22 protein-coding genes (2 of these 22 cut by a window edge) are annotated in these 57671 nt (G+C 68.6%); 19 read left to right on the top strand and 3 right to left on the bottom strand.

Annotated features, from left to right (window positions below):
- Nucleotides 1-600, top strand: partial view of an alpha/beta hydrolase family protein gene (locus tag OO71_RS47055; protein WP_156096195.1) — the 3' portion only. 279 nt of this gene lie to the left of the window's left edge; only the last 600 of its 879 coding nucleotides appear in the window; its start codon lies beyond the left edge, outside the window; it ends in the stop codon at nucleotides 598-600.
- Between the two features lie 116 nt (nucleotides 601-716).
- On the opposite strand, the gene OO71_RS06195 is transcribed toward OO71_RS47055, so the two are convergent.
- Nucleotides 717-4703, bottom strand: a complete 3987-nt coding sequence (locus tag OO71_RS06195) for a type VII secretion protein EccC (RefSeq protein WP_033288622.1) — start codon at nucleotides 4701-4703, stop codon at nucleotides 717-719.
- A gap of 170 nt (nucleotides 4704-4873) precedes the next feature.
- Here OO71_RS06195 and eccD point away from each other — a divergent pair, with 170 nt between their 5' ends.
- From eccD to OO71_RS06120, 15 genes are all read left to right on the top strand, one after another.
- Nucleotides 4874-6235, top strand: coding sequence for a type VII secretion integral membrane protein EccD (gene eccD / locus OO71_RS06190; RefSeq protein WP_245633579.1), 1362 nt, complete (start codon nucleotides 4874-4876; stop codon nucleotides 6233-6235).
- Nucleotide 6236: 1 nt separating this feature from the next.
- Nucleotides 6237-7634, top strand: a complete 1398-nt coding sequence (eccB, locus tag OO71_RS06185; protein ID WP_033288620.1) for a type VII secretion protein EccB — start codon at nucleotides 6237-6239, stop codon at nucleotides 7632-7634.
- Between the two features lie 155 nt (nucleotides 7635-7789).
- Complete coding sequence (locus tag OO71_RS06180; protein WP_156096194.1) at nucleotides 7790-8113, top strand: hypothetical protein; 324 nt, start codon at nucleotides 7790-7792, stop codon at nucleotides 8111-8113.
- A 43-nt stretch (nucleotides 8114-8156) separates the two neighbouring features.
- Nucleotides 8157-8450, top strand: coding sequence for a hypothetical protein (locus OO71_RS06175; protein ID WP_033288618.1), 294 nt, complete (start codon nucleotides 8157-8159; stop codon nucleotides 8448-8450).
- A gap of 30 nt (nucleotides 8451-8480) precedes the next feature.
- Nucleotides 8481-8792 (top strand): DUF2563 family protein, encoded by a 312-nt coding sequence (locus tag OO71_RS06170; protein ID WP_033288617.1) that lies wholly within the window; start codon nucleotides 8481-8483, stop codon nucleotides 8790-8792.
- 92 nt (nucleotides 8793-8884) lie between these two features.
- Complete coding sequence (locus OO71_RS06165; RefSeq protein ID WP_051791088.1) at nucleotides 8885-9367, top strand: hypothetical protein; 483 nt, start codon at nucleotides 8885-8887, stop codon at nucleotides 9365-9367.
- Between the two features lie 94 nt (nucleotides 9368-9461).
- The gene (locus OO71_RS06160) at nucleotides 9462-12509 is read left to right on the top strand and encodes a hypothetical protein (protein WP_033288616.1); all 3048 of its coding nucleotides are present in this window, start codon (nucleotides 9462-9464) and stop codon (nucleotides 12507-12509) included.
- Between the two features lie 3 nt (nucleotides 12510-12512).
- The gene (locus tag OO71_RS06155) at nucleotides 12513-14474 is read left to right on the top strand and encodes a coiled-coil domain-containing protein (RefSeq protein ID WP_033288615.1); all 1962 of its coding nucleotides are present in this window, start codon (nucleotides 12513-12515) and stop codon (nucleotides 14472-14474) included.
- 2 nt (nucleotides 14475-14476) lie between these two features.
- Nucleotides 14477-14953, top strand: coding sequence for a YbaB/EbfC family nucleoid-associated protein (locus OO71_RS06150; RefSeq protein ID WP_033288614.1), 477 nt, complete (start codon nucleotides 14477-14479; stop codon nucleotides 14951-14953).
- Complete coding sequence (locus OO71_RS06145; RefSeq protein WP_033288613.1) at nucleotides 14946-15272, top strand: hypothetical protein; 327 nt, start codon at nucleotides 14946-14948, stop codon at nucleotides 15270-15272. The genes OO71_RS06150 and OO71_RS06145 overlap by 8 nt, the downstream gene beginning before the upstream one ends.
- A gap of 59 nt (nucleotides 15273-15331) precedes the next feature.
- Nucleotides 15332-17785: a WXG100-like domain-containing protein gene (locus OO71_RS47050; protein ID WP_051791086.1), complete on the top strand. Its 2454-nt coding sequence runs from the start codon at nucleotides 15332-15334 to the stop codon at nucleotides 17783-17785.
- A gap of 2654 nt (nucleotides 17786-20439) precedes the next feature.
- Nucleotides 20440-46908: a preprotein translocase subunit SecA gene (locus OO71_RS06135; protein ID WP_425388656.1), complete on the top strand. Its 26469-nt coding sequence runs from the start codon at nucleotides 20440-20442 to the stop codon at nucleotides 46906-46908.
- 549 nt (nucleotides 46909-47457) lie between these two features.
- Nucleotides 47458-47913, top strand: coding sequence for a hypothetical protein (locus tag OO71_RS06130; protein ID WP_033288611.1), 456 nt, complete (start codon nucleotides 47458-47460; stop codon nucleotides 47911-47913).
- 8 nt (nucleotides 47914-47921) lie between these two features.
- Entirely contained in the window at nucleotides 47922-48488 is a 567-nt protein-coding gene (locus tag OO71_RS06125) for a type VII secretion system-associated protein (RefSeq protein WP_033288753.1), read from the top strand.
- 199 nt (nucleotides 48489-48687) lie between these two features.
- Complete coding sequence (locus OO71_RS06120) at nucleotides 48688-49677, top strand: hypothetical protein (protein WP_156096193.1); 990 nt, start codon at nucleotides 48688-48690, stop codon at nucleotides 49675-49677.
- A 921-nt stretch (nucleotides 49678-50598) separates the two neighbouring features.
- Here the strand turns inward: OO71_RS06120 and OO71_RS06115 are convergent.
- Both OO71_RS06115 and OO71_RS06110 read right to left on the bottom strand, forming a co-directional pair.
- Nucleotides 50599-52068 (bottom strand): amino acid permease, encoded by a 1470-nt coding sequence (locus OO71_RS06115; protein ID WP_033288610.1) that lies wholly within the window; start codon nucleotides 52066-52068, stop codon nucleotides 50599-50601.
- 196 nt (nucleotides 52069-52264) lie between these two features.
- Nucleotides 52265-53602, bottom strand: coding sequence for an NAD-binding protein (locus OO71_RS06110; RefSeq protein ID WP_063740009.1), 1338 nt, complete (start codon nucleotides 53600-53602; stop codon nucleotides 52265-52267).
- 140 nt (nucleotides 53603-53742) lie between these two features.
- Here OO71_RS06110 and OO71_RS06105 point away from each other — a divergent pair, with 140 nt between their 5' ends.
- The 3 genes from OO71_RS06105 to OO71_RS06095 all read left to right on the top strand — a co-directional run.
- A complete protein-coding gene (locus OO71_RS06105; protein WP_033288609.1) occupies nucleotides 53743-55371 on the top strand; it encodes a PucR family transcriptional regulator in 1629 nt (542 codons plus the stop codon).
- A 129-nt stretch (nucleotides 55372-55500) separates the two neighbouring features.
- Nucleotides 55501-57360 (top strand): hypothetical protein, encoded by a 1860-nt coding sequence (locus OO71_RS06100; RefSeq protein ID WP_033288608.1) that lies wholly within the window; start codon nucleotides 55501-55503, stop codon nucleotides 57358-57360.
- Nucleotides 57350-57671 carry the start of a type VII secretion system-associated protein gene (locus tag OO71_RS06095; protein ID WP_245633578.1) on the top strand. 383 nt of this gene lie beyond the right edge of the window, so only the first 322 of its 705 coding nucleotides appear in the window; it begins with the start codon at nucleotides 57350-57352; the stop codon falls past the right edge of the window. The genes OO71_RS06100 and OO71_RS06095 overlap by 11 nt, the downstream gene beginning before the upstream one ends.

Raw genomic sequence — 57671 nt, 5'->3', positions numbered from 1 at the left:
CACGCCGCACTGGCGGCGACCGTACGGGCGAACAGCCATCCGAGCGGCCGTGGACTGCTCGGCACCGTTGCACTCGCCCCTCAGTTGTGGCTCAGCCAGTTCATGTCCGAGGCGACCCGCAATCCGATGCAGGAGCTGCAACAAGCCGTTCCCCGCTATCTGACGGCGCTTCTCTTCAGCTTTCCGCTGGCCGGCCTGGACAGCGAGGTGCCGGCGACCGCCCGGCGGTATCTGACCCTCGCCGACAAGCTACCGCGCCGGCAATACGCCGCGGCAATCAAGGGCATCTCCAATGAGCAAGCCGGAATGACCGGAGTCGGAGACTGCCGCTCGATCCAGCACGTGACTGCCAGTCTCGACTTTCCTCCGGTTCAGGTGCCCCGGCCGCTTTTCGTCGCGGGGTCCGACCCCGACGAGATCGCCCCCGCGCCCCTGGTCCGGGCTTTTGCCGAAGCGCAGGCAGCCGCCGGAGTCCGGACCACGTACTGCCACTACGACAACACGGAACACATCGACGTTCCCGTCGTCGCGATGGAGGCTGCCGTGCGGTTCGGCAACGGCCTGCGAGCGGCTGCAGACCGGCTGGTCGTAACGGAGTAGCCGGAGTCTCCGGCCGCCACCGCATCCGGCGGACAAGTCCGTGAAGGGAACCATGAGGGAATCAGATTCCCTGATGGTTCCCTTCACGGACAGTGGCCCAGCGAGGGGAACCCGGGTCAGTCCCGGTCCGGTTTCTCTACGCCTTCCACCAGCGGGGTCTGCACGAGGCGTACCGATCGGCGGCGGTTCACGAACTGTGCCCGGCCCGGTGGCAGCGTCCGTGGTTTCAGGTTGCCAAGGAACGTACCCTCGCTCTTCGGGCACGACAGCAGCATCGCCGGGGTACCCAGTTCCCACATCCGGCGCAGTGCCTGGCTCATCATCGACCGGCTGGCGCCCGACGTGCTGCGGGCGACGATCACGTGGAACCCGATGTCCGCGGCTTGCGGGAGCAGGGCCGTCAGCGACTCCAGCGGGCCGCCGCCCGAACCTTCGGACAGTTCGTAGTCGTCGATGATGATGTACAGGCGCCCGCCTTCCCACCAGTCTCGTTTGGGCAGGCGGCTCGGGCTGATGTCCGGGCCCGGTACGCGTTTCTCGAGCAACGAGGCGACCCCCTCGATGGACGTCTTCAGCGCGTCCGAGCCCACCGCGTACTCCAGCTGGTACTCGGGCGGGACCGAATCGTGCAGTTCGCGGCGGAAGTCGCCGAACATGATGCGGGCCTCGTCCGACGTGTGGTGTGCGGCAACGGCCTTGGCGATGTGCCGCAGCAGGTTCGTCTTGCCGGTCTCCGCGTCGCCGTAGATGATCAGGTGCGGGCTGGTGTCGAAATCGTGCCACAGCGGGGCCAGCTGGACGTCGTCGATGCCGAGCGGGACCCGCATTTCCGCGGCCGGGTTCGGAGCCGTCGGGCCGGGCAGCTCCGGCACCGTCAGCTGGTGCGGCAGCAGCCGGACCTTCGGCGCGGCGGGTGCGCCCGGCACGGCCAGCGCCTCGGCCAGCTCCACCGTCGCGTCGGCGAGATCCTCGGTCTCCGGATCGCCGTCGATCCGCGGCAGCGCAGCGAGGAAGTGCAGCTGGTCCGAGGTGATTCCGCGGCCGGGGATCTGCGGCACGGTCGCCGCGAACCGGCTGTTCACCTCGGAGTCCACCGGGTCACCCAGCCGCAGCTCGAGCCGCGTGCCGAGGACGTCGCGCAGCCACGGCCGCATCTCCGACCACCGGTTCGATGCGACCACCAGGTGGATCCCGAAGCTCAGCCCACGCGCGGCGAGCTCGGTGAACCGGTCCTCGACGTCCTCGAAGTCCTGCCGGATCGTGTACCAGCCGTCCACCACGAGGAACACGTCGCCGTACGGGTCGACGTCGAGGTAGCGGCCCTCGCGACGGGCACGCCGGTAGCTGGCCATCGAGTCGATGTTGTGTTCGGCGAACAGCGCTTCCCGCCGTGCCATCAGGTTGATGACCTCGAGCACGGTGCGCGTGACGCGGTCGCGGTCCAGCCGGTTGGCGATGCTGCCGACGTGCGGCAGCTTGGCGAGCGACGTGAGCGTCCCGCCGAAATCCAGGCAGTAGAACTGCACCTCGGCCGCGGTGTGGGTGAGCGCAAGCGCGGAGATCAACGTGCGCAGCAGGGTGCTCTTCCCGCTTTGCGGACCGCCGACCACCGCCGCGTTTCCCTTGCTGCCGGACAGATCCGCGATCAGCAGCTCGCGTTTCTGCTGCGCCGGAAGGTCGATCAGCCCGACCGGGACGGTCAGCGAGCCGGTCTGCAGGTCGCCGACCGGACGCGGGCCGTACTCGGGGTGGTCCACCAGCGGCGGCAGCAGCTGGTCGAGCGTCGCGGGCTGCTTGAGCGGCGGCAGCCAGACCTGGTGCGCCCGCGGGCCGACGTCGCGCAGCCGCGCGATCAGGACGTCCAGCACGGTGTCCGTGCCGCCTTCTTCCTCCACCTGCTCCGGCTCGGCCGTCTCCTCGGCGGCCAGCGGTTCGATGTACTGCATGCCGAACGGGACGATCCGCTGCTGGGTCGAGTCGCCGCCGGAACTGCGCCGCTTCGGCCGATAAGGTGATGACGAATAAGCCCCCTTGAATCGCACCAGCGTCTGGGTGTCCGGGCGCACATATCCGTTACCCGGGCTGTTCGGCAATTCGTATGCGTCCGGCACCCCGATCACGCTGCGGCTTTCCATTGCGGAAAAGGTGCGCAGGCCGATCCGGTACGACAGATGCGTTTCCACCTTGTGAATCCGGCCTTCGTCGAGCCGCTGCGAAGCGAGCAGCAGGTGCACGCCGAGGGATCGGCCGAGCCGCCCGATCATCGCGAAGACGTCGATGAATTCCGGTTTGCTGGACAGCATTTCACTGAACTCGTCCACCACGATGAACAGCGCGGGCATCGGCTCCAGCGGGACGCCCTTCGCGCGGGCGGCCTCGTAGTCGCGCCGGGAAGCGTAGTTTCCCGCCGCCCGCAGGTATTCCTGCCGCCGGTTGAGCTCGCCGGTGAGCGCGTCCTGCATCCGGTCGACCAGTTCGAGTTCCTCGGCGAGGTTCGTGATGACCGCCGAAGTGTGCGGCAATTGGTCGAATCCGAGGAAAGCCGCACCACCCTTGAAGTCGACCAGCACGAAATTGAGATCCTCGGACGAATGGGTGGTGGCCAATGCCAGCACGAGCGTCCGCAACAGCTCGCTTTTCCCCGAGCCGGTGGCGCCGACGCACAACCCGTGCGGACCCATTCCGTCCTCGGCCGCCTCTTTGATGTCCAGTTCCATCGGCGTACCACTGCTCGTGATCCCGATCGGAACGCGCAGCCGCCGTTTGGCGGTCATCCGTTCCCGGCGGTATTTGGCCGGCTCGAAATGCGCGACGTCACCGAGGCCGAGCAACCCGGCGAGATCGTAGTCGACGGCCAGTGGTTCCTCGTCGGTGTTCGCCTCGCCGACGCGGTAGCGGGCCATCGTGCGGGCCAGCGCGGCGGCGGCGGTCTCGCTGAGCGAATCGGGACGGCACAACGGTTTCGTGTGCTGCTTGCCGAGCCGGTCGAAGCTGACCGTGCGCACCTCGTCGGCGGCGACCTCCAGGAACAACGCGCCCGGACGCGGGTACCACGGCAGCGTGCCGGACACGTCGAGGACGACCGTGTTGCGGTACCCTCCCTCGGTCGCGCGGTGGTCGCCCGGCACGTGCACGCCGTCGACGATGAGCACCACGTACGGCTCGGACGCGGTGATCGGCGTGTCGGCTTCGAACTTCGGCCGTCCGGCGAAATCCCCGTCCCCCAGCAGGGCTTCGACCTCGCCGAGGTCCATTCCGGACAGCCGGCGCGCTCCGGCCGCGTCCCGGCTGTCGAGATCCTGGTTGTGCGGCAGCCACTTCAGCCAGTCCCAGCGCTCGAGCCGGTCCTCGGCCGCGCACAGCGCAATCCGGACGTCCCCCGGCCCGTGCGCGGTCGTGAGCTGCCCGAGGATCGCCCGCACCATCCCGAGTATCGCCTGGTCGTCACCGCTGAACTGGATCTGCCCGAACCCGCGCAGGTACACCGCGATCGGCGCGTTCGGCAGTGTCGAGTACGCCCGCAGGAACCGGCGCAGGGCATGCGCAGCCAGCGGTTCGAGGTCCTCGATCGGCTTCGTGTCCGGCGGGATCAGCTTGAGCGTGGACCGCTGCGTGCCGACCCCGATCCGGACCTCGCCGAAGTCGTCCTGCGCGGGCCGCCGCTCCCACAGCCGGTAACCGAGCGCGATCGACCACAGCGCGCGCGGGTCAGGGTGGATCCAGCGGGCGGCGCGCTGCTGCGCGGTCAGCGACCGGCGGACCCGGCTGCGCAGCTGGGTGAGGTACCGGATGTAGTCGCGCCGGTGTCCGTGGAGTTTCTGCTTGTGGGTCACCGAGTTGCGCAGCAGCTGCACGAAGAGCATGCCGACCACGGACACCAGCATCATGCCGCCGCCGATGTAGGCCATCGCGCCGCCGCCGGGGCGGACGAACATCATCACCATGGCCAGCGAGCTCAGCGCCATCGGCGCGTACATCAGCACCGAGCTGATGCCGCCGCCGGTGTCCTCGGGGACGGCAGGCGGCTCCTGGATCTCGATCTCGTCGCTCGGAGCGGCCGGCTTAGGCCGCCGCGCCCGGCGCGCGAAGAGCACCGTGCTCATGCTTCTCCCTCGGTGAGTGAACTTCCCCTATTTCGTCCGCGCATGCCTCGAGCTGGGGATTTGCGGCCGGGCGATTGCTAGGGTCCGGTCGGTTGACGGTCCCGTGATCCCTGGCAGGAAGGACCTGGCACCGGATGGAGGAGCAAACACAGCATCGCACAACGACCTCGGTGAGGCTACGGTTCGTGCTCGGGAAAATGGCCACCGACGTGGCCCTCCCGGCCGAGGCCACGCTGGCCGAGTTGCTGCCCGCGGTGCTGCCGCAGTTCGGCGCCGAATGGATCGAGCAGGGTGCCGACCACGAGGGCTGGGTCGTCCAGCGCGTCGGCGAGGACCCGCTCGACGAGGACCGGACGCTCGCCGAGCTCAACCTGCTCGACGGCGAGACTGTCTACTTGAGACCGCGTGCCGACCAGCTCGCCGCGATCGACTACGACGACCTCGTCGACGGCGTCGGTGAGCAGGTCCGCGAGCATGCCGGTACCTGGAAACCCCGGCACACCCGCTGGATGTTCCGGATCGGCGCGGCCGGGGTGCTGCTCTTCGGGCTGGTGCTGATTCCCGGGATCGGCTCTGGCGTCATCCAGGCGTGCGTGGCGTTCTTCGCCGCCGCAATGCTGCTGGGCGGAAGTGCGCTGGTCGTCCGAAGTGTCGGAGATGTGCCTGCGGCGACGATCCTGGCCGGGATGGCAGTGCTGTACGGCGCCGAAGGCGGCGTGCTCGTGGTGCGCGCGGTCGACCCGGCTGCCGCACAGCCGGCGCTGGTCACGACGGCGCTCGCCATTGCGTTGCTGGTACTGAGTCTCGGTGCGTTCGCCGTGGCCGATTCGGCGTTGCTCTTCGCGGGCGCGATTATGGCCGTGCTGATCGTGATCATCACCAGCTTGATCGGGACGTTGTTCGACGTGACCGGTTCCGAAGCGGCCGGGATCGGGCTGGCGATTGCGCTCCTGATCGGCGTTTTCCTTCCGGCGACGGCATTCCGGCTGTCCGGCCTGACGCTGCCGATGCTGCCGACCGGCGCCGACGAGCTCAGCGACGACATCGAACCGGTACCCGCGAAAATGGTCATCGAACGCGGCCGGATGACCGCGGGGTATTCGACGGCGTTGCACGTCGGCCTCGGCTCGGGGCTGTCGGTACTGCTGCCGATGCTGATTGCCGAGGGTGGCGCGTGGCAGGTCGTGCTGTCGCTGGACATCGCCGCGTTGCTGCTGCTGCGGTCGCGGCATCCGAGCGGGGTCGTGCAGCGCTGGTCGGTGATCGTGCCCGCGGTGGTGTCGGTGATCGGGACCCTCTGGCTCGCCGCGACTTCCTCGGACGAGCTGGTCCGGCTGCTCGCGGTGTTCGTGCCGATGTTCGGCGGTGGCGCGGTGCTGATGCTGTTCAGCCGCGTTCTGCCGGGCAGGCGGCTGCGGCCGTACTGGGGCCGGGCGGTGGAGATCTTCGAATCCCTGACGGCCATTGCCGTCCTGCCGATCCTGTTGCAGGTACTCGGCGTCTACGCCTGGATGCGCGGATTGGCGGGGTGAGATGCAGTCTCGGCGGGATCAGGTACAGGCCTACTTCTTCGAGGTAGGCCGATTGGTGTCCGCCGTGGTGCACGGGCGGCCGGATGCCTTGCAGCAGCCCAACAAACGGCTCAACACCGGCATGTTCCTCGGCATGATCGCGGCCGGGGTGGTGATGGGCATCTTCGGCATCTACGGGCTTTTCGTGCCCGGCGGCGACACGTCGTGGCGGCATGCCGGGGCGATCGTGATGAACAAGACGACCGGCGCCCGTTACGTCTATCTCGACGACCACCTGCGTCCGGTGCTCAACTTCGCGTCGGCGAAACTGGTCGCGGGCAAGGCGGGCGGTCAGGTGTTCTCGGTTTCGGAGAACTCGCTGGCCGGCACCCCGGTGGGACAGCCGATCGGGATCTCCGGTGCACCGGACGCTCTGCCATCCACTTTGGACACCGGAGTGTGGACGGTCTGTACCCGGTCTCCCGGCACCGAGGTGGACCTGCTGCTGAACCGCCCGGTCGACGTGGCGCTGTCCGACGCACAGGCCATGCTCGTGGTCGGCCCGGACCAGGTGAAATACCTGGTGTGGCGCGGAAAGCGGCACCGGATCCCGAACCAGTCGGCGGTCGAGGCCCTCGGCTACGGTGGCATCGCCCCGATCGCGGTGAACGCGGCATGGCTGAACACCTTGCACCAGGCCAAGGACATGGCCGTGCCGGACACGCCGGGCGCCGGGGGGACGGGCGTGACGATCGACGGCAGGCAGAGTACGGTCGGGCAGATCTACCAGGTCCGCAATCCGGCCATCAACAGCGATCAGCTGTATCTCGTGCGGAGCGACGGAGTAGTGGCGTTGAGCCGGACGGCCGCCGCCCTGCTGCTCGCCGCACCGGGAACCAAGGCTGCCTACAGCGGGTCCCGCGTTGAACTCATCCAGGTGGGACCGGCGGCGCTCGCCGGGGTACCGAACTCCACGAGTGGTCCGAACCTCATGGCCGACCTGCCGCAGGCTCCACCGGAGATCGTGAACCCGTCGTCGAGCGCGGCTGCCTGCGTGGGTATTCCGCCGCAGGGCAAGGGCGATGCCGAGGTGACGGTGGGTCTGCTGCCGGTGAACGTGGTCACCGGAATGCCGCTCGCCCTGCACCCGGCCGGCGCGGCGGCCGACCGGATCTCCATTCCGGCAGGCCACGGGGTACTGGCCAAGGAGGTCGCTGCCCCCGGCGCGAACCCGGGAGCGACGTACCTCATCACGGAAACCGGCACGAAATACCCGCTGGCGAGCCCGGAAGTGGCCACTGCGCTGGGCTATTCGGACGGCTCGGCGGTGTCCGTACCGGCCGAACTGCTCGCCTTGCTGCCCCGGGGCCCGGTGCTGAGCACCGAGGGTGCACTCAAAGTTCAGGCCCCGGCAACATGACAGGGGTCACTCATGAGGGGAGTCCCGCCGGTTTGCGCAGCTGGGGCCCGGAGAGATCCATTCGAGTGAGGCGAAACCTACAGTAAAAGTCGTAAGCCCGGCTGTGGTGGCTCAGGTGGCCGCACAGAGACGGCAAACCGAACTGAGGAGGCCTCGTGTCAACCAGTGTCAGCCCTACGGTCGTCGATGCTCAGGTGAAGCGGCACGAAGAATTCAGCACCGACATCAAGACGAACGCGTTGAACCGTGCTCGGGAGGACGTCGCAGCTGTTCTTCACGTGAGCAAGAGCGGGCTCACCGGCGCGGTGGACCAGCTCATCAATGAATGGGCAAGCCGGACCGAGAACATCGTGCTTCGCCACATGCATGACATGGCCGAGTGGGTCTCGAAGGCGAAGACCGACCAGGTCAACCTTGATGACGACCACCACAATCAGGTCAAGAACATCCCGATCACCACCGGTGACTTCCTGCGCTGACCCACCACTTTCTGTCCGGCCACACCTTGAAAAGGAGTTCCCTGTGCCTGCTGATGACGCCAGGACTTACAACTACAACGAGATCGAGGCCTGTGTTCAGGCGCTGAAGAACCGATCGGGCATCATTGCCAGCAACGCGGATCAGTTCGCCTCTTCGGTCAAGAATGCACTGGTCGACTGGCAGGGTGAAACCGCCCAGCGGTACGACGGTGAAAGCACGAAGCTGAAGAACGAGCTGGGTGACAACTCCGTCTGGCTCGACCAGCGGGGGCGCCAGTTCCAGGATCTTTCCAATCAGTTCCACGACCAGGACAAGCGCAGCTCCAAGGCCTTCTGACCGTTTTTCGGAGCAGGAAAGGGGCCCGCTATGAACACCATGTTCAACGGTCCGGTACTGCGTGAGGCGGCAGCAAATCTGGAACAGGTCATGGCTGACATGTCCGTGTTCACGGAGCTGCGGTCCACTTCGGCCGGGCTCGGCAATTTCGACGCCGCACGGCAGCTCGAAGGAGCGGTCAACCAGCGGCGCGACGGGGTCGCCGGAAATGCGGACCAGCTGAAGACCTCGCTCACCACCATGGGGCAGACGCTGGCGAAGATCGTCGATGGTTTCGAGAATCTGGACGACAGCAACGCCGCCAAGGTCAGGTCCGCCGGGACCAGGACGTGGCAGGTGTGAGAAATGGCAGCGCGGCCGGCGCCGGGTCTGACTTTCGGGTCGGACCCGGCGCTGGACGCCGCTTTGCCGTCGATGGGTGAGGAGTGCGGGGAATGGCCGAGACGTCCTACAGCAGCGAGCGGGTCAAGAACGCCGCGATCAACCTGAAGAACATCCTTCAGGACCTGAAAGAGTTCGACGCGCTCAAGGAGAAGCGGCCGGACGCAGGCAAGTTCATGATCGCCCAATGGCTTGAGATGATCGTGGACGACCGGCGCAACGCGATCGTTGCGCACGCGGAGCACCTGAACCTCATCTTCAAGGAACTGGAAGCGAAGCTCACCAAGCTCGCCCAGGACTTCAACAACCTCGACGGCGACAATGCGAAGAAGTTCGGCAAGGAACTCACCGACCTGCAGAACCTGATCACGGAAGACCTCGGTAACTTCGACCAGAACACCGAGAAGGACCAGACGAACTACTCGAACAACTACAAGAAGGATCCGTCCGACGGCAACGGTTACAACGCCAACCTCGGCGCGGGTCTCGGCAAGAACGCCCCGGAGGACGAGAAGAAGGGCGATAAGAAGGACTGACCCACGCTGGTCGGTGCGCTGCTGACGGTTTCCCGGTCGCGGACGGTCCGTCGCTGATACCTGCTCGATCCGGATCTCTGGCAAAGGCTCTCGTATGTCGTCGTCGAACGTTGTCCCCGATGCGGGCAAGTACAATTCTTCGGCTCCGTCCCTGGATGTCGGGACCTATACCAGCTACGACGCGCTCGCCAAGGTGGCACAAGGCCTGATCGGCAGCCGGGATGCGCGAAACAGCCTGTCCGGCAACAAGACGGCCGAGGACTGGTACGACTTCGAGGGCCGGGTCAATGCCGCCGCGAAGCGGATCGGCGACATCAACCAGAAGTTCCAGCGAGAGATCAAGTCCCTGCAGGACAACCTGCACGGCGAAGCGGGCGACGCGTTCAACAAGTACGCCACCGACCTGCTGAAGAAGAGCGAAGATCTTTACCAGACCCTGGAGTCCCGCAAGTACGGCACCACCATCGGCAACATCGGGCACTCGATCCAGTCGTTCGGGGCCAAGTGGTGGGAAGCGGTCGACGCCGCCGAGAAATGGCGGCGGGAAAAGGTCGCCGAGATCATCGAGATCGGCCGCCAGGAAATGGCCAACGCGAAGTCGATCGGCGAGGTCAACCAGATCGCGAAGAACACGATCGCCTTGGGGGACTCGGCGGTCAAGAAGTCCGAGGACGACCTCGTCAAGAACCTGCAGGGCCTGTTGTCCGGTCTGGGCAGCCAGTACAGCACCCTCGGCCAGGAGCTGTCGCCGCTGCGCATCGCCGGTGGGCACGACAAGCCCGCGGGCGGCGGCGGCAGTGGCGGTGGCGACAAGAAAGACGATAAAAAAGACGATAAGAAAGACGACAAGAAGGACGACGGAAAGGGAGACGGAAAGGACGACAAGAAAGACGACAAGGGGCAGGGCAAAACAGAGCAGGACGACATCCTCGGCGGTGGCCCGGGAACCTCGGGTGGCGGCTCGGGCGGGGGCGACGGCTCGGGCGGCTCAGGCAAGGACGGTTCCGGCAAGGACGACAAGGGCAACAAGAAGAACCCCGCGGTCGACAAGGCGCTCGGCGACGCCAAGGACGCGGCAGGCAAGGCGATCGACGACCTCAAGGGCAAGACGAACGACCCGGAGGTCAAGAAGGCACTCGACGCGGCCAAGAAGGCGGCCGGCGACGCGATCGACGGCCTCAAAGGCGGCGGTACCGACGGCAAGGGCGGGCCGGGCACCGGCGGCGGCCTGGGTGGCGATACCCCGGGCGGCGCAGGCGGCGACACGCCGGGCGGTTCGGGTGGCGGCATCCCGGGCGGCTCGAGCGGCGGCACCGGCGGCGAGAACCCCGCGGGCAAGGGCCAGGACCCGGCGGTCAAGAAGGCGCTCGACGACGCCAAGAAGGCCGCGGGCAACGCCATCGACGGCCTCAAGGGCAAGAGCGACAACCCGGCCGTCGACAAGGCTCTCGACGACGCCAAGAACGCGGCAGGCAAGGCGATCGACGGCCTCAGCGGCGGTCTCGGCGGACCGGGCAGTGGGTCGGGCGGCCCCGGCTCTGGTATGGAGAAGAAACCGAAGACCGAGTCCGACCTGCCTGGGCCGGGTACCGGTGGCAGCGGCGGCGGCGACCCGCTGGGCGGCAAGGGCGGCGGCAGCACCCCGGGTGGCGGCAGCCCCGGCGGCGGTAGCCCCGGTGGCAGCAACCCCGGTGGCAGCAATCCGGCGGTCGACAAGGCTCTCGACGACGCCAAGAACGCGGCAAACAAGGCGATCGACGGCCTCAAGGGCAAGGGCGGCCCCGACGTCGACAAGGCACTCGACCAGGCGAAGGACGCGGCCAACAAGGCCCTCGACGACCTGAAGGGCAAGGGTGGCGAGGGCGATCACGGGAAACCGGTCGACCAGGCCAAGAATGCCGCCGACAAGGCGATCGACGACCTCAAGAACAAGAGCGACAACCCGGCCGTCGACAAGGCGCTCGACCAGGCGAAGGACGCGGCCAACAAGGCGCTCGACAGCCTGAAGGGCAACGATCACCCGACGCCGGAGCAGGTCGACCAGGCCAAGAAGGACGCCGACAAGGCGATCGACGCCCTGAAGGGCAACGACCCGGCGGTCAACAAGGCGCTCGACGACGCCAAGAACGCGGCCAACAAAGCGCTCGACGGACTGCTCGGCAAGGGCGACGGCAGCCACGGCGGCTCCGGCAACCCGGCGGTCGACAAGGCGCTCGACGATGCCAAGAACGCCACCGGCAAGGCGCTCGACGACATGGCCAAGAACACCAACGACCCGGCTGTCAAGCATGCGCTCGAGGAAGCGAAGAAGGCCGCGGGCGACGCGATCGACGGACTGAAGAACCACGACTTCGGCGGGGCTCCGCACGGTGGCCCCGGCGGCGGCGGCGATCCCGCGTCGCAGGCCATGCACAACGCGCAGGACGCGGCTCGCAAGGCCATCGACGACGCGCTGGGCAAGACCACGAACCCCGACGTCCGCAAGGCACTCGAGGACGCGAAGAACCAGGTCGACCGCGCTCTCGGGGGCGGAACGGCGGATCCGAAGACCCATCAGGCGCTGACGAACGCGAAGAACTCCGTGGACAAGACGTTCGACGACATGATCGGCAAGGCGACCGACCCTGCGGTGAAGAACGCGCTGCAGTCGGCAAAGGACGCGGTCGACAAGGCCATCACCGGTCTCGACAAGCCGGCCGACTCGCCGTTTGGCGGGGGGCACAACAAGAACGTCGACTTCGGTGGTGGAGGCGGCGGCGGGAACCACCCCGGCGGAAGCAACGGCCCGGGCATCCCGATGAGTTCCAATGGTCCGGACCACTCGCGCGCCCAGTTCGACACCGACATCGCCCAGCAGCGCGGGCTGTCCCAGCCGGCCACCGCGTCGGCGGGCTCGCAGTTCGGCGCGATCCGGCAGCCGATGTCCGGCGGGGCGGGAATCGGCGGCCCGCTCGGCGGAACGGGTGGCGGCGGGATGCCCATGGGCGGCGGAATGCCGATGGGCGGGATGCCCATGGGTGGTATGGGCGGCGGCGGTGGCCAGAACAACGAGCGGGAACCGCAGATCTGGCTGCAGGCCGACCGCGGTGCGTGGACCGAGGACGAGGACGACACCGGCGACGAGGTTCTGGGAAGGCGCTGAGTCATGGCGAACGGCACCGACGGTCTCACGTTCGAGCAGATCGTGCAGCTGATCAACGAGGTCCGCCCGGACACGTTCTATCAGCGGGCCGAAGTGTTCGACCGCGCTGCCCGGCGCGTGCAGGACGTGCTCGATCAGGTGCGCGCGCAGCAGAACCGGATACAGGAAGCGATGACCGGGCGGACGTCGCAAGAGCTCGACGACGTCGCGCGCGAGGTGGCGGCCAAGATCTCGCTGCTGCTGAGCGTGCTGCAGAACCCCGGCTACGGCGCGATGCTGCGCAAGGCGGGCGACGCATTGGCCGCGCACCAGCGCCGGATCGCCGACCTGCAGGCGCAGAAAGCCCAGCAGGACAGCGCACCGCCGGTCGAGGGCGGGCCGAGCCGGGACCAGATCGCCCAGTCGCAGAACCAGGCGGCGCAGCAGGTGCTGCGTGACTTGAGCACGGCGTACCAGGACATCACCGGAACGCTGACCCCGTTGCCGTACAACGATCCCCGGGTCATCGGGGGCGGCGGGGGCGGCGTGGTGAACGGCGGCGGCGGACAGGGTGCCCCGCCGCCCGGTTCGGGTACCGGCGGCGGGCACGGGGACGGGTCCGTACTGACTGATCTCCCCGGCGGCGTGCTGAAAGCGGCGTTCGGCAACGGTGGACCCGAGTCTCCGGGGAGTGCCTTTCTCCTGCCTGGTGGCAACGGTGGGGTCAACCCCTTCACCCAGGTGCTGGGCAAGTCCGACGGCGGCGAATCGCTGTTTCCCGGAATGGCCGGACCGCTCGGCATTGTCGGGGGCGGCGCGGGTACCGCCGGTGGCAGCGGTGGCGGGATGCCGGGGTATGGCATGCCGATCGTCGGGGGCGGGGTCGTCACCGGCGGGTCGGACGTGCTGAACCGGCGCGAGCGGAGTACGTCCGGGTCGCCCATTGCCGCGATTCCCGGGGTGACCGGCGGGGTACTGGGGAAGAAGGACGAGCGCAAACCTCAGCGGAAGGTCGCGGCGCCGGACAACGCGCCGGTTCCGCCGCCGCTCAGCCAGGTCGAGACGGTGTCGGCGGGGCTGGTCACGGCCGCGCAGGCGCTCGATGCGATCAAGACCACCTCGGGGACGCCGAACCTTCCTCCGCCGGTGCCGCAGACGTCGGGGCAGACCGTGTCGGCCACCGGGCAGGTGGTGAACCCGAACTCGATGCCGCCGGGGAATCCGCCTCCTGGAAGCCCGCCGCCCGGGAGTCCGCCGCCCGGCAGTCCGCCCTCGGGGAATCCGCCGCAGCTGCCTGGTTCGGTACCTCCGCCTGGGCCTGGGTCGGCCAACCCGCCCGGTTCGGTGCCGCCCGGGTCCGTCCCGCCCGGTTCCGTGCCGCCGGGTTCGGTCACTCCGCCGGGCACTACCCCGCCGGGTTCGGTCACCCCGCCCGCGACTCCGCCGGGTTCGGTTCCGCCGCCCGGACCGGGTAACACCGGGAATCCTCCGGTGTCGCACGGGGCCTTCGGCAACCACCCGACGCCGTACCGCGCGCCGGGTGGCGACGCGAGCACCGGGGGCCTGACCCCGCCGCCCGGCCCGATCGACCCGGAACGGCGCGGGATGGCCTTGCCGGGCAGTGGAACGCTGGCCGGGATCGGGCGCGGTCCCGGTGAGATCCCGAATCCGGCGACGGTCCGCGGGATGGTCGAGCCGATGCCGGCGGGAATGCAGTCCGGCGGATCGTCGATGGGCGGGTTCCCGATGTCGCCGATGATGATGGGCGGCATGGGAATGGGCGCGCAGGGCGGGCAGCAGAACTCGCGGATGGCGGCCGTCCCGAGCGAGCACCGGCCCGAGTTCGAGGACCCGCCGGTCGACGACATGGGCACGCTCGGCAGGAGGGCGTCCGTGCCGGCGCCGGAGGAACCCGAACCCGACTTCGCCGCACACCTCGAAGAGCAGCTTGCGGAACTTGACCGGTTGATGGAGAGAGGGAAGTGACGATGGTCGACTGGAGCATGGCGAACACCGATCCCGAGCGCGCGCTCGACGAAGCGTGGAAGACCATGGAAGCCGAGAAGCAGAAGCTCGAACGGCTCGGCAAGCACTGGGACGAGGCGACCATCAAGGTGCGCACCAAGGACCAGTCGTTCGAGATGACGTTCGACGGCCGGGGCGAGCTGACCGACCTCGCCTTCAACGGGGACCGGTATCGGAAGCTGCCGCCCGCGCAGCTCGCGCGGATGATCGTCGACACGGTGACCAAGGGCCGCGCCGAGGCACAGCAGAAGATGAACGAGGTCATGGGGGTGAACCCGGTGCCCGGGCTCGACCTGGAGGGCGTGGCGAGCGGGAAGGTCCGGCCGGACGAGCTGCTCGAGTCGCTGCTCGCGCCGATGATGGAAGGCATCACCAGCTTGGAGCTGAGCAACGCGGACGAGCCGTCGTCCGCGCAGAAGCGGGAGCGCCGCCATGGCTGACGATTTCTATCTCGACCCGGCTGCGTACCGGAATGTGACCCGGCAGCTTTCGGAAATCGGCGAGGATCTCGGCAGCTCCTACCGGCGTCTCGCCCGGGTGCTCGACGACAACGAAGGTTCGTGGGGCTACGACGAGATCGGCAAGAACTTTCAGGAAGGCTACTACAAGAAAGCCACCGAGTACCGCGACGGCTACAGCAAGGGCGAAGTCAACATCACGAAGTCCGCCACCGTCTCGCAGAAGAACGCGGACAACCTCGCGAAACTCGACGACGACAGCGCGCGGAAACTCGACAGCGAGTACGACCCGAACCCGTAATGGCCGGGTGATCCGGGCACCATTCGTTCTGCCCGACTCACGAAAGGAGGTGCACAAGAATGTCGGGCGGAAAGGACGAGGGCGGCGCGGGCGGTTCGGGCGGGCACGGTTCGGGCGGCGACGGCGGCGGGGCGGTACACGGCGCCGGTTCCTCGCACACCGTCCACCTGCCGGCGGGACTGCAGAAGTTTTTCAAGGTAGTACTGGGGATGTCGTGGCCGGAAGGCGACGAGTACAGCCTCTGGCAGATGTCGTACGCCTGGACGCAGTTCGGTGTCGATCTCGCCGATCTGGCAGCGCGAGTCGAAGCGCTCAGCCCGAAAGCCGCCGAGGCGATGAAAGGAAAGACGGCCGACGCGTTCAACGATTACCTCAACACCCTCAGCAAAGGATTCCGCGAAGGCAAAACCACGGCCGACGGATTTGCCAAGACGACGAAGAACGCCGCGGCGGACATCCAGAAAACCAAGATCATGTTCATCGCGATGGCCGCGATGGCGCTGGCCACCGTTATCGCGTTGATCGCCTCGCTGTTCGGGGCATTTGCCGTACCGGCTTACGAAGCAGGCGTACGGGCGGCCTTGACCGCGATCTGGAATGCACTCGTCGCGGCGATCAAGCGGACGACGCTGAAGAGCCTGGCGCAGGTCATCACGCGGATCGTGTGGACCGCGACGAAGTACGCGGCCGTCGGTGCCGGGCTGATGGGCGGCCTGGACGGCGGCATCCAGGTCTGGCAGAACATGACCGGGGACCGCGACGGCTTCGACCTGAAATCCATCAAGAACTCCTTCATCGGCGGCGCGATCGGCGGCGCCGTGTTCGGCGCGGGCGCGGGCGGGGCGCGGTCGTTCATCGGCAAGGTGTTCGGACCCGGCGGCAAGAACGGGCACCTGCCAGGGGGAAAGCCGCCCGGCGAGATGGGCCCCGGCGGCAAGCCGCCTGGCGAGGTCGGTCCCGGTGGTAAGCCGCCCGGCGAGGCAGGCGGCGGGAAGCCCGGTGGGGAGAATCCCGGTGGCGGGCACGAAAAGCCCGGTGGCGGCGAGGGTACCGGCAAGAACGGCGGCAAGGAGGGCTCGGGCGGCGAGAAGCCCGGGTTCGACGGCGAGGGTGCCGGCAAGGGTGGTGGCGAGAAGCACGGCACGGACAAGAACGAGGGCCCCGCCAAGGGCGACGGGAACGAAAAGCCGGTACACGGCGGGGAAAACGGCGGTTCGAACGGCGGATTCGGCAACAACAAGTCCCACCAGCCGAACTCCGGTTCGGAAGGCCGTCCCGGTGGTTCGGAGGGGTCCGGCGGCGGCAAGAAGGTGCCGCCGAACGCGCTGCGGTTCCCGGACGGCACGCACGTCCCGGGCTACATCCTCGGCCCGGTCGAGATGATGTACGCCGGAATGCAGGTGGGTCTCGTCGGGGTCAGCAACTACTTGGTGAACAAGGCGACCGGGCAGAACCACGCGCTGTGGGAAGGCATGCTCAGCGGGCTGTCGGCGTTCGGCCGGAACAGCAGCATCTCCCCGAAGGTCGACACGGCAATCGAAAACATCGGTGGGATGTTCGGCAAGGGTCTCGGCGATGTCCTCAAAGGACTGGGCAACCTGCCCGGCGCAATGCACGAAAAGCTCACCGGCGGCGGCCACGACGGCGGCCCGTTCTCGGACACGACGCCCCTGCTGGGCGGCGAAGACGGCCACCGCACCCGAGGCGACAGCGACGGGTCCTCGATCCTTTCCCACCCGGGTTCGATGTTCGACGAAACCGCCCCGCCGACGACCCCACTATCCATTATGGACGGTGTCTCCCACGGCGGCAAAGCAACCCTCGACCAGTTCCTCGCCCACCCGGAAACCACCTCGGGCGGCCCGCACGGCACCGAGAACACGAGCGGCCCGACCACGATCTCGGACGGCCCGGGGCAGAGCAGCGGCCTGCCGTCATCGTCCGACCGCCCAGGGTCGGAAGCCACCACGGGCGGGTCGCTTTTGGACACTCCGGTGCCGGAGTTGAAGACTCCCGCGCTGGGTGATGGTTTGCAGCAGCATCATTCGGGTTCGGGTGGGTCGCTTTTGGACACTCCGGTACCGGAGCTGAAGACCCCCGCACTCGGCGACGGCGGACAACACCATTCGGGCTCCGGCGGCCCGACCCTTCGGGTTCGGAGGGTTCGCAGCGGCCGGGTGGTTCGGAGGGTTCGCAGCGTCCTTCGGGTTCGGAGGGTTCGCAGCGGCCGGGTGGTTCGGAGGGTTCGCAGCGTCCTTCGGGTTCGGAGGGTTCGCAACGGCCCGGTGGCTCGGAAGGCTCGCAGCGTCCCTCCGGCGGCTCGGACGGCACCCAACGCCACGAGCCCCCCGGTCCGACCCATTCGACCCCGACCGACCAGCCGGTCACCCGCCCGAAGCTGTCGATCGACACGACGGTCGGCGGCCCGGACCACCAGGCGGAATTCTCGTCCCGCCCCCCGGTCAGCCCCCTCACCGACGACCAGCGAGCCTTCCTCTCGAACAGCCCGGTAAGCCCGATCGGCCACGACGGCGGACTGCCCCCGTCGACCCAGGCAGGCGGCCCGCCGGTAAGCCACTCGACCGGCGGCCAGACCGGCCCGTCCGGTTCGACCCACTCGACCGGCGGCACACCCGGTTCGACCCACTCGACGGGCGGCCCGGGCCCGTCGACCGGCGGCCCGTCGGGGGGACCCGGCCATCCGGCAAGCGGCCAACCCACCCCGTCCGGCGGCGAAGGAGGCCGTACCGGCGGCGAAGGAGGTCGCAGCGGGAGCCCGTCGAACGTCCCGGAAACCCAGTCGAAGCAGCCCACGACGACGACGTCGTCCTCCGGCCCGGCGCGCACCACGCAACCGAACGTGACGTCGCACCTGGACAACTCCTCGAACCGGCCGACCGCACCTTCGGGAGACAACCGCCTTTCTGGCGACAACCGCCTTTCGAGCGACAACCGTCCGTCTGGCGACAACCGCCTTTCTGGCGACAACCGCCTTTCGAGCGACAATCGCCCGTCTGGCGACAACCGCCCGTCGAGCGACAACCGTCCGTCGGGTGACAATCGCCTTTCTGGAGATAACCGTCCGTCGGGAGACAACCGCCCGCAGGGCGACAATCGCCCCGTGGCTCCGGATAACCGGACGCCCGCGCCGGATGGCCAGGTCGAGCGCCCGACGTCCGGTTCGGGCTCGGGCCAGCCCCACCAGTCGCCCGAGCGTCCGACGGAGCGCCCGTCCTCCACGCCGGTCGAGGAGCCGGTCTCGCATTCGCCGAACCGGCCGTCGCCGACGTCGTCGTCGGAGCATTCGTCTCCGCCGGAACGCACTCCCTCGGCCGATCGGTCGCAGTCCACCCCGGACCACTCGACGGACAACCGTCAGGGCGATAACCGTCCGACCGGCAACCGGACTGAGAACCGACCGTCCCCGGAACAACCCCTGCCGGACCCGAAGCAGGCTCCGCAGCGGCCGCCGACGTCGGGCCCCGCCCCGGCCGACCGCACGCACCTCACCCAGCCGAACGGCTCGGACCGCACCGGCTCCGGCAGCTCCCTGGACCGCGGCCCCGACCGTCCCCAGAACAACCCGCCCACGTCGATCGACCGCCCCACCACCGAACGCCAGCCGACTCCCCAACCCACTCCCTCCGACCGGCCGACCCCACATCAGCCGACCCCTTCGGACCGGAGCGGTCAGGGCACCCCGTCCACTTCGGGCCTCCCCGGTCAGAACACCCCCTCCACTTCAGATCGGCACGGCCAAAACCAGGCCCCAGCTCCGAACCAATCCACCCCCTCCACCCGTCCGTCCGAGGGCGGCAGCCCCGACCGCCAGCAGTCCAACCCCTCGGCCAACTCGTCCGACAAGCCGAATACCCAGGGCAGCGGGCACCCCGACCGGCAAGTGCCGAAATCCGGTCCCCGCCGCGAACCTCACGATGTCGTGGCCGCTGCGGCGGCAGCCACGTACGTCGCGACCGGGAACCACGCTGCTGCCGAAGGGCATCACCCCGGCGGCGGTGGTGGCGACCGGACCCACGACGGCGTCGTCGGCAAGACCGGCAAGACCGGCAACTGGGACGACCGCCGCAATTCGGCGCCACCCACTCGGGTCACCGGTGCGCGTACCGGGCCCAGCAAGGGGGACGGCGTAACGATCGCGCCGATCCGTTACGACATCAGGCATTTCGAGGTCGAGCCGGGCAAATGGGTGCTCGACCTGACCGTCCCGGTGGATCTCCTTTCCCCTGGCCACTCCGACGTGCCCGTCGCGTCGCGGCGCGACCTCGCCAACCGGATCCAGGGTGACCTCGACCGCAACTTCAACCACCGTTACACCGCGAAAAACGGTCCGTTCGTCGGCAGCCAGCTCCACTTCAACCTCGAAGCCAAGACCCCCAACGGCGTTCCGGACGGCTGGCGGGCCGACCCGAGCCGCAACGTGCCGGTCGAAGTGCACGACCCGAGCGCTGTCGGCAGTCATCTCGACAACTACTTCGGCCACCTCGGCCTTCCCGAGGGCAACCACCCCGGAGACCGGTTCGCCGGCGGCAAGACCCTGTCCCCGAACCAGATCGACCATCTCGCCACCCCGCCGATGGGCGATGACGTTGTCTCGCACGGACTCGGGGACCAGCGGCCGTCCACTTCGGACGGCCACAATGGACCCGGCGGTGAGCAGCCGAAGACGACGGTCAGCGACGGGCCGCGGCGAGGCCCTTTCCACGACGGGGCCGAGCTTCCGTCCGGCACCAAGACCGTGCGCAACGGCAAGGGCGATCTGATGTACGTCCAGTTCCCGGACGGCATCAGCCACGAGCGCGGCCTCGACGGGAACTGGTCGCCGGGAAGGAAGAAGAGCGGCGAGATCGTCGTCAAGAGGACCCTTTGGTCCACCCGCCGGAAGCTCACCGACGGCTCGCGCGTCTACCTTCCACGAGGCAGTGAGTACGTGCGTGACAAGACCACCGGCAAACCAGTTGCCTACCGGCAGACCCACGACAGGGCCGGAAACCGTCTCGATGAACCGTTGGTTTTCCTTCCTGCGAACGGGAAACGCTGGGATAGGGCGACTCATCCCGGATCTGGCGGCGAACACAAGCCGATTTCGTCGGCGTACTACGAGGCCTGGCTGGCGTCCGCGAACCGGGCCCACGATGCGGCCACCTTCATGCATGACATCGCTGGGCGGTCCGGTCCGGATATCCCTGAGCATCAGCAGCTGAGCAAGCTCGGTGACGAGAAGCTCGCGGACCTGTTGCACGGAAGCCGCGAGGACCGGGTCGCCGCGATCTACGAAGCGATCCGTCGCTACGAGGGGAAATCCCTGCGCTGGACTCAGATCGACGCGGCACACGCCATGGCTGAAGGCAAGGTTGTCAATATGCGCACGGGCGAGGGGAAGTCGTTGGTATTCCTCGTCGCCGCTGTGGAGGCTGCGCTCGACCCCAGTCATGACGGTGGGTATGTGGTCACGACCCGGAGCAACCTTGCCGACCGCGAGTTCGAGCGCTACAACGCCCTGCTGGGGAAGTTCGGAATCGACGTCCACCGGATGAACCAGGACGGCTTGACGCCATCGCCGAAGCCAGGAAAGCCGACAATCTACGTGGGAACGATGGCCGACATCCATTTCTCCTACCTGAAGAACAAGCGGATCCCGGGGCAGAACGAGGAGGGCTCGCTCAAGTTCTTCATGGCCATCGACGAAATCGATGAGGCGCTTTTCTATGCGAACACCGACTACATCCTCAGTGACGGAGCCGACAAATTTGCGCCGCCCGAGGTCGCACAGCAGGTCAAATGGGCCAAGAATTTCATTGACAACCATTACGCGAGCAGGAAGCTGTCCGACTCGGACATCGGCCGCGGCCGTGGGAACGAGGATCGGCGTGCGGGGCTCACGCCGGAGGGTATCAAGAAGGCAGAAAGCCTGGCGGGTAAGCCGCTGACTGCCGACGAGATCAAGCGACTGAACCGAGCTATCGAGGCACGCTGGGAATTCCACGAAGACACCCACTACGACGTGGGCGACCGGATCCGGATCATCGATCCGACCACGCACGAACCCCTTTTCGATCCACGGACTTCGTCCGAGAGCCGATGGAACGACGGGCTGGCGCAGGCGATTGAGGCCAAGCACAATCTCCCGATCCGCAGCGATCCGGACACCAGTCACAGCATCACCCCGAGGGAGCTCTTCGAAACCGGCCAATTCAGCGCTATTGTCGGTGCCTCGGGAACTGCGCTCGGCAAGAACGAACACTTTGCCAGCCTCGGTCTGTCGCACGATATTGTCGACATGCCGCCATATTACGAATCCCAGTTGAAGATCACGGAGTACTTCTCCAAGAATACTGAGGATAAACTCGAGCAGATCGCCAAAGATGCCGCTGCCGCGGCGCATGGAGAAAACTCGCGTCCGCAGTTGATCCTTGCCACCGACAACAAGTACGTGAAGATGATCAGTAAACTCCTCGGCGACAATGGGTTCGAGCATACCGCGATTGACGCAAAATGGCTTATCAACAAAGGTGTCGATCGTGATACCGCCTTCAATGAGGTGATGGAGCACGCCGGCGAAACGGGCAAGGTCACGGTCGTCAACATGCAGGGGGCGCGAGGTGTTGATATCGAGATAGCGGTGGCGAAATGGACTGCCGGTGGTGGCGACGTCCGGACCACCGGGCACTCGAACATCTCGAAAGACATCGACGTCCAGGCCGAAAGCCGAATGGGCCGCAACGGTGCTCCCGGCTCGGCGTACTACTACTCCTCGCCTGAGGACCACCTCTTCAGTCAAGCTCGAGGGGATGGCCCGAAGCAGGCGATCATCAAGTACACCGACGCGGTGAACAATCACGAGTCCAAACCGGACACCTCGACTCGGAAAGCGCTGGCGGAAGCGGAGCAGGGGTTGAAGGACCTCATCCCGCAGCTGCAAGCCGCGGCCGGAGAACGCATCGGTGCCCAGAGGTCGCCCGAACAGTGGGCAAACGCGCCGCCTGGTACGACTGCGGGCATCAGAGACGGTTCGTCGGAGCACGAGCCGCACCCGCCGCCGGCTTCGGAGCACAGTGGACTGCCGGAGTCCACTGTGGACTTGGATCGGCCGGGTACGGCGCATTCGGGCGAGCAGGACCGACCGGGAGAGCGGCCTGGGTTCCAGCACGATTCCACGAACCACGAAGGCTCTTCGCCCGGGCAGGAACACCTCCCGCAACCCGATTCCGTCACGTCTGAGCAGTCCGGGGAGCGGGTATCCGACAGCGGGCAGGTGCGCTCGTCCGGGTTGTCTCCTGATGAGCGGGAGTCGTTGTATCATGACGTCCGTCGTGAGGTTTTCGATTTCATCAAGGGGCCGGTTGGCGAGGGTCGAGCGCGGGAGATCGCGAATGATCTCGTTGATCGGGACGAGGTTGCCGATCGGTACCACGCTGTTCCGTCGTCGGATCGCAGGCATCTTCGCGCGGCTGCGGTGGCGATCGCCCAGGATCTGGTGGCGCAGGAACGGGCCGGCTTGCCCGGTGGCGCGCCGGGCACTGGTGACCACGACGGGCAGTCACCCGTTGAACAGGACGACCACGGTACGTCGTCGGTGGCGGGTCAGCCGTCGTCGGTGACGGCTGGTCCGCAGCGGAGTCCGGTGCGGCTGGGCGATGTCCTGCCGCGTTCGGAGTGGTGGCGGCTGTATCTGGATCCGCGGCATCATGCTGCGGCGCAGCAGCAGTTTCCGGACGATCCGGGTTCTTACTACGACCACGACAAGTCTCCGGGCTTCAAAGCGAGCATGGAGCATGCCTTCGAGCAATTCTTGGAGAATCAGGCTGGTGAGCGCCTGACGTCGGCGGCATATCAGGACATGCATGCAGCGGCGACGAAGTTCCTGACGGCGGATCCGAAGTGGTCGGCGCAGACGTCGTTCCCGATTCGTGCTGCGGAACCGGCTGCCGATCTGTTGACCGAGCAGATCGGTGGACGGCCACTGCATTTCTATGCGGGTGACATGTCGCGCACATTCACACCGGAGGAGCGGTCGGCGATTACCTTTTCGTCGACCTTGAAGTATGACAACCTGGCGATCTGGACCAATTATCAGGCTGGTGATGCACCAAGGATCGTCGACCACGTCTTCGATCGGTTCTATGACCTGATGCAGTCGGCCCATTCTGACCGGGACCGGTTGCAGGCAATTGCCACGACGGTTCGTGCGTTGCACGTGATCCATCCGTTCGAAGACGGTAACCGGCGGCTGAACGTACACCTTTTGCTGCCGCGGCTGATGCTGGAGTCCGGGTTCAAACCGGTGATCTTCGAGGACATGGACCTGCTGTTCCAGGGTGGTCGTTCGGTCGACGATATTGTTGGTGCGCTGGAGCGGGGTCAATCCCTTGAGCTGACCGATGACCGGATTGCAGCGAGCCGGCCGGAGTTCGAGAACCGCCCGGACATCGCGTCGGTTCCGGCGCGAGGCGACGGCGCTGGGCAGCGTAGGCAGGGCGGTATCGAGCCGGCGAATCCGGTTGAGCCCGAGTTCTTCGAGAGCCCGACGTCGGAGCACGGCGGTTTCGATTTTGCGGTTGACCCGCCGGTGTTCGAGAGCCCCGTTTCGGAGCGTGGCGGGTTCGATTTCAGCGGCGAACCGGAGTTGTTCGAGAGCCCGACCTCGGAGCACGGTGGGTTTGATTTTGCGGTTGGGCCGCCGGTGTCCCGGAGCCCAGGCCCTGAAGGCGAAGGAACGGAGTCGCAGCGTGAGGAAACTGGCGAGGCATTCCCGGGCCCAGACCGTGGTGAACGAGCCGGTGACGGCGTTTCGACGTCGGGTCCGCAGGCGTCGGTAACGCAGGCGGCGTCGCTCGCAACGGGCGGGCGGGGCGACGCCGGGAATGGTTCCGTCCCGCAGCACCGGACCGCGCCTGCGAGCGAGGTTGCCATCGGGCCGGAGCAGGTCGCGGCTGCCCCAGCCGGTAATGACGGCGGCCGGCAGCAACCATCCGTGCACCAAGGAGAGGGAGCCGGTCGACCGCAGCCGCAGCGAGCACCGCAGGACCGCATTCGCCGGCGCGATCGCTTGACCTCGATGATCCGCGGCTTCGTGGGAAGAGCTCCGGCCGCGGAGAAGGCTGGACGTCCTGCGCCGGTGCCGGTGCATCAGCAGCAAGCAGAGCCGGGGCGACCCAGGCCGTCGCTGAACGATCAGTTCTTCCGCCAGGGCCTGGTTACTGCGCTGGGGAAGTACGGGCTTTCAGCGGGTCGAGTGAACGAAGTCCTGGCGGATCACAACCGCGTGACTGCTGCCATCGATGCATTGAACCAGGGTGACCTGCAGAATTCGGTTCGCGCGGCGAACGCTGCTGCGCACCTCTTGGTCAGCAATGGCCAGCGGCCGGGCCTTCCCGGCGGCGCGCCTCAGGAACGACCGGGCGAGACCGGCATCCGGCAAGCGGAATCTGGTTCCGGCGTGGATCGCCAGACAACCGAACCAGTGCACCCGGTCCCCGGATCAGGTACGGATTCGAACCATCCGGCGCACGACATGGAACGGGCGCAGAGCGGGCAGGATCCGGTTGTGGATGAGCCGCTGCGTGGGGGCTCCCCAGATACCCGGGACGAGTCGTCGGTTGCCCGCAGCGCGCAGGAGCCGGTACGGCCTGAGGCCGTACCGGATTCGTCCGAGCGTCAGGACATCGTCCGTGGTATGGGCATCGGACTTGACTCCGAACGTGGCGCGCATGCAGTGCGGGAGAGCAGTGCAAATGCGGCGTCGTCTGTGCGGGGCAAGGTGCGACCTCGTCCCTTCACCGAAGACGAGAGGGCGGCCGTCGATGCCGCGTTGCAACATTATGCTCCGATCCTCGGTGACCGGCGGGCGAATTCCAGTCGGTCCGGCGCCGAGCAGGAGGTGCAGCACATCGGCGCGGTGACTGCAGGTGTCGAAAACGGCAAGATTTCGTACCTCATGGGTGGCGAGTACCTCGGTTCGCACAAAATGGTGAACCTGTACTCGCCTGCCGTGCTGAGCAAGGAGTTCGGCGGCGGCCGGCGCGGACTTGAGGGCCTGCTGACCCATGAGCTGTCCCACGGTTTGCTCAAGTATGCCTTGGGCGACTATACGAAGCAGGTCGGCAGCTGGAATGACGACGGCACGCCGAGGCGCAGTTCCGAGGCCGAACCACCGACTGATCCGAAGGTACGTAGCGCAGAGGCCGATTTCAAGGCGTCGATCAAGTCCCACTTGCTGGATCAGGACAGGCTGGCCGTTAACGCGCCGCGGCGGGCGGAGTTCGTCCGGCAATTGGAGGCGGCGCACCCGGAGGTGTTTGCGAGGCAGGGCCCGACGGAGCTGTCGGGTCCTCGGTCGGTGCGGATTTTCAATGCCTTCAAGGGCCACCAGACTGCTTTCAATGAACACACCGGCTACTGGCACGTCGATGGTTATCCGTCGTTCGCAGGTGAGCGTCCGATCACGCGCTACGGAGCGGAGAATCCGAACGAGGACATGGCTGAGACAGCCAAGTACTACTTCCTCGACCCGGACCGGCTCCGTGCGCAAGCACCGCTGCGGGCGGCCTTCTTCGATCAGCTGGTCTCGGACTGGACGTCATCTCGCGACGGAGAAGCCCGAGATGAAAGGGGGTACTCCGCCGCGGAAGAACTCGTCCACGATCTTCAGCTGGCGTCTGCCGGGCATGCACCCGCGCCGGTGGCTGCGCCGTTGCTCGGGCCGGACCTCTTCGGGCTCTACCAAGCGCCGGAATCGCCTGCGTTCGGGCAGGATCACTCCGGGCTGACCGCCGGGCAGGGCGTCGCGCTGCTGGACCGCTTGGATCTCTCCGCGGGCTACGACCTCGGGTTCGACAGTCTCGATCCGGCCAGCCTGCCGGACAACCGCGACCACACCATCGAGAAGGAACGCGACGACGAACAGCTTTCCGCATGGGCGCCCGGCGATGTCCCGCCACTGCCGAAGGTCACGTCGACCCCGCGCATGATGCATGCCATCTGGCTCGGCGGGCCGTTGCGCAACGAAGGCGCCATGACCGGGTTCTGGAAGAACTTCGGGGACGCGGCCACCCGGGAGGCAGGCAACGCGGTTCCGGTGCTGTGGACCGATGTCCCCCGCTGGCAGACCGATCTGGTGTTCACCACGAAACCGCCGGAGACAGGGCCGGACCCGCTGCACGACGTGCGGGAATTCGTGGCATGGGCGCGCAACCACGGCATCCGGCTGGTCAACGTGAACGAGGTGTTCACCGGCAGCCACCCGATGCAGTTGCAGGAGCAGTACCTGTCCGAGGTGGGCAAGCTCGCCGGTCCGGGTTACGCCGCGGCGAGTGACATCCTGCGCATGGAGATCTTGCACCGGTTCGGCGGGTTGTACACCGACGGTGACAACAAGGTGCACAGTCTCGGCGACCTCTTCCGGGCCGCCGGGTCCGCCGAGGGATATTCCACCCACCGCATCGGAAACCAGGTCGCCAACTCGGCTTTCGCGATGGCCAAGGGACATCCGTTCGCGCAGGCGTATCTCGACCAGCTGAAGGAGAACTACCTCAAGACGCAAAAGGAGCTGATTCCGGAGAAAGTCAACGCGCTCGGACAGCGGTTCTTCCAGACCCCGCTCGGTCGTGTGCATCGCAACTCGATCATGCTGCGCACCGGTCCGCAGGTACTGGACCAGACCGCGCGGCGTATCGGGCTGTCGTCCATGCTCGAGCTGCCGGGCATGAACGACATCCAGCAGGCCAGCGACGGCAGCTGGCTGAAACCTCCGGTCGGCGGAGAGGCGGCGCCGCCCGCCGACCGGGCGCGGACGCTGGAAATCACCAAGCACGTGGTGCAGACCCTGGTGCGTGGCTTGCACAACCGGGAGGGCGACCTGCACCTCACCGCGGTCGAGACGGCGGTGCGGCGGCATCCCGAGCCGGATCTCGTGTGGCACGCGGCGCTGTCGTACCTCGCGGCGGACCCGGCGCTGGCCGGGATGGTGCACACGGTCACCGCCCAGCACACCTACACCGGCAATGAACACCGGGTGCAGCTGCCACCGGAAGCACAGGCCCTGCTCGACATTGATCCCGAAGGCGTGCGCTACCACCTCGGCGAGGTCCAGCATCGGGCGACGCTGCGCACACCGGCAGCCATGCCGAGGACCGGCCAGGAAGCGCTGCAGGGGTCCGGTCTCCAGCGTCCGGCTCATGGCCAGCGTTCCCTGTCGGCTGCCAACGGCGACGGCGACACCCCGCAGAGCACGGAAGGCGAGGTTCGAGGTCGCCCATCGGACGGGAAAACCTCCGAATCGCACGAACTGCTCGAGCGTGGGCTCCCGGCGCCGAAGGCTTCTCGCCCCGGCACGACTACGTATGCTGACCGCAGCGTTGACCTGCAGGGGACCGGCCAGGCGCAGTCTGACAGTCAGGGCGGAGATCGGACCGGTTACTGGGAGACCCGTGGCGGCGACGCGACGTTGCCGGGTGGGCGGGGCGCCCCGGCCGAGCAGGGCAGTCCGGCTGCGCAGCCCGATACGGGTGGGTATGGGGCGCCTGTCGCGCAGAGTGGTCCGCTTGCGGAGACCGACTCCGGTGCGCAGAAGGACCCTGTTGGGCAGACGAGCCCTGTTGCACAGACCACACCGGCTGCGCAGACGGCACCGGGTGCGCAGACGAGCCCGGCTGCTGCGCAGACGACACCGGGTGCACAGACCACACCGGCTGCACCGGCCAACCCGAATACCCACGGCACTCCCGGCACTCCCGGCACGCGGGGATCCCGCCCACCGACGCGGGTCCGCTTCGCCTCGAGCGAGGCGGAGAGCAGCGCGCAGGGTGCCCGCCGGACACGCCCCACAACCGCCCCAGCGACTACGCCCACAACAACCCCGGCAGCCACACCCACAACAGCGCCTGCAACGACGCCAACAACAGCGCCTGCAACGACGCCAACAACAGCGCCCGCAACAGCCCCGGCAACCGCGTCCACAACCGCTCACCCAGGTGCCACCCCGCCAGGCAGCCCGGCCCAGCCCGCACAACCCGAGCCCACCCGGCCCAACCTGCCCGACTACCTGGCCGACAGCCGGGCCAACGGGCCTGCCGAGCAGGTCGGTCCGGCGGAGTCCGTTCCCGATCTCGTGCCGCATCTGCGCAACATGAAGTCGCGGGTGAAGGAGTGGACCGGGATCGACCGGGTGCAGCAGCACATGACCCATCAGGTCGGCGGTTTGCTCGGCAACGGCAAGGACTTCCTGATCCACGGGGACGGACGGCCGTACGAGCTGCGGGTCAAGGCGCAGTACGACTGGAGCCGGATGTCCGTCCGTGACGGGGACGGTACGTCGTCTCTCGAGGCGAAGGGCGGCGTCGACCGGACGCTGGGCTCCTCGGACAAGAGTTCCCGTCTCCGGTCGATCACCACGCCGGTCTTCTATGCCTTCATTCCGCCGTTCATCGCCTTCGCGAACCTGACCATTCCGTACGGCCCGAGCGTGACCCACGAAAGCGCGCGCACGTCCGAGCTTTCCGACGCCCTCACGATGGGAATCAGCAACGGCAAGCAGATCCAGGTCCCGGTCGTCTATTCGTTCACGCTGAAGACCCCCAAGGGGAACACCCGGATCGGCATCCTCCCGCAGGCCGAGCGGACGGGCTCGGTCGACCTCGTGGTGCCGACCGGTCTTGCGCACCAGGAGTCGGCCGGGGCGCAGATCATGCGGGCCTTCCCGGATGGCCCGCCGCGCGACACTCCCGCTGCCTTGACCGACCGCGGGATCCGGCCGTTGCCAGCTGCCCCGCCGCGGCGGACTGCGGTCGAGGAGGTCACGATCGACACCGGCCGGGGCCCCGAGCTCTACGACCAGGTGGCCGACCGCCTCGGCAAGCGCTTCCGCAAGGCGATGCGGATCGGCGGGGACGGCAGGCAGGCGCTGCGGGACTTCCTCAGCCCGGAAAACATCAAAGCCCAGCTGCCGAAGATGACGGCCTACGGCGAGCACGAGGGCTGGATCCGGTCGCCGCAGCTGACCAAGGGGCGCGGGTTCGAGTTCCGGCCGCGGATCACGCAGATCGAGATGCGGGCGGTGCCGCGCTGGGTGCGGGTCGATCCGGAGGTGCGCCCGGATGCCTCGATGACCACGACCGACCAGCGGATGTTCACGTCGGCCGACCAGAGCGGAGCCTCGCGCAAGTACGGCGGCTCGGTCTATGTCGGGACCGGCATGCTGGGTACGCCGACCCTGTCGATCGGCCCGACCGGCGAGTTCAGTGCGGCCCGCGGTACAACACAGGAGCACATCGGTGAACACACCGTCGAGAGCGCGGTCAAGTCCAAACAGGACGCGGTCCGCTACGAGATGGTCTACGACCTCGAGGTCCGCCCTGTCGGGCAGCAAGGACGGCGGCTGGACGGCCTGGTCACCGCGAAACAGTGGACGGACGCGACCAGCGCCACCGCCAGCGGGCTGAAGCCGGGGCCGCAGCGGGAGTTCCGGAGCGGCAACGACCGTACGCACTTCCTTCCTCCGGAAGGCGAGCGCGGGGAGGTCGTCCTCGGCCAGTTCGAGCGGTTCTCCGGCGGAGACTGGTTCTACCAAGCGCTGGCACCGGCGCTGGCCGCGGTTCCGATGCGGACCTGGCCGTTCACCGGCAAGCCGATGCGCACCGGCCTGCTGCTGAGCACCGGGGAGTTCGTCGCCCAGTTCGACAACCCGGAGCTGGCCAAGGGAATCTCGGGCAAGTTCGCCGAGGCACTGACCCTCGGCGGCACGCTCCGGGACGCGTTGTCGAACGAGGAGCTGCGCCTGCTGTCGGACCGGATGCTCGGCCCGGGTCTCGACGTCACGTTGCGCCGCTCCGGATTCGGCCACGACTACGAGACGACGATCACCCTGCGGGGCGGACTGGTCGACATCCGCGACGGCGACCTGGTGCCCGCCAAGGACGCCACCACGACGAACACGGCGAAGGACGACGCGCACGGCTCCCAGAATCGGAGCCACGACAAGGAGTCCGCCGCCGGAATTTTCATGTGGCTGACGAACCTCAACCCCGCCATGGTGCGCGCGGTTCTGAACGGTACGTGGAGCAGGGGCCGGGCGACGAAGATCGAAGGGGCCACCGCGGTCGGCAACACCCGTACTCAAGGCGGGAGCCTGACCTCGACGGGTGACCTCGCCGACCGGCCGATGCGAGAGTTCAGCGGCACCTTCCGGGTCACCGCGCAGGTCGCCGCCACCCGGCGGCTCAACGAGGGGTTCCGCAAGCGTTCCTTAGGTCGCTGGGGCCGCCACGCCCCGCCACAGCAGGAGAACGTCGTGGCGCCGGTCCGGACGGAATGGCCGGTCAAGCTCCAGGTGCCGGAAAGCTATGTCACCACCACCGATACCCGGCACGCCCCGCCGCCGGCGATCCCGCGGTTGTGGCGGCCCCTCGGCAATCCGCTGCCCCCGGGCCGGTTGACCAGGCCTTCGCACACCTATGACGGCATCGAGCTGGCCACCCACCTGCCGGCCACCGATTCGCTGCGCCAGCATGCCCTCGACCTGCTTTTCGACGGCTCCGGCCGTGACCCGGTCTTCCGGTCGGGAGTGAAGAACGGACCCGCGAAGTTCCTGAAGGACTGGTTCGCCCAGGAGACGTCCGGCGGACGGCGGGTGTTCGACGGGCCGTCCGTCGCCGATGTCCCCACCTACGGCCGCCGCCGCGCCGATGTCGCGTCCACCGTCGGGGTGATGTACCACCCGAGGCTGGCTTCCGGCCAAGTGACCGCGAAGGAGTACGAGGCGGCCACGCGCGAGCTGAGCGGCTCGTCGAAGGTGACGCACACCAAGAGCCGCGGGTTCGTGGTCAGCGCGGCCGTGCACATCCGGGCGATGCTGTCGGGCAACGGGCACAACGCCAAGCCCGGCACGATCGTCGACGGCGTCGGCGGTCGTGGCCGGTTGATGGGCGTACTCGGATTCAGCAAGAAGTGGGGCACGAACAAGACCCGCGCGATGGAGGCCGGCGAGACCGTCACGACGACCGGGCACCCGGAAGGCAAGCACCTGGTCCGGCTCCGGATCGGCGTGACGATGACCGCGTCGGTCCAGTCTCGGGGAAACCTGGACTTCAACATCACCGCGGCGAAAGCGCCGACGGTCCGCGGCCGCCACGGCGACCTGCCCGGCACCCACCTCGCCTGGGTCACCGACGACCAGCTTCGCGAGCTGCAGCGCGATCGGGAGCAGCGGCGGCCTGGTGCCAGGCAGGCACCCGCGATTCTCGCTCCGACCCGCCCGGCGCCGCCGGTTCCGGTCCCCGGCCGGGCCATCACGGCCCCGGCGAGCCTCGACCCGGTCGAAACACACCGGCCGTCGCTCGGATTGGGTGATGCCAGGGGCCAGTTCGACCTGACCGACCAGATCGACGCGTTGCGCGCCCAGCTCGGCGACCTTGCCGACCGGCTGCTGCCCCAGGACCGGCTGGAGCAGCCGCACGACAACCGCCGCGAGATGGTCCGGTTCCTCTCCGAGGTCAGCAGCGCGATGAACGGCAAGCTCAACGGGGGTGCGATCGCCCCGCTGCGGCTCGAGGACCGCGCGACCGGCAAGTCGTACTACCTCAGTGCGGATGTCGCGCTCACGGCGACGCCGACCTTCAAGGGGATCGAGCACGTCGGCTCGCTCAAGGCGACCAACAGCGTGTCCTTCACGACGTCGAGGTCCGACATCCGGGAGACCACCCCGCTGACCCCCGAAGTCCAGGTCCAAGGGCTGTTCACGCACAAGGACGAGAAGGTCGTCGTCGCGGCCGGGAACTCGGTGGTCATCAACCGGGGGGTCGGCAAGCGCACCCATACGAGTTCGGAAGAGCACCAGGTCGTTGCCGAGCAGAGCGGGGAGACGTCCGGGCCGGTGGCGGCGTACAACGCCGAGGCGAACGTCTCACTGGAGATCAGCCGGCACGGTCTTCCGGTCGCGCACGTGAACGTCCAGCGGCCGTTGGTGATCCGCGCACTGCCGGAAGCGACCCTGCCCGACCGGCGGTCCGCGCGGTACGGCGCGACGGCACCGCCGGTACTGCGCACCGATCCCGCGCTGACCCCGGAGGAACTCGGGACCTGGCGCACCCCGCGTCGCCCCGCGGCCGAACCCACGCCGGTCCCCGGCCAGCCTGCCGCGGACCTGGCCCTCGGGAAGTACTGGGCGGAGCATTTCTTCGGTGACATCACGGTCTTGCGAGACGCAGCGGAAGCCGCCCTCGTCGATTCCGGTGTCCGCCTGACCCCGGAGCTGAAGGCCGCCGTGCGTGCCGAGATCACCCCGGCACACGTACTGGCCGGGCTGGAATTCGCGCGGTCGGGGGAGCTCACGATCCCGCTGCCGTTCGGGTTCAACCGGAAGCTGGAAATGCACGTGCGCCTCCCCGGCGACTGGGTGTTCGCGGGCAGCAGCGGCACGGTGAAGGTCGACGGCAAGCGCGAAAGCAGCGACACCGCCACGACCGAAACCGTGGCCGGCGACAAGCTGTCCATCAGCGTGACCCCGGACCAGTGGACCGACAAGCGGGGCCCGGCGCTGCCCTACAAGGACTACACCGCGGGTGCGGAGGTCGGGAAGACTGTCTTCAAGCAGGGCGGCTCACCGGAGCGGACCGCGTCGGCCACCCAGCACGAAGACAAGTTCACCGACAAGGCCGTCGCCGACCCGGCGGCGCGCGACCAGAACCTCACGCGCACCCTGCTCACCGATGCGGATTTCCGTTTCGTGGCAAGGGAGAAGTCGCCGCGATGGTTCCGGGCGCCCCGCGTCGGCGGCCGGGAGGTCCGGACCCGTGACTCGTACCTGGTCCGCCTGCAGGAGGACCACGCCCGCGAGGTGACCGGGCACAGCCTGCCGGAGTCGCTGAAGGCGGCCACCAAGGAACTCGCGGATCGGGGCAAGGCGTGGGATGCCGCGGTACGAAGCCAGTTCGCCCGTTGGGAGGTATACGAAAAGGCCAAGCATGCGGTGGACGAGGACGTGCGCCAGTCGGGAGCAGGCACGGGATCGGCCATCGCCCGCGGCAAGGCGCCGGTTTCGGATCGGCACGATGCCCTTCTCCAGGAGCGCTGGCACGCCGGGAACAACTGGAACCGGGCGATTGCCGAAACCGAGAAGGCTGCGGCGGCGTGGTGGGAGGCATTGCGGGCGCATCAGCAGGAGGTCGCGGCTGAGCAGGCGAGGGATGCCCAGCGGCGTCAGCCACGTCCGCCTGCTCCTGGACCGGCGGTGGCGCCTGCTCAGCCGGTGGCGCCGGTGGTGCCGGTGGCGCCTGTGGCACAGACTCCGGGGACGCGCGACGACCAGACACAACAGGCACCCGCCCCCACCGAGCCCGCGCCGACCGGCAATGCGCTGGCCGACGCAGTCGACCAAGCCCAGCGGGACATCGACAATCACGACCGGCAGTCCGCTCCGGAGATCCAGAAGCTCACGGACGGCCGGACGGCGGTGCAGACCCGCATCGATGCGCTGGTCGATCAGCAGCAGCGCCAGCAACATCAGCAGAGGGTGCTGGAGGAGCGGTACGAAGACGCGATCCGGGGAGCTGGCGACGCGTCGGCAGTCCGGCACACGATCCGCCGCGCACAGGCGGAAATCGCCGAGACCGAACGGCAACTGCAGCAGGAACGAGCGACGGCGGACCGGCTGTCCGCGGCGGAACAGGGATATTCGGCCCGGCGGGACACGCTGGTCCAGGCACACGCGGATGCACAGCGGAAGGTCACCGAGGCGGGAGATGCGGTCCGCCCGGATCCGGCGGCGACGGCGCAGGCGAGGGCTGATGATCAGCGCCAGGTCCAGGACCCGAACCGGAACCAGGGCGCGCCGGCTGTACAGCAGGCGCCGCAGACGGAGCCGGACGGAAACGGGCAGCGGCCGGCTCCGGGCGACCGCGTGGGCGGGCGGCTGCGCGCCGATCGGCCGGACACTGCTCCGGTGGTCAGGTCCGAGCCGTCCTCGAATGCCGGCCAACGTTCGGATTCCCCGCTCGCGCAGTCCGCTGTGCCCGATGCCGGGCAACCGGAGCGGCGCACCTTGGCACCGGAAGAGGTTCCGGACGCGTTCCAGCGTGGCCCGGGATGGCAGCCAACCCTCGACTCGATCGCCGAGACTCCGGAAGCCGGGAACCCTCATCAGCAGCCCCAGGGTGCCGGCCGGCCGGAGCTCCGGGATTCCAGTGACCGCCGTGGTGAGATGCCCGGGCTGGACCGGAGTCAGGGCGAGCGGCAGCCGCGGCGAGCACGGTTGTCCCGCGCATTGCGGTCCCTGACCGGGGAACGGGCGGTGCCGCAGCAGCGGCCGGCACTACACCTCGACGACTTCGAGTGGATGGCGTTCAGCTATCCGGAAGGAACACCGAAGGCGATCGCCTTCCCGAACAGCGCGGAGGATCGCGACCACCGGGAGGCAGCACATCAGCTTTCTCCCGATGAAGGATACGACCATTACGCCGTTGTTTCCGGGCCGAACCGGCAGTTCGTCGGCAGCAGCGGGGTGCCGTGGTCCGGCAGGCAGATTTCGGTCGACCTGCATTCGGACGGGCGGACGTTCGGGTTGTGGCACAAGGCTTCCGGTACGGTCAGGCGGTTGTCGCCTGCGGAGGCGGCGCAGATGATCCATGCGACCGGGATCCTGTCGGGCCCTGGACGGTACGCATCGCTGCTGCTGGTCAGTTGCAGTGCCGCCACCGGGTATTTCGGCAGCCGGATCGACACCCTCGCCGGCCGGGCCGGGACCAAGACGGCTGCGGACCTGTTGGTGGACGAGCTGCGTGCGCTCGGCTACCGCGGGCGGGCTTTCGCACCGACCACCCGGATCGCGACGTCTCGGATCTCCTCCGGGCTGACCGTGATCGACAACGGCGAAATCGTCGAGGTCGGTACGCCCGCGCCCGCTCCTCCGTGGTCGGCGTCCGCTGCGAACACCGGCAGCCGGCCGACGTTCGCGCAGCCGATGCTGGGCTCCCGCACTTCCAGCCTCTCGCCCGGAGACGAGCCGAAGCCGTGGCCCGTCGGGCCGCAGCTGACCGAGACTCAGCAGAATGCGGTGCGGTTGGCGGCCGAGCGCGGAGCAGCCAACCACGAACGCGACCGAGCAGCCGCGGCGAAGCGGATCGCCGAGCTGAACCGCACGGCCGGAACCCGTTATCCGGTCGATGATCCGAAGCTGCTGGACAGCATCCTGGAAGCTGCGCATCTCAACCTGAGCACGATGAACATCGTGCGCAACCTGGACTTCGTCCGGCCTCCGGCCGCTGCCAAGCCGGTTCCCGGCACGCGGTCCCCCGGCGGAGCCGAGCATCTGACCGCCCACGACCGGTTCCCGACCTTCTGGGAGTCCGGATACAGCACCGGCACGCCGTTGCGGAGCGGCCGCGGCTGGGTCGAGGAACGAATGGGCTACGGTGCGACCCTCAACCGCATCAGCGGCAACTCGGCCGATCGGTACGACGGTTCTGGCGATTTCGAGCCGATCGCCCCGGCCGAGATGCCTGCCTACGCCGCACTGAACTCCAAGCTGCAGCGTGGTGGCACGTACAGCTATGGATCGAGCGCGGTGTACCTCAAGCCGGAAGTGCGCGAGCGGGCCACGTTCACCCCGGGCGACAGCGCAGGCGACGGACCGCATGGCGTCGAGTCGGTCACTGACAGCTCGCACCTGTACGGGCTGCTGGCGCACGGGCACCCGGACAACGTCCGGCTCGCGCTCGGCGGCGTGACCGGATTCCGCTACGACCCGGGGATGGCCCGTGACATCAAGGCCGACGGGTACTCCGCGATCGGCCGCTACTTCGAAGTCCAGCTGCACGGCGGCCTTTCCTGGAATGACATCGCGCGCATCGTGGTCAACTACGGTGACCTCTGGAACTCGGCGAAGAACATGACCCTGGCCGAGGCCGAGGGCATGGTCGCGTACCTGAGCGCACATCGGGACGAAAAGGGTTACGACTTCACCGTCGAGCTCGGCGAGGAGATCGGCCGGCCCGGCGGGATGGATGCGCTGGAGGCGGATCGCGCGCTGGGCTTGTTCGGCGCGGACACCTTCGGCCCGGTGGAGCAGCGCACCTTGGCCGAGATCGACCGGCTGGCGAACACCCGGCCGTACCCGGCGCGGGCCACCCGGCAGGAAACCCTTGACCTTGCCGCCCGGTTCGGGTTCGACGTTGCTGATCCGGACTCGGCGTTTGCGCAGTTGTGGCAGACGGCGCACCAGGCGGTGGGGTCAGGGACCGAGCTGAAGGTTCCCACCGAGCCGTCGGCGCCGCGGCTTCCGGCCGGTTCCGCTGCCGATCATCACAGCCTCGCCTCGTTCGACGGCGAGCCGGAGCGATCCACCGTGGAGGACCCGGGCGCAGCGGGCCGGGGTGAACCGGAATTCGCGGGTCACGACAGTTCCTCGCGTGGACAGGATCATGACTCCGGCTCCCGGGAGCACGTGGTGGCCCCGGGACACACCGGCCATTCGGCCGACTTGTCCCGTCCGGAAAGGCCGGACGGCCCGGGCGGTTCGCAGGCGCCGCCCGAGCCCGGCTCGACCGCAGGCGTCCCCGGAGCCGGCCGGAACCTGGGCGAGCAGCCGGTTTCCGGCACCACCCAGCCGACGTCATCGGCGGCCGGTGACCGCCGTGGTGGAACGAGTGAGCCGGGGCCTGATCCGGGTGGCCGGCAGCCGGGCCGGGCACGGCTGTCTCAGGCACTGCGGTCCCTGACCGAACCGGCGAAGAACTCGCCAGCGGGTGCAGATCTCGCAGGGCAGGCCCGGTCGTCGTCGAAGGAAGGCAAGGCCGAAGACCAGGCTGCTGAGGTGCCGATCCGGCCGCAGCAGCCTGCGCTCGCCTCGAATGGGACCGCTCACAACGACACGCCTGAGTCGAACCAGTCCGATCCGGCAGCGGATCTGCACCAGCCGGATGCCGGTGAGCCGCGCCGGGTGACAATGGGTGATCTGCCGGGCACGGCCGTCGGCAACGGGGCCGGCCTTACTTCACAGAACATCGATATCGTCGGGCTCAAGGACAGCAGAAACGGCAAGGTGATCGGGGCCGGCTTTCCCCGGAACGCGGACGAACGCGATGTCTTGGTGATGGCATTCGAGTCGGGGGCCGACGTCGCGGTCGAGAAACTGTTCGGCGTGCTACCCGGCCGATACCGGGTGGCCGCTGCGCATCTGGACGGCGACGGCAAGTTCACCGTGCGGGAGAAGATGGGTCCGCTGCACAAGGTTACGGCCGAGAAGCTGGCGAGCTTGTTGCCTCCGTGGCCGGGCAATCCGGCCTTGTTGTGGTTGAGCTGTGCGTTGGGAACTCCGGAGCAGGCTCCGATTGCCGGCCGGCTGCACGACCTGCTGCAGGACCGGTTCGGTTCCCAGCTTGCCCCCCACGGCCGCCCGGAGCTGTTCGAGTCCGGGGGAGTGCGCTTGCTCGGCGATCGGCGGATCACCCAGCTGGATGGTTCCGGCTCGGCCTTCCCGCACAGCACCACCGCCGGGGTCCACGAGGGGCGGAGCGTCCAGCTCGACGGCGATCAGCGGGCAGCTCTACTTGCCGAGCTCCACGCAATCGTGCCGGAAATCCACCGGCGTCTGGAGGTACTGCCCGAGCACTCGATGGCCGAGGTGCGTCAGCAGGTGGCTGCTTGGCCCGATGCAGTTGATCGTGGTGTGTTCGCCGGTATGGAGACGAACGGTCTCCGCAGTTTCCGCGACCAGGCTGTGGGGCTGGCGTCCCTGCTGGGGCAGGCGGCAGATTTGCGGGTGGTCCTCGGAAACATCCAGCGCAACTTGGCGGCATTGCCGGAGAGCGCCCTGCCGATGGAGCGCGGTCAAGCGGCGGCATGGTCGAATGACGTGCAGCGCGCCGAGTTCGCCAAGGTGAACCCGGATCAGATGCGCAACTTCCAGCAAGCCGCGCACCGGCTGGACAACCACGTCAAGGCAATCCGGCTACAGTACGTCGAGCAGCTCCATCAGCAAGCCGTCCAGCGGCTCCGCGACGGCTTTGGTGGCCTGATGGTGTTCCACCGCAACGGAATTCCGGGCGGGGTCACGTCGAGCCCGGAAACGCAGCTTGGCTTCGAAGTCGAGTTCGTGCTGCCGGATGAGGATGACGAGTCCCGCGCAAGCGGCGCGGACACACCGGAGCAGACGGGTTTCCACCAGGTCGTCAACCAACTCGGCATGGACCTTGCGGCGCAAGGTCACTTGAATTGGGAGGACGGTGACTGGCTCATGCTCGCGCACTCCGAGGACGTACTCGAGGCCAATGCGGCGGGCAAATGGGCGATGGTAGCCGAGGCAGAGGACGAATCGGTCGAGCTGATCAGCCCGATCCTGCGGCCGGGGCAGGATCCGCAGGCGTGGGCCAAGGTCGACGATGTACTGACGGCTGTGGTGAATGCCGACGGAGATCCTTCCTCCATGGGCGGGCACATCCACGCCAGCCTCACGACGCCGTTGTCACCAAAGGAGTACGCGCGCCTCGCGCAGCTGAACAAGGCGTACGAATCGATCCTTTTCCACCTCGGCAACCATCCCGATGACGAGAATCAGCGGAGCCTGACCTGGATCGGCCCGAACCCCTTCCCTCTTGATCCGGGTGCGGTTGCGTCGGTTCGCGACGTGCGGAAACTCAGTGGCGAAAAGTTCAATGCACTGAATTTTCGTTACGTCAAGGGTTCGCGCAGCGACCGGGTCGAGTTCCGGTTCTGGGCGTCCAGCCTGGATCCGGGAGTCTGGCAGGCACATGCGGAAGTGACCGCGGCGATGCTGGTGGCGGCGCGGGATCGCTCGATCTGGCCCCGGCTGGATGCGCTGGTGGCAGAACCAAGGCTGGTGGGCAAGCCCGGTCGTGCGGAACTGTCTGACCTGGTCGAGCTCTTCGAGCTCCTGCCCCTGAGCGAGGGGGCCCAACACCAGATCGTCGAACTGTTCGCCAGGACCAGGCCGTGGGCTGATACCGGACATGCTGATCCCCATTTCCGGGCGCAGGCAATGGAGTTTCACGGCGGCGTTTTCTTTCCCCCCGCGCGCCACACGGTTGGCGATGCGGTCCAGATGGCGCGTAGCCTACGCGCGTTCCCTGGCGTTGACGTGATCAAGGCCAGCTTGGAGCAGGGTGGTGACCGGATCGAACTGTGGAACGGCGACAAGATCGGCGGCCACGAATTTGGTGGCAATCTGAGTTACTTCGGGGTGAAGGGTGCTCGGCCGATGGTGCTCTCGGTTTCCCGAGTAGCCGGAGCCACCTGGTTCGAAGACTTCGTCGCGGGCTTCAGCAACGCTGTGGTGGCGCCCGCGTCGGCGGACGCCTACGTCATCAACCGCCCCGACGGGGGTCTGATCGTGGCGCGCATGATGCACCGGCCCGATGGCTCCATCGGCTTCGTGGCGGATCCAGCGGGCTGGGCGCAGTACCGGTACGGGCGCGAGCCGGTAATGACCGGACAGGCCGACCTTGGGCACGCGCTGGCCGCGCTGGGCGTCGGTGCGGTGCGTACCGGGGAAGAATCCCCGGGCGATCAGGATGGAACCGGAGAAACTACACCGGATGAGGGAGACTTCCCGTTCGCCGAATGGATCCATTCGGCGCCGGGCACCCCGGCTCGCTTGGTAGCGCCGTCGGAGCAGAATGTATCGCCGCGCGAGGCATCCGGGCCTGGGCCGGTTGCGCCGCGTACCGTGGTCATGGGAGACGAGCAGGAGTCGGCGCTGAACGACGCCGACGAGTCTGGCGCCGCGTTGAGTGGCGGTGCTGCCGATGCCGCGCGTACGTCGCCTCCGGCGCAGTCGCCCGGCGGACCACGGCCACTGCTCGATCCGGAGATGACCGGTCTGGCGCCGGCCCCAAGGGGTGCCGACAACGCTGACGACAGCATGGCGGAACCACCTGGTTCCGTTGCCCGGCAACCGATCCCGCTGCCGGTCATTGATCAGCCGGTGCGGCCGCCCGAGGCGCGGCTGTTTCCGCCGGATCCCATGGAGCACCGGTTCGCAGCGGACCTCAGTAGTCACGACCGCCCTCGGATGACCCCGGAGGATCAGGAAGGGCTCCGGGAGATCGCCGAGCGTATTGCCGAGGAGGTCGAGCATCGGGTCCGGCGCGCGCAGGAGATGCCCGACATCCGGCTGTATCTCCTCGCCACCCAGCAGCGGCTGACGCAGCGTGGCCCTGAGATCTTCGCGGCGCTCGAGAACACGATCCGCGGCGCGATCCGGAACCGGGGGCTCGATCCTGATGTGCTCCCGCTGACCTTCGACCGCATCGCCGCCCGGGCCAGCTCCAGGTCCGGCGATGCTGCCTCGGTCACCATCGCGGTGCACCAGGCACCGCGCCACTCCCCGCAGAGCTACGAAGCGAGGACGTCGCTGGACCTGGCTTTCGCGGATGATCAAAGCTTCCTTCCCGTGGCCGCACGCCAGCGGCTGGGATGGATGATCGGCGGCTACCTTCGGCGGTTGCAGGCCGACCGCACACCCGATGAGCAGCCACGGCTCGTCCTCGACCTCCGTTCGCGTGGGATGGAGACGCCGAGCCTGGCGAACGAAATCACGGCTGTGGTGAGCGAAGCGGTGCGGGCCGCGCTGCCGTCGGGCTCCGACCGGACAGCCGAACAGGTCATCGCTGACCACATCCGGTTCCACCCGCGGCGTACGGTCGGCAACGGGGCGCTCTTCGTCGATGTCACCGGTGCGGAGCCGGTGCTCACCCCCGCGTCCGCGGCCACCTTGGCGCGGATCGGCACCCGGAACGACGACGAGGTCCGTTCCCAGTCCGGCCGGATCGCCCTGGACCGGTCCGGGACGGTGACCGGCGGTGAGCCGGACCGGTTCCGGCAAGCCGCCGACGAGCTGGCGACCGAAGTCCATGCCCGCGTGCGAAACGGCCGGCAGATGCCGGATGTGCGGTTACACGTCGACGTGCCCGCCCTGCCGGCCCACGGCGTACGCACGGATCTGCACCAGCGGCTGGAAGGCGAGGTGCGAAGGGCGATCGCCGACCGAGGTCCGGTGCCGGACGACCTGACCTTCACCTACTTGCAGCATCGGATCGCGCGCGGCGGATCAGTCGCCCTCCGGTTCGGCACGCACGAGACGCCGCACCAGGGAGCCGAGGGCATTCGCGCGGCGACGCAGCTGACCGAGTTCTACCTGTCGGGCCTCCCTGCCCTGTCCGCGGCGGCCGGGCAGCGGATCACCTGGCTGGCCGAGGGCTTCACCCGCCGGTTGCTGGCGGACCCGGCAGGCCACGACGAGGTACTGCACGCCCGGGTGGTGAACCCGACTGCTTACTGGGCCGGCGAGCGGGCGCAGGAAGTCCGCACGTTCGTCCGGGACGGGGTCGCCCGGGCACTCGCCGGACAGGAGAACCCGGCCGGGCTCACCGTCGACGACGTCGTGGCACGCGGAGTGCGGTTCCATTCCCTCGTCGGCTCCGCGCGGACGGGTGCCGCCGTGGTGTTCGACGTGGAGACCACCGCTCCTGCCGGCAGCTCCGATCAGGTGGTGGAGTCTCGGCCGGAGGCCGTCGCGCCAGCCGATGGTTCTGCGCAGGCGGTCGAGCCTCGGCCGGTAGCGAACGAACGCCGGCCCATGATCGCCCTGCCGTCGGCTGCCCGATCGGCTCCGGTTCAACGGCGGGGACAGCCGGCCACCGCCCGGCGGGTCGAGCCGCTGCCGCGGGCGGAGTCCTCTCGGGTCGGCAAACGGACCGATGATGCCTTCGACACCTGGTCGGGCGAGCTGCTTGCGGCGGAGCCGGTCGCGCTCGCCGGCGACGCTCCGGCAAGGCTGGAGCAGTTCGCCGCCGACCTCGCTCGCGAGGTGCACGGCCGCATCGCCGACGGCGACGCTCTGCCGGACGTGCGGTTGACCTTGCGCAGCCCTGCCGTCATGAGTGACGGCGACGCGCCACGAACTGCAGAGCATCGCCTGGTGGAAGACGCTCTTCGCCGTGCGCTCGTGGCGCAGGGAGGGGTGCCGGATGGGCTGCCGTTCACGGTGATCACCCAGCGCGTGACGCCCGCCGAGAGGAGCAGCGTGCAGGTCACCGCGCACGAGGCGCCGGAGGGCAGTGGCACGCTGCGGACGCCCGGGTATCCCACGAGGCTTACCGAGTTCTTCCTGCCGCACTTCATGGTGTTTTCCTCTGCGGCGCGGCAGCGCATCCGGCACCTGGTCGAGGACTTCACCCGCCAGTTGCTGGCGAACCCGGAACTCGGCGGGACCCTGGCTGTTGGGGTCGTTCAGCCAACCGCAATGAACGCCGACCAGCGCGTGGCCGAGGTCGAGGAGCTGATCCGGCAGTCCATCGCTGCTGTCCGCGCCGGACCCGACGAACCGATGGCGCCTTCGGCCGACGAGATCATGCGGGACTCCTTCCGGCTCAAGGTCTTCACCAGCGTCCATGCACGGTCCGCAGTGATGCTGGATGTGGCCTGGCCCGGCCGGCCGGAGCCGGAGCCCGCAGACTCCCGGGCCGCGCCGGCCACTCCGCAGCCTGCGCTGGACGGCGAGAATGCCACCACTCCGGTGCCGGAGGAAGGCCAGGGCGCGCACGCAGACGAATTCGAGCCGAAGGTGACCGCGGCATTCCACACCCTGAACCCGGGCGTGTCGCGGCTGTTCGGCGACGACAAGACCAAGATCGAGGAATACGGCCGCAAGCTGGCACTGGAGATCGCGCGACTGGCTGCGGATGCCGAGCTGCCGGATATCCGGATCACCGTGCGGACAACGCGGTCTCCCGATGCCCGGCCGGTCCTGCAGGGGAGGGACCGGCAGCTGCGGAGGGTGCTGCCGACGACCCGGGAGCGGACGACGGCCTACCTGACCGACCTGCTGCACAACGGGATGCGGGCCGGTGGCGCCGACGACGCGACCGTGGCTCGGGTCCCGATCACCTGGACCTGGCGTCAGGCGAGCACCGGGGAAGAAGGCACGGTGGCGGTCGAGGCGCACCGGCCGTACGGCCGCTCCCCGGAGGACTACCGGAACTCCCGCGACCTGAGCCTGGGCTTCCTGCCCGGCAAGCTCACCGGGGTGTCCGTGGCTGCCGAACGGCGGCTGACCTGGGTCCTGGAAGGATTTGTGCGGCGCTTCCTCGCGGCCTCGACCGGTACGCGTCCGACGCTGAACATCGGCTACGTTCGCCGGGGCCATCCCGTAGTGGAGGTCGGCCGGACGGTCGAGGTACTCGTGCATCGCCTGCTGGACAACGCGTGGCGGACGGCGCCGCGGAGGCAGTACTCCGGTCCGTCGAAGGAGACTTTGCTCGAGCACGTGAAGATCGCCGAGGCCCGGGAGTCCCGGAGTGGCATCCGGCTGACTGAGGTTTCGCCGGTCGGGGAAAGCACGTCCGAGGTCCGGCCCGGACTCGAATCGATCCACGTGGTCGAGCAGGACGCGACCCACGTCGTTGAGCACGACGCGACCCACGTCGTTGAGCACGACGCGACTCACGTGGTCGAGCAGGATGCGACCCACGTCGTTGAGCACGACGCGACTCACGTGGTCGAGCAGGATGCGACCCACGTCGTTGAGCACGACGCGACCCACGTCGTTGAGCACGACGCGACTCACGTGGTCGAGCAGGATGCGACCGGCGTGGTCGAGCAGGACGACGAGCGCGATTCGTTGTTCGACGGCCCGCTTTCGTCCGACGACGAGATGGTCGATGCGCCGGAAAACGAGACGGTTGCCGCATTCGCCGGCGAGGAAGCCCTTCCCCCGGCGGGCGAATCCGTTCAGCTGCCCGACGTGTTCGATGTTCCCGCCGCCCCGCACCCGGCGCTGCTGTTCGACGATCCGATGAGCCCGTTCGGCCGCCAGGTCATAGCGGACCTCATGGGCGTGCCGCGGGACATCGAGCAGCTCGCCGATACCGCCGACGTCATGGACACCGAATCCCGCCCCGGGACCGTGTCCGAGCTCGACGACGACGCGATCGACGAGATGATGAACGATCTGATCGACTTCGAGGGCGGTCAGGGTGCCGAGCGGACGGAGGCCGGTTCGGCTCAGGGGTCGTCCCCGCAGTCCCCGGTGGATTCCGGGGAAATGGGGACCGTCCCGCTCGACTGGATGGTCTCCCCGATCGACCTGGCGGATCTCGAGCAGGTGCTCATCGACCTGGGAGAGCCCGATGAGTTCGTTCCCGGCCAGGGTGCGCAGGATCAGCCTGCGGACGTCGATGCGCCGGAGCCGCCCTGGCTCGACACCGGCGACGCCGATCTCGCTGCTGTCGATGGCCACGAAGCCGATGAGGTGGCGCGGAGCGAAACGTCGGCGTCCTCCGAACCCGGGACCGGCGAATCCGTCGTGGCCCGGCAGCAGCTCGCCGAGGCCGAGCCGGTGGCGAGCGGGGAGTTCATTCGTGCCAACGGGCCGGTCCTCTCCGCCGCTGACCGCGCTGCGCTCGGCCAGGCCGCCGCGCGGGTCGCCGAGCTGACGCGGCGAGGGCACACCGAGTTCGACTTCCAGCTCATGGTGCACGGCCCGGCGAACCGGATGGCCGGTACGCACGTGCGGATGGCCCGGGCGATCGGACGTGGCTTCGGTGCCGCGCTGGATGCCCGTCTGGGCCGGGGTGGGTTCCCCGTGCAGTCCGCTGCCGACCTGACCGTGCACGGCTCGCGTGAGGCGCGCCCGGACGCGCCGAGCAGCGACTACGGCAAGTGGGAGCTGCGAATCCAGCCGACGCGGCCGGATGACTGGGACAGCCTCTACGACGCCACTCCGGAGCCGGAACGCCGGCGCAGTCCCGCGGTGGGATCGGAAGTATCCGCGCGCGCCGTCGTTCCGTCACAGTCACCCGAGGCACAGCAAGCCGAGTCGCAGCACGCGCCCGCTGCGGACCACGAGGCCGAACGTCGTGCGCGACTGGTCGGCAGCCAGGCGTTGGCGGGCGGGCAGTTCGCCGATCCGCTGCACCCGGAGCTCACTCCGGACGACGTCGCGGCACTCGAGGCGGTTGCCGTCCGGATCACGGATCTGGTCGGGCAAGGACACACGTCGGTGGACGCCCTTCTCACCTTGCACGGGCCGGGAACGGATCGCCATCACGCGGCGTCGATGGGGATCGGTACCGCGTTGCGCGCGGCGGTCGACCGGATCCTGGGTGAGGGCAACCTGCCGTTGCGGAGCGTCGACGATCTGAGCTGGCACATTGCCCACCAGGTCGTGGAAGGCAGCTCGGTCGCCGACCTGGGCAGGTGGGAGCTGCGGGTGCAGCCCACCCAGCCGGCGCAGGCCTCGGCGGCGTACCGGCAGACCTCGGTGGACCGGGCAGGGGAGGACGCTTGGTGGCGGCGGGAAAACGAGCGCCGGAACGAGCAGCAGGCGCAGGAACGGACTCGGCAGGCGCGGAACGAGCGGGAGCGGGCCGCGCAGGAGCGAGCCGAACAGACGCGGGCGGCCCGGGCTGACCGGATCCGGCGGATGCAGGCCCAGCAGGCCGAGGTCCGGGAGGAAGACTGGTGGCGGCGGGACAGGGAGCGTCGCCACCAGCAGGCGGCGGAGCAGGCCGAGCGGGAGCGGCTCGAGCGGGCGCAGGCGGAGGAGCGCGTCCGGCGGCAGGAGAGGGAACGTCGGGCCCAAGCGGAGGCGGCACGCCGGGCCGAGGCTGAGCGTCGGGCGGAAGCGGTACGTCTGGCGGATGCCGAGCGCCGGGCCGAGGCCATGCGTCTGGCGGAAGCGGCACGCCGCGCGGAGGCCGTGCGCCACGCGGCCGAGCGTCAGGCGGCGGCACGTCAGGTGGAGGCGGAGCGTCGGGCGGCAGCGGCACGTCAGGCGGAGGCCGAGCGTCAAGCGGCGGAGGAGCGTCAGGCGGAGGCCGAGCGTCAGGCGGCGACTGTTGCCCCGGTAGCTGCCCCGGCGTTCGAGCCTCGGCCCCCGGTGCGGCACGCGAGCGGCCGGTTCACCGACCCCGGCCGACCGGTCATGTCCGATGTGGACCGTGCGGCGCTCGTGGCGGCGGCGCGGGAGATCGTCAGGCAGGCGACGGCATTGGCGGATACCACGAGGGAGGGTCTCGACCTGCGGATCGGTCTGCGGGTGAGCCCGAGCCGGATGGCCGATGCCCGGTTCGAGGCGATGTCGGACGTCCTGCGGGCGGAGGTACGGCGCGCGCAGGCGCTGGCAACGTCCAGCCGGGTTCCGGAGTGGGAGCCGACCGTCGACCGGCTTCGGGGTGACCGGAACACCAACGGTGCCTGGGAACTGCACCTGCACGACAGCCCGCGCCGGACGATCGACTCCTACCGTGCGCAAGCCGATTTCGAGGCCAGGGGCTCCGGCCTCAGCCTGACAGTGGCCGATCGCAACCGCATCGCGTGGATGGCCGAAGGATTCGTCGACGCGGCAGTGCGCGCCACCGGTCCGTTGCCGCGGTTCGAAATGTCGGTCGATGTGTTCCGGCACTCGTCGGCCATGCCCGGGTCCGCTGACGTCGGGCCGTACCGGCAGATGGTCGAAGCCGCGGTCCGCTCCCGGCTGGCTCAGTACCCGGCGGGTTCGGTCCCCCTCTCGGTCAACGAGGTGCTCGCCCGGGTGCACGTGGGCGCGCGCGAATCCGAAAACGCGCACGACAACAGGCTCGGGTTCGTGGAGGTGCACGTCGAGCGGTAGCGGGCCGAGACAGGACCGTTCGGGCCGGACGCGAGCCGCGGCGTGACCCTGGACCAGCCGGGTGCCGCTTGCCGATCTCGTTCCGGCGTCGCGGATCGAACTGTCCGAAGTGGACTTCGTACCGCTGCTAGACGAGACGGGGCAAGGTCGACGGCGTGTTCTTCCCGGCTCCAGGTGAGGCCGGGGGCCGGCCCGCCCGGGCGATTCACGGTGGCCATGCACCACGACGAGAAGGGCTTCACCGCGCCCGGTGGGAAAAGATCGTCCGGTCGAAGATCCGGCTGTTCGGCGCTAGTGAGATCTCCACCAGCAACCACGTGACAGGCAACCGCGGAATCAACTACGGGGGCTTCTACACCGAGGTGAGGTCGGAGGGGAAGCCTGCCCCGCGGTCATGCTGGCCGAGCTGGCGGCGAGCCGGATCGAACCGGTGACGGTCCGTTTTCCGGGCGCAGCAAGGCAGTCCTGGGTACAGCCGTCGGGGCGCTGCACGAAATCGCCCGCCTGTTCGTGTGTGCTGGGGCGCGGCGCAGGCGCAAGGAGGCCGGGATGCCGGAGGTCGTGATCAGCGCGTCCGGCCCTGGCAACGGTTACGCCCTGTTCGCCGGGCGAGAGCCGGACACGAGGCTGGAGCGGCAGCTCGCGAACTTGGTGGCCGGGGTGTTCCGGCACGAGCTGGAGGTGGAGGCGGCGCAGCTGGGTGCGCTGGGGCTCGATCTTCCGGACGACGACGTCCGGGTTCGGTTCGAGGCCGTGCGGGACGGCACCGAACGGACGGTGCCGATCGAAGTCATTCTGCCGCCGCACGAGCTTGGGCAGAAGGAGCTGGCCGAGGCCGAGCGCCGTGGCTACCACGAGCTGGTCGCGGTGGGCGAGCTGAACAAGATGTTCGGCGCGCTCGCAGGAAAGACGGGGAACACCCCTGCGCAACCGGAGAACACCGCGCCGCCCGGGAGCGCGCGCTTGATTCCCGCAGGAAGCGGACCCAGGACTGAGAGGCCATGATGGACACCATGACGAACCCGGAAGGCGACACGGAGAACTGGGTGCTGCTGATGGACCCGGCGTGGGCGCCCGCAGCCGAGGACGAAACGCCGCCGCTCGAAGCGGTCGTCGGGCTGTGGCCGATCGAGGACGGAAAACCGGGGAAGTTCCGGGCGAACCCGGAGTACCTGCCCTCGGACGCGAATTCGCCGACCGACCCGCTTGACGCGGTGCTGCGGCTGGTCCTGCAGAGTCGTGCGGAGGCGACCCACATCCGCCTGATGCTGCGTGACTGCCTGGTCGACGTTGCCATGAACGGTGATGGCCGTCCCCTGGTCACGCCTTCCCCCGACGAAATCGCATGCCTCGTCGTCGCCACCGCGGAACCGCACCGCGCGGGCATCGCGGCACCGGCCTGGCAGCGGGTCGACCTGGCCGAGCTGACCGATCTGCTCTCCGCCGGAGTGCACGTTCTGTTCAACCCGGGCGGAGCGGCATCGGTCCGGCTGACCGATGAGTTCATCCGGGAGACGGCGGCAATGAGCGACGAGGAGGTCGCGGCGTTGTACGCACGGATGACCGATGCGCAGGACTGATCCGCGGATGCCACGTGGTGCTGCGCGCGGCTTGCCAGACTGCTGATCGGCGCTACCTGTTCCCACCGGGCATCCGGCCCGGACCGGTGCCCGGGCGAGGTGGCGGTTGGTGAAGGGTTTGCCGACGGCCGGCCACCTCGGGCCAGACTGGGCCGGTGAGGCCGTCGGCTGTGCCATAGTGGGGCTGGAGGTGATCACAGTGTCCCCTGCGGTCCGGATGCACGAAGTATTGCTGGGTGTCGCAGGCCTGATTCCGGACGAGGCGCTGGAATCGGCGCGGCTGCAGCTGGCCGGGGGTGGGTTCGGTGTGGTCGCGGACATTGTCACGCGCGAGCTCGCAGCTTGCTCCCGGTCGATGACGGTTGCGCAGGCCGGGGTGCTCAGCGAGTGGCTCGACGACTCCGCCGCGGAGGTCTTCACCAGTATTCCGATCACCGACGAAGTCCCGGCGTTGCCTTGGGTGTTTGCCGAAGCGGGCGACGACGCCGACGAAGCACAAACCGCTGTGCTGGTCCAGGTTCTGGAGCGGACGCCGGCTGCCCGCGGACTGTGGCTTGCCCACCGGAGGCCGTTGCGCCGGGAAGCAGCACCGCTGCCGGTCTATGTCATCACCACCGACGGAAGTGCCGACCTCGCTGCGCTGACCGGGCGGTTGCATGCGGCGATTCGGTCCGGGGGCGCGGGTATCGAGGTCGTGGGGCCGGGGGAGGTGCCTGTTTACCAGCGGGTGGCGCGGGGTTACGGGGTACTGGCCTGGGCGGCGGCCGAGCAGCCGGAGCTGCGGGTAGCAACGGTCTTCGAGCACGCTGACGGGTCCGCGGTCGGCTCGGGCCATGTGCGGATTTCCGATCCTGTCGAACTCGGACGTACCCTTGAGTACCTCCGTGCCGGCTTCCTTCTCCTGGCCACCGATGCCACCCTGCCGGACGTCGTAGCGCCGGAACGCGGCGAGGTGGTGCCGGCGAGCTACCGCACCGATGGGACCTGGCTGTGGCCGGACGCGGTGGCCTACTACCTGGCGGAGCACGGATTGGCCCCATGCGCGCCGTTCCTTGCCCACATCCGGGCGGTCGCCGGCCCGCCGCGACAACCGGACGCGGTGGCCGTTCACCGGGCGCTCCAGCACCTGCTCGACCCCGGCGCGCTGAATCCGCGCGGGCCGGCAGACCCGGTTTCGGTGAACAGGTAGTTCCGGCCACGGCGAGCAGCCGGGCAACTCCTCGAACTGCCTGACCTTTCCCGCTAACAGCGCGGTTCGAGGTGGTCGCCGTCGTTCTACCTCAAACCTGGGGCGGTTCAGACCACCTACGGTCGCCGCTGGTGGTCGTGGCTCTGGTCGGCCTGAACCGGCATCCGCTCGACGTTGGCCGGGCAACGATGAGTGCGGCGGAAAGCCGGCTCCCGTCGGCACCGGAACAATTCAGCATTCCCGGTCACCACGGACACCTACGTGAGGCTTCCTGTCCTGCATGGACAGCGCCCAGCAGACACCGGACTTTTCCGGGTCGTGTTCGGCGGTCGTGATGCGTTCGAGAAGCACCCCGGCTGACGGCGGTGCCGCGACGTCGTGGCACCGCCGTCCGAGTCAGTCAGGCGGAGCGTTGTCCGGTTCCTTCTCGACCGGGCATCGATCCGTGCACCGCAGAAGAAACGACAACACCGCGAATCGTCGCTGAGCGGGCGGGCCATCGGTCGATGCATTTGGTGCATGCCAACGTGAAGGTCATCCGGGGATGGATACGAAGCGTGCGCCGTCATCCGGTACCGGACGATAACCCGTGTTCGGCGAACGTGGCTGAGCACTGGCCCGGCGTCCGAGGTGGGCGTGCATCCGTAGGTCCGGCATTCCTCCGACGTCTCGCCGGGCTCGATCCGGCCGCCGGGCAGTTCCCATTCGGCCCGCTCGCTGCGCACCAGCACTGGGGACGGCGCGCCCGTCCTGACTTGTCAGCCAGAGTTGACAACCTGTCAGCGGGACAACGACCACCCGAACCGGGTGCGCGAAAGCGATCGGCTGCAGATCCCGGCGCTCGGCGAGGCGGGCTGCCCGGACCGGGAAGTGCGAAACGGCCGGTACCGCGGCAATGCGGTACCGGCCGTTTCGCTGGTATCAGCGGGTTTCTGCCGGTGTTTCCTCGGCATTACCCGGGGCGAGCAGCGACTTCCGCTTACCGTAGGCGAAGTAGATGACCAGCCCCACCGCGAACCAGATGCCGAAGCGCAGCCAGGTGTGCGGGTCGAGGAAGGTGATCAGCCACAAGGAGAACCCGATTCCGATCAGGGGTACGAACGGCATTCCCGGGCATTTGAAGCCACGCGGCAGGTCGGGGCGCCGGTACCGCAGCACGATCACCGAGATGCACACCAGGACGAACGCCAGCAGGATGCCGATGTTGGTCAGCTCGGCGGCCTCGCCGATCGGCAGCAGGCCGGCGATCACCGCGGACGACGCGCCGAGCAGCCAGGTCATCCGGCTCGGTACCTGCCTGCGCTTGCTGGTTTTGCCGAACCACTGGGGCAGGAGACCGTCGCGGCTCATGGAGAAGCCGACGCGCGAGGCGCCCATCAGGAAGGTGAACAGCACGGTCAGGATACCCAGGATTGCGCCGATCGCGATGACCGCGCCGAGGGCGGGCAAGCCGATCGAAGCAAAGGCACTGGAGAAGGCGCTTTCGGAACTGATGTCGCGGAAGTTGACCATTCCGGTCAGCACGAGACAGGCCAGCACGTAGAGCACCATGGAAATCGCGAGCGAGTACAGGATTGCTTTCGGCATGTGCTTTTGGGAGTCTTTCGATTCCTCGGCTGCGGTCGACATGGCGTCGTAGCCGAAGACCGCGAAGAAGACCGTTGCCGCGCCGGTGAATGCGCCGGAGATGCCGAACGGGAAGAACGGGTTGTAGTTGCCCGCCTTGATGTGGAACGCGCCGACCACGATCACCACGATCACCACGGCGACCTTGAGGTACACCAGCAAGGTCTCGAACCGGGCGGCGTTTTGCATGCCCTGGTTGAGAATCCACGCGATCAGCAGGCACAGCAGCACCGCGAACAGGTTGATCTTGTACGTTCCGGCCGCGACCGTGGCCGGTTCGGTGCCGGGCGCGCCGAGCATCCATTGCGGCAGCCCGACTTGCAGGAAGCCGAGCAGGTCGTTGAAATAGCCGGAAATGCCGATCGCGACCACGGCGACGATGGCCGTGTATTCGAGCAGCAGATCCCAGCCGATCGCCCAGCCCACGACTTCGCCGAGTACCGCGTATCCGTAGGTGTAGGCCGAACCCGCTTTCGGGATCAGCCCGGCGAATTCGGCGTACGAGAATGCTGCCGCCGCGCTCGCGATTCCGGCGATGAGGAACGAGATCAGCACGGCCGGGCCCGCGGTACCGTGCGCCACGGCTCCGGCAAGAGAAAAGATGCCGGCGCCGATGATGCCGCCGACGCCGATCGCCGTGAGCTGCCGGAGACCGAGTGCGGCCTTCAGGGAATGACTTCCGCCGGACGACGACCCGATCTGTTCGATGGGCTTCCGGCGGAACATCGACGAGCTCGACCCGAGGTTACGGGTTCTGGTGGCCATGCCATTTCCTCACTGCGCATCATTGCGCGTCGTTTCCAGCCTGAAGAGTTTCAGTCTGAACAATCTTCGGAACGGTAGGGATCACAGTCCAGGCACCGGAGTTCGCCACAGCCGTCGCAGCGGCTGAGCCGGCGCCCGCACGGGCAGTACAGGCCTCTCGGCCACAACCGGGGTACGAGGTCGAGCACGACGGCGGTCACGGCTCACCCCCGGCCGGGGCGGGCACCTCGGGTACCTTGGCCGCCGCGGCGGTTTCCCATTCCTCTACCTGGTGCACGGTCCCGTCGGCGAGCAGCACGTAGACCCGGTGGCCGACGGTGAATGCGGCGCGGGGCCGGAACCCCAATGCGGTGGCAGCGATGAAAGACCCTCCGATCAGGTTGGTGTCGCACGCGGTCGCGATCCGGAACAGGGATTGGGATTCGGCGGTGAGGTCCTCGTTCCCGCTCGAGCGCAGCACGATGTTCTGGTCGGGCGCGATCGCGCGGGCCGCGGCGGCGACCGAGATGTTGTCCATGACGTCGGACGACGCGGCGACGATCGCCCGTGCCTTGGACAGCGCCAGTTTCTGCAAGAGGAACCGGTCCCCGCCGCGGCCGAAGACCACCGGGATGCCGAGATACTTGGCCAGCGGAACGCATTCCGCCCCGGCATCCCGTTCCACCGCCACCACCGCGATGCCGAGGCGTTGCACCTCGAGACACAGCCGGATGCCCACCTGCCCGAGCCCGACCACGATCACGTGCCCGCGGCGAGGCACCGCGCGGGCGCCGACGATGCCGGTGAACCGGCCGGACGTGACGCGGTCCACCAGCCCGGCCGTGAACAGCGCGGTGAACCCGAGCGCGCACAGCAGGGTGAAGGCGGACAACGCTTGGTACCAACCGGGAACGTGCTCCGGTACCACGATCGGCCCGACGGTGGTCAGCGTCTTGGCGGCGTTCCACAACGCGGTGAGCACCGGTTCGTGGAACGCGAGCACGCCGAGAACCGTGTCCAGTACCAGAATTGCCACCAGCCCGGTGAGCCCGGTCAGCAGGCTGCGGTTGCTCCCGTCCAGCGGGCGGAACTGCGCGTGCAGCCATTCCCGGACACTGCGCTTCCGGACGATCTCGGCCGACCGCGGCCGGACGACGTCCAGATTGCGCCGGACCCCGACGTGGTCCCCGGCGGCCGTCATCGACAGGCTCAGCAGCTCGTCGGTGATGCACGGCCCCAGCAACGCGGGGACCAGCGCGTCGGTCATGCTCACCACCGTGCAATGCGGCACCGACCGCACCACTTCCCCGGCCACCGTCTTGTCGAAAAGCGTGACCAGCAACGGAATCCCGGGCCGGACGTGCTCCACGAGCAGCGCGTGCCGCAGCACCCGGATGTCGTCGCGCGAGACGATGACCACGAGGTCGGTCGTCGTGTCGAGTTCCCGGTGGAGATCCGCCGGTGCGTCGAGCCGCCGGACCTGCGCTCCCCACGCGGAGAGGTACCCGGCGACAGCGTCGGCCAGTGCGTCTTCGCCGATCAGGAGTACCTGCATGGTCGTCGCGCCTCGTCGGTGAGCGGTGATCCGTATTCCGAGAACCTTAGAAAGCGCGGGCTTTCCGCATATGGTGCGAACGGCTACTGTTTCGCCGAGGACGTTGTCGGATCCGACAATGGTGCCCATGGTGGGGTGAGATGGGAAACGAGAGCGCGACCCTTCGGCAGCTGCTGGTGTCGCTCGGCGCGCCGCTGGCCGATCTCCTCGCTGCCCCGGCCGGTCTGGAGGTCGAGGTCAACGGGGTCGTGATCCTCGACCCGGACGACGAGCCCGACTCCTATACCGGCGACCTGGTCCTGATCATCGGTTCGCGGGGCCGGGCCGCGGCGCGGCTGGTGCGGGCGGCCGCCCGGCGCGGGGCGGCGGTGGTGGCGGTCAAGGTGCCGGACAGCGACGCGACCGGCGACCTGCGGGCGACGGCCAACGACGCCGGGGTCGCGGTACTCGCGGTCCGCCCCGAAGTCCGCTGGGACCAGCTGGATTCCTATGCCCGGGGCGCGATCGCGGACGCGAAGGCGACGTCCGCGGCCGATGCCGACGACGCGGGTGACCTCTTCTCCCTCGCCCAGACCGTCGCCGCGCTCACCGGCGGCAGCGTCAGCATCGAGGACAGCGCCAACCGCGTGCTGGCGTACTCGCGGTCCGACGACCAGGTCGACGAACTGCGCAGGCTGTCCATTCTCGGCCGCGAGGGACCTGCCTCCTACCTGGCGAAACTGCGGGAATGGGGCATCATCGACCGGTTGCGGGAGGGGGACGACGTCGTCCACATCGGCGAGCGGCCCGACCTGGGCATCCGGCGGCGGCTCGCCATCGGCATCCGGGCCGACGCCGAGCTGCTGGGCTCGATCTGGGTGCAGGAGGGCGACGTGCCGCTCACCGGACAGGCCGAAGGTGCGCTGCTCGGCGCCGCCCGGGTCGCGGCCATGCACCTCGTCCGCCGCCGCACCGGCACGGCCGCCGGGCTGCGGCTGCAGCAGGACCTGCTCAACAGCCTGTTCGAGAACCGGATCGACACCGCCACTTTGGCCGCCGACATCGGCATCGATGCGGGTAAGCCGGCCGTGGTGGTGGTCTTCGCCGAGCAGGACACCGAACCCGGACGCCCGGCCCGCGAACTCCGCAGCGCAGCGATCACCAACCTCGTCTCGGTACACGCCGCGGCGTATCGGCGGACCGCGCTGACCACCACGATCGGCTCTCGGGTGTACCTCCTGCTGCCGGATCTGCCTGCGGAAAACGACGGGACGCTGGTACTCGGGCTGGCCAAGGAGATCGTCGCGGCCGCCCGCAGGCGGCTCCAGCAGGACGTCCGCGCGGCCGTCGGGTCCATTGTGGAGCGCTTCGGCGCGATCGCCGAGTCACGGCAGACTGCCGACCGGGTCATGAACGTCATGTCGGGGAAGGCGAGCGAGGTCGCCACCATGGCCGACGTCCGGGCCGAGGTGCTCGTGTCCGAAACCCTCGCGCTGGTCGAGGACAACCCCTACCTGCGCGATCCCCGGGTCACCGGCTTGATCGAGTACGACCTCGAACACGACGCCGGGCTGGTCCGCTCGGTGGTCACGTACTTCGACGCACTCGGCGACGTCCGTGCCGCCGCGCAGCGCCTGCACATCCACCCGAACACCCTGCGGCACCGGATCAAACGCGCCGCCGCCGTGAGCGGGCTCGATTTCACCGATCCCCACCAGCGGTTGTTCGCCCACCTGCAGCTCCTGCTGGCGGCCACCGGACGGGGCGACCCCGGCGACGCCCCGGCTTGAGCGCTGCCCGTTCGTGAAGGGTTCGCCGACAGTCGGGCTGTTCCCGCTCCGATGACCCGGCGGACCGCCGGGTCCGGGGTCATAGTGACGGGGACGGAAGTGGTCTGCGAACGGGAGGCGCGAGCTGCGATGTCCGTGCTGACCAGGTTCCGGGGACGAGCCCGCAGCACCGCCGCCGAAGTGCCGCGCAGCACCGCCGGGCTGACCCGGAGCACCGTCGGCGAGGCGGTGGTCGTGCACGACGTCGACGACACCGTCGGCGTCACCGCCGAGGCCCGCGCGCTCGCGGAATCGCTGCCCGTCGATCCGGACCACCTTTACGTGGTGGCCGACCTGCCTGCGCAGCCCACACCGGACATGTGGGAGGCGTTCGTCGCCGCGCTGCCCGAGGGCGGGCGGCCGGTGGTCGTGCTCCCGATCCCGTTGCACCGCGAGATCGATCCGCAGCTCGGGCACTGGCTTGCCGCGCGGACCGGCGGCGTCGTGCTGACCCCGCGTGGCCCGATCCATCGCGACGCCCGTGGCGCGCTGTTCGCGCACGCTGGTCCGGACACCGGCTGGCTGCGCTTCGGCAGCGGGCCGGACCCGGTGTGGGGAGCCAAACGCCTGCCGCGCCCCGCATGGGAGTTCCCGGTGCTCGCGGAGACGCGTTCGGTCGGCAAGAGCGTGGCGGAACCGCTGCCTGCCGGAATGTGGCTGCGCCCGGCGGGTCCCGACAGCGCGGTGGCCGGCGCCCGGGTACGGCTGACCCGCACGATGCCGTGCCGGGACGAGCCGGTGATCGTGCTCGGCGGCCCCGGCCTGCCCGAGCTGCCGGTGGCCGACGTCGCCGCGTACTGGCAGGCGCTGCCGGTCGAGGTACAGGCCACCGCGTGGTTCGTGAAGTTCGGTCCGGTGGGTGCGTTCGGCACCGCGCTGGCGGACGAGCTGGACGCGAAAATCCGGTGCTACGCCGGGATTCCGGCCGGTTGGGCACCGGACGTGTTCACCGTACGCGCGGACGGCTCGTACGGATGGAACACGTTCGCGAAGGGATTCGCCCACCGCCGTGGGCAGGACCCGGAGCTCCTGGTCCACCGCCCGCCGGTCGCCGACCTGCCGGAGGTTTCGCCCGGGGTGTACCAGTGCGGGCCCGGGGTGGTCGTCGAAGTGGTCGAATCGGGGCTGTGGGTGCGGAGCGGTCGCGGGCCGGTGCCGGACGCGCCGCTCGATCCCGTCCGCGTGCTCGTCCACCACGAACCGGCCGAGCACGTGCGAGCCGCCGCGGAGAATCTGGTGCGGCGCCTGGACTATCCGACGGCGCTCGTCTCCGTCCTCGCGCCGACCGCCCCGGAACCCGTGGTACCGGACGAGGACGACGAGCAGCTCCCGATGCTCTCCCGGCTGATGGAAACCATTGTCCTGCCGAGGATTTCGGTCGAAGCCGCGGACGACCCGCTGGCGGCCGTGCGCAAGTACCTCTCGGGCGACGGTCCCGCTCGCCCGGCCGCATTCGAGGTGTTGCCGATGCACGAGGGCGCCGCCGTGACCACGCTGACCCCGGCCGACGTCCAGTGGGCGCAGTGCCAAACCGCGCAGACGCTCGTCGAACCGGGGTACCTGCATGTGGTGACCGAACCGTGCATTGCCCAGGAAGGCAACGTCGACGTGCTCGTGTGGTCGGTCACCGGCCGTCGCACGGAATCGGCGGAACCGGCCACCGGCGGCGTGCCCGACCGCGTGGTGTTCTTGCCCGGCACCAGGTTCCGGGTGCTGGACTCGGTGGGGCCGGAGGACGGGCAGCGGGGCTGGATCGCGCTGCGCGAGGTCCCGGCCGACGAACCCGCCGTGGCCGCCGCGGAACAGGACGAGGAGATCCTCGACGTACTGAGCCGCGAGGTCGAAGGCTGGCTCGACAGCGAACCCCGGCAACGGATTCCGGAATCGGCCGCGCACTGGTTCACCACGCTGCCCGGCTGCCCGGCGGAAGGACTGCGCGATGCCGGTTGAACCCGCCCCGGTACCTGCGGCCCCTGGCGAGCCCGCCCCGGTACCTGTGGCCCCTGGGGAGCCCGCTCCGGCGTCCCGGGCGCCGGGCGAAGCCGCCTCGGCGCCGAGCCCCGGCGAACCTGCCCCGGCCCCCCGGGCCGCTCCGGAAGACTCCGCCCCGGCCCCTGGCGAGGCCGGTCCCGGCGAATTCCGGATCATGGTCCTCATCGACCCCGAATGGGCGGCCACCGAACCCGGTCAGGTCCCGCCCGAGGTCGTGGTCGGGGCGTGGCTCATCCGGCCGGACGGCACCCCGGTGCGGTTCGAGCCGA

This window comes from Amycolatopsis jejuensis, from assembly GCF_000717335.1.
In the GTDB taxonomy this organism is placed as follows: Bacteria; Actinomycetota; Actinomycetes; order Mycobacteriales; family Pseudonocardiaceae; genus Amycolatopsis; species Amycolatopsis jejuensis.
This window is presented reverse-complemented; position numbering and strand designations above follow the sequence as displayed.

Coding starts and splice junctions, on each gene's coding strand:
- OO71_RS06195 (WP_033288622.1), bottom strand. CDS start 4,703: ATGAGCACGGTGCTCTTCGCGCGCCGGGCGCGGCGGCCTAAGCCGGCC.
- eccB (WP_033288620.1), top strand. CDS start 6,237: ATGCAGTCTCGGCGGGATCAGGTACAGGCCTACTTCTTCGAGGTAGGC.
- OO71_RS06170 (WP_033288617.1), top strand. CDS start 8,481: ATGAACACCATGTTCAACGGTCCGGTACTGCGTGAGGCGGCAGCAAAT.
- OO71_RS06165 (WP_051791088.1), top strand. CDS start 8,885: ATGGCCGAGACGTCCTACAGCAGCGAGCGGGTCAAGAACGCCGCGATC.
- OO71_RS06160 (WP_033288616.1), top strand. CDS start 9,462: ATGTCGTCGTCGAACGTTGTCCCCGATGCGGGCAAGTACAATTCTTCG.
- OO71_RS06155 (WP_033288615.1), top strand. CDS start 12,513: ATGGCGAACGGCACCGACGGTCTCACGTTCGAGCAGATCGTGCAGCTG.
- OO71_RS06150 (WP_033288614.1), top strand. CDS start 14,477: ATGGTCGACTGGAGCATGGCGAACACCGATCCCGAGCGCGCGCTCGAC.
- OO71_RS06145 (WP_033288613.1), top strand. CDS start 14,946: ATGGCTGACGATTTCTATCTCGACCCGGCTGCGTACCGGAATGTGACC.
- OO71_RS47050 (WP_051791086.1), top strand. CDS start 15,332: ATGTCGGGCGGAAAGGACGAGGGCGGCGCGGGCGGTTCGGGCGGGCAC.
- OO71_RS06135 (WP_425388656.1), top strand. CDS start 20,440: ATGCATGACATCGCTGGGCGGTCCGGTCCGGATATCCCTGAGCATCAG.
- OO71_RS06130 (WP_033288611.1), top strand. CDS start 47,458: ATGCCGGAGGTCGTGATCAGCGCGTCCGGCCCTGGCAACGGTTACGCC.
- OO71_RS06125 (WP_033288753.1), top strand. CDS start 47,922: ATGACGAACCCGGAAGGCGACACGGAGAACTGGGTGCTGCTGATGGAC.
- OO71_RS06115 (WP_033288610.1), bottom strand. CDS start 52,068: ATGGCCACCAGAACCCGTAACCTCGGGTCGAGCTCGTCGATGTTCCGC.
- OO71_RS06110 (WP_063740009.1), bottom strand. CDS start 53,602: ATGCAGGTACTCCTGATCGGCGAAGACGCACTGGCCGACGCTGTCGCC.
- OO71_RS06105 (WP_033288609.1), top strand. CDS start 53,743: ATGGGAAACGAGAGCGCGACCCTTCGGCAGCTGCTGGTGTCGCTCGGC.
- OO71_RS06100 (WP_033288608.1), top strand. CDS start 55,501: ATGTCCGTGCTGACCAGGTTCCGGGGACGAGCCCGCAGCACCGCCGCC.